The organism is Exiguobacterium sp. SH4S7 (assembly GCF_004336795.1).
In the GTDB taxonomy this organism is placed as follows: Bacteria; Bacillota; Bacilli; order Exiguobacteriales; family Exiguobacteriaceae; genus Exiguobacterium; species Exiguobacterium aurantiacum_A.
The window spans coordinates 170504-211056 of record NZ_SJUT01000005.1 but is presented as its reverse complement, the minus strand read 5'-3'; the positions used below and the strand labels follow the sequence as shown (position 1 = coordinate 211056).

The following is a 40553-nucleotide window of genomic DNA, read 5'->3' as shown; positions in this document are numbered from 1 at the left end:
TTCAGGGAACAATCCCTTGTCTGGTGGCGATAGCGAAGCGGCCACACCCGTTCCCATGCCGAACACGGAAGTTAAGCGCTTCAGCGCCGAAAGTAGTTGGGGGTCTCCCCCTGTGAGGATAGGACGTCGCCAGGCAAACGGTGGTTCTGGAGCATTCGCTCAAGGGCCGCCGCTTTTTTGTATTTTGTATCGTGACTCAAATGAAGGAGAGGAATAACAGATGGCCAAGAAAATCAAAGTATACGTCGAGCCAAACGAGACAGTCGGTGAGTGTTTAGACCGAATCGCTCAAATGGGGTATCGCCCGGTACGAAGGATTGAAAAGCCTGTCTTTGAAAAAACGGGAACCAAAGACGAACCTGTTCATTCTCATCAATCAATCTTATTTGAGTGCGTCGCTCTCAAACCATAATGCCAAACCGTCACGAATGCGTGGCGGTTTTTTTGTTTTTGTAAAAACATCGTAAAGACGAACGATAAATATTCAGACAATTAAATTGTTCGCTGTTTGTTGACATGTTTTCAAAGAACAAGGTACGATAGGCTTGTGAGTTAAGAAAATCAAATATTGCTCCATATAATCGCAAGGAAATGGCTTGCAAGTTTCTACCTGATCACCGATTCTGATCAGACTATGGGGTATAGCCGACATTTTTTTGTCATGGCCTATACCCTAAACTGTTTAATCAGTTTAGGGATTTCTTTATTTAAGGGGGACGTTGATGTGAAGGCAACAGTAGGTGTGATCATGGGAAGTTCTTCTGACTGGGAGACGATGAAGCATGCGTGCGACGCGCTAGAAGAGTTAGACATTCCATACGAAAAACAAGTCGTCTCCGCGCATCGAACGCCGGACTTGATGTTCCAATACGCCGAAGCGGCTCGGGAACGAGGGATACACGTCATCATCGCCGGTGCAGGCGGGGCGGCCCACCTTCCGGGTATGGTAGCAGCGAAGACGACGCTTCCGGTCATCGGAGTCCCGATTCAATCGAAAGCACTGAACGGACTTGATTCGTTACTGTCAATCGTTCAGATGCCAGCAGGTGTTCCTGTCGCAACGGTCGCCATCGGAAAAGCCGGAGCGACAAACGCCGGACTGTTTGCCGCTCAAATTCTCAGTCTTCAATTCCCTGAAGTCATCGATCGTCTAGAAACGTATCGTCAACAAAAACGAGACATGGCGCTGCGCGGAACGGAGGAACTCGTCTAATGAGAATCGGGATATTAGGCGGAGGACAGTTAGGGCGGATGATGTCACTCAGTGCGAGCGCAATGGGTTACGAGACGCTCAGTCTCGACCCGAACCCGACGGCTCCGGCAGCACAAGTCGCACCGAGTATCGTCGCCGGGTTCGACGACATCTCAGCGGCAAAAGAACTAGCAGGCCGTTCGGACATCGTCACGTACGAATTTGAAAATATCGACTCAGCGATGATTGAGGCGATTGCCGATAAATGTCCGCAAGGGATGGACGTGTTAACAGCGACGCAGCATCGTCTGTTCGAAAAACAGATGATCGAGGCGGCCGGATTGCATGTCGCACCTTACGTGCCGGTCCGATCGGTACGGGACGTTTACCGGGCCGAAGATTTGCTAGGACTCCCATTGGTAATCAAAACATGCCGCTTCGGTTATGACGGGAAAGGGCAAACCGTGCTCCGGACATCACAGGACGTACGCGCGTTCATAGAACAGTTCAATGAAGATGAATATGTCGCCGAGGCGTGGTTGCCATTCCGAAAAGAAATCTCGGTCATCGTGACGAGAGGCGCACATGAGACGACAACATTCCCAATCAGTGAAAACATCCATCAAAATAACATCTTACATTTATCGATCGTTCCGGCCCGGCTCGACATGGACATTCTAGAAGATGCGCGCCATTTAGCACTTCAGCTCGCTGACCATGTTGGATTGATCGGTACGCTAGCCGTCGAACTATTCGTGATGGAAGACGGCGAGCTATACGTGAATGAGCTCGCGCCACGTCCTCACAATTCAGGACACTATACGCTTGATGCATGCGAGACGTCACAGTTCGAACAACACATCCGCGCGATTACAGGCATGTCACTCGGACGGACGACACAGTACACACCGGTCGTCATGGTCAATCTGCTCGGCGAACATATGGATAAAGTGAACCCACAAACGTTACCATCGAATGTTAAACTACATCTGTATGGAAAAGAAGAAGCGAAACCCGGACGGAAAATGGGGCACTTGAACGTGCTCGGCAGTACCGTCGAGGACGCGCTTCACACCATCGAACAACTGGCAATTTGGAAGGAGACCGTTTTATGATTTCACGTTACACCCGTCCCGAGATGGCGGCGATTTGGACAGATGAGAACAAGTTTGATGCATGGCTCAAAGTAGAGCTTTATGCTTGCGAGGCGTGGAGCGAACTAGGCGTCATCCCGAAAGAGGACGTCAACGTATTATGGGACAAGGCATCATTCGATGTCGAGCGTATCCTTGAGATCGAGCAGGAGACGCGCCATGACGTCATCGCCTTCACACGGGCCGTCTCAGAGACGCTCGGAGACGAGAAGAAATGGGTCCATTACGGTCTCACGTCGACTGATGTCGTCGATACGGCGCTATCGTACTTGATCAAACAAGCGAATGACATCCTTGAAGCCGATATCGATCGCTTCATCGACATCCTCGCCGAGAAAGCGAAAGCCCACAAATATGACATCATGATGGGTCGTACACACGGAGTCCACGCAGAACCGACGACGTTCGGTTTGAAACTCGCACTCTGGTACGAAGAGATGAAGCGAAACAAGAAACGGTTCATGGCCGCACGCGAGACGATCGAGTTTGGAAAAATGAGCGGCGCCGTCGGAACGTTCGCAAACATCGACCCGTTCATCGAGTCGTATGTGTGTGACAAGTTAGGGATTCAAGCAGCCCCGATCTCGACACAGACGTTACAGCGTGACCGCCACGCCGAGTACATGTCGACGCTTGCTTTGATCGCCACATCCATCGAGAAAATGGCGACCGAGATCCGCGGCCTTCAAAAGACAGAGACACGTGAGGTCGAAGAGTTTTTCGCCAAAGGCCAAAAAGGTTCGTCGGCGATGCCGCATAAACGTAACCCGATCGGTTCGGAGAACATGACGGGACTCGCCCGCGTGATTCGCGGTCACATGGTGACGGCATATGAGAACGTCCCGCTTTGGCACGAACGCGATATCTCGCACTCGTCAGCGGAACGGATCATCCTCCCGGACGCGACCGGCCTTCTGAACTACATGCTCAACCGCTTCGGCAACATCGTGAAGAACTTGACGGTGTTCCCGGAGAACATGCGCCGCAACATGGACCGGACGTTCGGCATCATCTTCTCGCAACGCATCCTGCTCGCCTTGATCGAGAAAGGCTGGTCACGTGAAGCCGCTTATGACGCGGTCCAACCGAAAGCGATGCAAGCGTGGGAAGAAGAGACAATGTTCCGGACGTTGATCGAACAAGATGCCGAGATGGGCGCACTCTTCACGAGTGACGAGCTCGATGACTTGTTCGACCCAAGCCATCACGTACGTCGTGTCGATACAATCTTTGAACGCTGTGGTTTGTGATCGTTGAGGGGCGCTATGCCCCTCTCACTTTAAAGGGGGACGATACAGATGGAAGCAATCTACGAAGGTAAGGCGAAAGCGTTATACGAGACAGAAGAACAAGGTGTGCTCCGTGTCTACTATAAAGATGACGCGACGGCATTCAACGGAGAGAAAAAAGAATCGATCGCAGGGAAAGGCGTGTTGAACAACGCCATCACGACGCGTTTGTTCGAGCTCATGCACGACAACAAGATTCCGACCCACTTCATCAAGAAACTGTCAGACCGCGAGCAGCTCGTACGCCGCGTCGACATCATCCCGCTCGAAGTCGTCGTACGCAACGTCGCCGCAGGGAGTCTCGCTAAACGGCTCGGCTGGGAAGAAGGGACGCCGCTGTTGTCGCCGATCGTCGAGTTCTACTATAAAGATGACGCACTCGGAGATCCGCTTTTAACAGAGGACCATATCCGTTTACTGCAAGTCGCCACACACAAAGAAGTCGAAACATTGCGACAACTTGGGTTGTGGGTGAATGATGTCTTGCTCGACTTCTTCGACGGACACGGTATCGATTTGATCGACTTTAAACTTGAGTTCGGTAAACTCGATGACACGATCATACTCGCCGATGAGATTTCGCCCGACACGTGTCGCCTGTGGGATAAAGAGACGAAACAAAAGCTCGACAAAGACGTGTTCCGCAGAGACCTCGGATCACTGACAGAGACGTACGGCCAATTGTTAACACGCATAGGGGGAACTGACCAATGAAAAAAGTAAACGTGTACGTGACATTACGTGAAAGTGTACTTGACCCACAAGGCGTCGCCGTCAAAGGCGGACTCGAGCATCTCGGCTTCGCAGGCGTCGAATCGGTACGGATCGGTAAAGTCATCGAACTTCAAGTCGCAGACGAGACGACCGAGGCGATGGTCCGTGACATGTGCGAGAAATTGCTCGTCAATACGGTCATCGAGAACTATCGGATCGAGATGGGGGTACTCGCATGAGGTTCGCAGTCATCGTCTTCCCGGGATCAAACTGTGACCTCGACATGTATCATGCGGTCAAAGACGTGCTCGGGGAGGAAGCGGAATATGTATTCCACACGGAGACGTCACTTGTCGGTTTTGATGGTGTGCTGTTACCAGGCGGGTTCTCATACGGGGACTACTTGCGTTGCGGCGCGATCGCCCAGTTCTCACCGATCATGAGTGAGGTGAAGCGATTCGCTGAAGAGGGACGTCCGGTACTCGGCGTCTGCAACGGGTTCCAAGTGCTCGTCGAGGCAGGACTCCTACCAGGCGTATTGATGCGCAACCGTGATTTGAAGTTCATGTGCAAGACGGTCGAACTGAAAGTCGAGACGAACGAGACGATGTTTACGAGCGATTATGCGGTGGGCGAGACGATTCGCGTCCCAATCGCACATGGAGAAGGCAACTACTACTGTGACGAAGAAACACTTGAGACACTGCGAACGAATGGCCAGATCGCTTTCACCTACACAGACAACCCGAACGGATCGGTCGCGAACATCGCGGGCATCACGAACGCACAAGGAAACGTGCTCGGCATGATGCCGCACCCGGAACGAGCGGTCGAGGCGATGCTCGGCGGAGAAGACGGCAAACGGTTATTCACTTCGATTGTAAAATGGGGGACACGACATGTTACTTACAACTGAACCGACAGCGACGCACATCCGTGAACAAAGACTGTATGCCACAATGGGGCTCACTGACGACGAATACGCACTCGTCGTCTCGCTCTTAGGCCGTGACCCGAACTACACCGAGATCGGTTTATTCTCGGTCATGTGGTCTGAACACTGTTCGTACAAAAACTCGAAGCCAGTGCTCCGTAAATTCCCGACGACCGGAAAACACGTCCTTCAAGGACCCGGTGAAGGAGCTGGAATCGTCGATATCGGCGATGGTCAGGCGGTCGCCTTCAAAATCGAGAGCCATAACCACCCGTCGGCCATCGAGCCGTATCAAGGTGCGGCGACAGGTGTCGGCGGGATCATCCGCGACATCTTCTCGATGGGCGCACGTCCGGTCGCACTCCTCAACTCGCTCCGCTTCGGAGATTTGAACGAATCACGTGTGAAACATCTCTTCGGCCACGTCGTCTCCGGCATCGCCGGCTACGGCAACTGTGTCGGCATCCCAACGGTCGGCGGAGAAGTCGCGTTCGACCCGGCCTACGCCGGCAACCCGCTCGTCAACGCGATGTGTGTCGGTCTCATCCGCCACGAAGACATTCAAAAAGGGATCGCCGAGGGGGTCGGCAACTCGGTCATGTACGTCGGGGCGACAACGGGACGCGACGGCATTCACGGCGCCACGTTCGCCTCTGAAGAGCTCGGCGAAGACGCCGATGAGAAACGTCCGGCCGTCCAAGTCGGCGACCCGTTCATGGAGAAGTTGTTGATCGAGGCGTGTCTTGAAGTCATCAAACATCCGGCCCTCGTCGGCATTCAAGACATGGGTGCGGCCGGTCTGACGTCGTCTTCGGCTGAGATGGCATCGAAAGCGGGCATGGGTATCGAGATGAACCTCGACCTCGTCCCACAACGTGAGGCGGATATGACGCCTTACGAGATGATGTTGTCCGAGTCACAAGAACGGATGCTCCTCGTCGTCAAGGCAGGACACGAAGATGAGATCGAAGCGATCGTCACGAAGTGGGGACTTCATGCGATCAAGATCGGCGAAGTCATCGAACAGAAAGTGCTCCGTCTCGTCCATCACGGCGAAGTAGCCGCTGAAGTGCCGGTCGACGCGCTCGCGGAAGATGCGCCAGTCTACCATAAACCGTCAAAAGTTCCAGCATACTACGAGGCGTTCCAAGCGATGGCGCCGGTTCAACCGGTCGTCACAGACGTGCTCGCGACGTGGAAAGATGTCCTCGCGATGCCGACGATTGCTTCGAAACGCTGGGTGTACGAGCAATACGACCATATGGTCCAAACGTCGACCGTCGTCGCACCAGGTAGCGACGCGGCCGTCATCCGAATCCGTGACACGGACAAGTCGCTCGCGATGACGACCGACTGTAACGCGAAGTATGTCTACCTCGACCCGCGCGTCGGCGGTGCCATCGCAGTCGCTGAAGCGGCGCGCAACATCATCGCGAGCGGTGCCGAGCCACTTGCGCTCACCGATTGCCTGAACTTTGGGAGTCCGGACAAACCGGAAGGGTTCTGGCAGCTCGACCAAGCCGTCGAAGGTATGGCCGAGGCGTGTTTAGCACTCGACACACCGGTCATCGGCGGGAACGTCTCGCTTTATAACGAGTCGAACGGAACGGCGATCTACCCGACACCGGTCGTCGGCATGGTCGGTTTGATCACGAAACCGGAACATATCACGACGTCACACGCCAAGACAGCGGGAGATGTCATCTTCCTTCTCGGCGATACGAAGCCTGAATTTGGCGGCAGTGCGCTACAAATGTTGCAAGACGGAAAAGTGAGCGGACAAGCACCGACGCTCGACCTCGAGATCGAGAGCCGTCACCAGCAATCTCTGCTCACGGCAATTCGTCAAGGACTCGTCACGGCAGCTCACGACGTCTCAGAAGGTGGCTTAGCAGCGGCACTTCCTGAGCTCGTGTTCGGAACGGGGCTCGGTGCAGACGTCAGCGTCGACACGGATCTCGTGACGACACTGTTCAGCGAGTCACAGTCGCGCTTCCTCGTCACGGTCGCGCCAATTCACGCGGACACGTTCGCCAAACTGACGAACGCGACACGAATCGGTCAAGTGACCGAAGCGGCGCAACTGACGGTCCGCTCGAGCGATCGGTTAATTGAAATGGACGTCACTGAACTTGAACGTGTATGGGAAGGAGCTATTCCATGTTATATGACATCCGAGGCATGAACGAGGAGTGTGGGGTGTTCGGGGTGTTCAATCACCACGAAGCGTCACACCTCGCCTACTACGGACTGCACAGCCTGCAACACCGAGGTCAGGAAGGGACGGGCATCGTCACGGCTGACGGCGAGCGCCTGCACGCGAAACGCGGGCTCGGTCTCGTCGCCGAAGTGTTCGACGAACCGTCGCTCGATGCCCTCACGGGACATCACGCCATCGGTCACGTCCGTTATTCGACCGCGGGCGGCAACACGCTTGAGAACGTCCAACCGCTCCATTTCAAATCGCTCACCGGGGACCTTGCGATGGCGCATAACGGCAACCTCGTCAACGCCAACGAGTTGAAGCATATGCTCGAGGCGGAAGGGGCGATCTTTCAGACGACGTCTGACACGGAAGTCGTCGCCCACTTAATCAAACGGAGCCGCGGCAACTCGTTGAAAGAGCGGATCTCGGACAGCTTGGCGCGTCTCGTCGGCGCGTTCGCGTTTCTTTTCTTGACGGAAGACGCGCTCTACGTCGGCGTCGATGTCCATGGTTTGCGTCCACTCTCGCTCGGAAAGACTGAAGACGGGGCGTTCGTGTTCGCTTCAGAGACGTGCGCGTTCGACGTCGTGGGGGCGACGTACGTACGTGACGTCGAACCGGGCGAACTGTTGATGATCACGAAAGACGGGATCGTCTCAGAACGTTACAGTGAAGCAGCGGTCCGGGCGATGTGTTCAATGGAATACATCTACTTCTCGCGGCCAGACTCGATCATCGACGGGATCAACGTGCATACGGCCCGTAAGGCGATGGGGAAAAAGATGTTCAACGAGGCACCGGTCGAGGCGGATGTCGTGACCGGTGTCCCGGACTCGAGCATCTCGGCAGCCATCGGGTACGCCGAGGCGAGCGGGATCCCGTACGAGATGGGTCTCATCAAAAACCGTTACGTCGGGCGGACGTTCATCCAGCCGTCACAAGAATTGCGTGAGCGCGGCGTCAAGATGAAGCTGTCGGCGCTACGTGGGGTTGTCAACGGCAAGCGTGTCATCATGGTCGATGATTCGATCGTCCGGGGCACGACGAGCCGTCGCATCGTCAAGTTGCTGCGGGAAGCAGGGGCAACCGAGGTACATGTGCGCATCACGTCACCACCGATCAAACATCCGTGCTATTACGGTATCGATACATCATCAAAGGACGAGTTGATCGCGGCCATCAAATCGATCGAAGAGATTAAACAAGAGATCGGGGCCGACTCATTAGCGTTCCTCACATTAGACGGTACGGTCGAAGCGATCGGCCGACCGTTCGAAGGAAACTTGCGCGGGCAGTGTGCCGCTTGCTTCACCGGACTTTATCCAACTGAACTGGCGGAACTTGTGACAGAGACAAAAGCTTGAGGGGGACTGACGATGAGTTTAAGATATGAACAAGCGGGTGTGAATTTAGAGGCAGGTTATGAAGCGGTGTCACGCATGAAGCGTCACGTCGCACGGACGATGCGTCCAGAAGTGATGACCGGACTTGGCAGTTTCGGGGCGATGATCGATCTCGGCTCGATGCAATTGAAACATCCAATCCTCGTGAGCGGGACGGACGGGGTCGGCACGAAGCTAAAACTCGCGTTCGCGCTCGACCAACATGATACGATTGGAATCGATTGCGTGGCGATGTGCGTCAACGACTGTCTCGTCCACGGAGCCGAACCGCTCTACTTCTTAGACTATATCGCGACTGGAAAAGCGGAACCGGCGAAGCTCGAACGCATCGTCGCGGGTGTGGCCGAAGGCTGCGTCCAAGCAGGGTGTGCCCTCGTCGGCGGCGAGACGGCCGAGATGCCGGGCATGTATCCGGACGGGGAGTACGATATCGCCGGGTTTGCCGTCGGTGTCGTCGAGAAAGAGTTACTCATCGACGGACGGACGATCGAAGCGGGGGACATCGTTCTAGGGTTAGCTTCGTCAGGTGTCCATTCGAACGGTTTCTCGCTCGTCCGTCACATCGTCGAGGCGCAAGGGCTCGAGTACACGGATGAAATCGCGATGCTCGATACGACGCTCGGGAACGCCTTATTGCTACCGACCCGCATCTATTCGGAAGCGGCGAAAGCGGCCATTTCGACCGGACTCGTCCAAGGGATGGCCCACATCACTGGTGGCGGTTTCTATGAGAACGTGCCGCGCATGCTGCCTGAAGGTCTTGGTGTCACGTTTGACGCATCAAGCTGGCCGAGCCTGCCGGTATTCGACTGGCTCGAACAAGTCGGCCACGTGTCGAAGCAAGAGATGTTCAACGTGTTCAATATGGGCATCGGCTTCATGATTACGGTACGTCCCGAAGACGTCGACACGGTACAAGCCGCGCTCGAACGGATCGGCGAGACGTCGCATCGGATCGGCAAAGTCGAAGCGAAACCAGGCGTCCGGATTATGGGGGTCGACCAGTGAAGCGGTTCGCTATCTTCGCCTCTGGATCTGGGAGCAACGCCGAAGCGATTTGGGAAGCGATTGAGCGCGGCGAGCTGAGCGGACAGTGTATGCTCCTCGTCACGGATAAGCCTGAGGCGAAAGTGCTCGAGCGGGCAGACCGTCATCATATCCAGACGTTCTCGTTCGAGCCGAAGGCGTATGCGTCGAAGTCAGAGTTTGAGTGGGAGCTGCTCGTTCTGTTAGAAGCGCTACACGTCGACTATATCGTCTTGGCGGGTTATATGCGTTTAATCGGGGATGTGCTGCTCGCGGCGTATCCGGGTCGGATCATCAATATCCATCCGTCGCTCTTGCCGGCCTTCCCAGGAAAAGATGCAATCGGTCAAGCGCTTGCCGCGAACGTGTCGACGAGCGGTGTCACCGTCCATTACGTCGACGCCGGGATGGACACGGGTCCAATCATCGCGCAACAAGAAGTCGACATCGCGGGATGTGACCGTATCGAGGCGGGCCACCGGATTCAAGCGATCGAACACCAACTCTATCCACGCGTATTACAACAAGTGTTGAACCAACAGGAGGTTTTCAAGTGAGAGCATTACTGAGTGTGTCAGATAAAACAGGTATCGTCGAACTCGCGCGCGTCTTGCACGAAGCGGGCATCGAACTCATCTCGACAGGTGGGACGGAAGCGGCACTCGTCGCGGCCGGACTGCCCGTGAAAAATATTTCGGAAGTGACATCGTTCCCCGAGATGCTCGACGGACGTGTCAAGACGCTGCATCCGCTCGTCCATGGCGGTCTGCTCGGACGCCGTGATTTAGATTCACACGTCGAACAGATGAAACATCACCACATTGAGCCGATCGACTACGTCGTCGTCAACTTGTATCCGTTCAAAGAGACGATCGCAAAAGAGAACGCGACGTATGAAGAGGCGATTGAAAACATCGATATCGGCGGCCCGAGCATGCTCCGTTCAGCCGCGAAAAACCATGCCAGCGTGACGGTCGTCGTCGACCCGGCCGACTACGGCAACGTTGCCGCAGAGATTCAGAATGGCGGTACGTCGTTTGAGACGCGGCAACGACTCGCTTTGAGGGCGTTCCGTCATACGGCGGCGTACGACGCCTTGATTGCCGACTATTTAGGTCAGCAAATCGGCGAAACGTTCCCAGAACAGCTGACGGTCACGTACGAAAAAGTCCAAGACCTTCGTTACGGGGAGAACCCGCACCAACAGGCGGCGTTCTATAAGACTCCGCTCTATGACGGCATGACGCTCGCCAACGCGGTGCAACTCCACGGCAAAGAACTCTCGTACAACAACATCCAAGATACGAACGCGGCGCTCGAGGCGCTCAGCGAGTTGACGGAACCGGCAGCGGTCGTCGTCAAACATATGAATCCATGCGGCGTCGCTGTCGGTCGGACGATCAGCCAAGCGTTCGCTCGCGCCCATGCGGCCGACCCGATCTCGATTTTCGGCGGTATCGTCGCCCTCAATCGTGAAGTCGACCTCGAGACGGCAGAAGCGCTCCGCAACATCTTCTTAGAGATCGTCATTGCCCCATCCTTTAGTGAGGCAGCACTTGACCGATTGAAAGAGAAAAAGAATTTACGTCTATTGACGCTTGAGATGGGGCAGATGACAGGCATGCGTCTGACGGCAGTCGCGGGCGGTCTCCTCGTCCAAGACGGCGACGACATGATACTCGACGATGCTTCGTGCCAAATCGTGACCGACCGTCGTCCGACGGCGGCCGAATGGGAAGACTTGAAGCTCGCGTGGCGTGTCGTCAAACACGTGAAATCAAACGCAATCGTCGTAGCGAAAGACGAGACGACGATCGGCATCGGTGCCGGACAGATGAACCGAGTCGGTGCGGCGAAAATCGCTTTCGAACAGGCAGGGGACCGTGCAGTCGGTGCCGCGCTTGGCAGCGACGCGTTCTTCCCGATGGGCGATACGGTCGAAGCTGCAGCTGCAGCCGGCATTACGGCCATCATCCAGCCAGGTGGTTCGATTCGGGACGACGAGTCGATTGAAGCGGCGAACCGTCACGGCATTACGATGGTGTTCACTTCAGTCCGACATTTCAAACATTGAGAGGAGCAAGAGGATGAACGTACTCGTCATTGGCCGCGGCGGCCGTGAACACGCGCTCGCGTGGAAGTTGAGACAAGACGGGCATGACGTATTCGTCGCCCCGGGTAACTTGAACATGGACGGTGTGACGTGTGTGCCGATTGAAGAGACGGACGTCACCGCACTCGTCCGCTTCGCAGAGACCGAAGACATCGATTGGACGATCGTCGGGCCTGAGTCAGCGCTCATGGCGGGTGTCGTCGATGCGTTCAACGCGAGCGGACGACGCATCTTTGGACCGACGAAAGCAGCGGCGTTGCTAGAAGGTAGCAAAGCGTTCGCTAAAGAAATCATGCGTGAAGCGAACATCCCTACAGCAGATTATGAGACGTTCACGGAAGCGGAAGCGGCGCTCGCTTATATTGAGTCAATCGGGGCACCGCTCGTCGTCAAAGCGGACGGTCTCGCAGCCGGTAAAGGGGTCACGGTCGCCTTATCGCTTGATGAGGCACGTGCGGCGATTCATGATATCTTCACGACCGACAAGTTCGGTGACCAGTCACGCGTCGTCATCGAAGAATTTTTGGACGGGGAAGAGTTTTCACTCATGGCGTTCGTCTCTGGTGAACACGTCATCCCGATGATCACGTCGCAAGACCATAAGCGCGCATTCGACGGGGACAAAGGACCGAACACGGGCGGGATGGGGGCGTATAGCCCGATGCCGCATTTAGAGGAAGCCGTTTACGTTGAGTCGGTGGAACGTGTGCTCGTCCCGCTCGCGCGGGAGATGGTGGAGCGGGGGACACCGTTCGAAGGATTCTTATATGCGGGTCTGATTCTGACGGAAAACGGACCGAAAGTGATCGAGTTCAACGCCCGGTTCGGTGACCCGGAAACGGAAGTCATCCTCCCGAACTTGGCGTCGCCGCTCCTTGACGTCATCGAGGCGGTCGTCGCTAAACGACCGTATGCGATTGAATGGCTTGACGGGTATACGATCGGTGTCGTCGTCGCAGCCGCCGGTTATCCGGAACGAGCGACGACGGGGCAAGTGCTCTCAGATTTTGAGCGCTTACCGAAAGACGTGCTCGTGTTTCATGCGGGGACGACGCGTGACGGTAGTCACATCATCGGGAACGGTGGGCGACTGTTCGTCATCACGTCGACGAAACCGACCTTGCTTGAAGCGAAGACGGCTGTTTACGCGGGACTAGAAATGCTCGATTTACCGCAGACATTCTATCGTCGAGACATCGGCGGACGGGCGCTTGCGCGGATTTTTTAAAGGATGGGTCAACCCATCCTTTTTTTCATGCGAAAAAAAGGGAATACCGGCTTCCTGCTCTACAATGGTGAAGTAGATTGAAGGAAGAAGGTGGTCGACGTGCGCATTCGGACGAAGCTGATGATTGCGGTTGCCGTGAATATACTTGTGTTTGTCAGTGTCATCTTTTTTGTGATTCGTCCCTACTTTATCGAGAAAAGCATGGAGCAAGACCGTCAAACGGTCGAGAGTCAAATTGCGAGTGTGACCGAGACGCTCGCGAATCGAAAAAGTACGCTTGAACGGACGCTCGTCGACTGGGCGGTTTGGAACGACACGTATGCGTTCATTCAAAATCAGAACGATTCTTACATAGCGAGCAATATAAGTGAGGAGTCGCTCGAAAACTTGAGTGTGCAAGCGATTGTGTACTTGAACCGTGAAGGTGAGGTCCACTATTCGACATTCCGTCAAGAAGACGCCCCGTTGTCTAAAGCGGATCGGCAAACGATCATCTCAGATATTACGAATCGGTTGAGCCCGGGCCTAGAAAAACAAGACGGTGTATATGACAGCGACTATGGACCGATCCTATACGCCAGTCACCCGATCTTACGGAGTGACACGAGCGGACCGGTTCAAGGGACGCTCGTCATGCTTGAATTTGTTGACGCGGATTTTTTGGCAGACTTAAGCGCCCAAACGAAAATTCCGCTGACGATGCAGCCTGTCCAACATAGTGAGACGAAGATGACGCTCAAAAATGATGGGACCGAGGTCGTCGTGCCACTCGATACCGTCTTTCAAACGGCAGACTTTGAAGTCGGCTTTATCGTCGAACCGACCCATTACCAGAACACGATCTCGATGCTGAGGCTCGGGATGTTGTCGTTGCTTGCTTTAGCGTTAGGTCTGTTCTTGTCGCTTCTATGGACGATTCATCATGTCGTGATTCGGCGAGTGATGGAAATCGTCGATGAGTTGAAACACATCACGGTCGAGCGCGATAGCCGGCTCCGTCTGCGTCGAGATCAACATAGCCGAGACGAGATCGAACAGATGGCGACGAGCATGAACGAAGTGCTCTCGGCACTCGAAGATACGCGGGCAGAAGTGCTCGATCGCGCGTTTCGCGATGCGTTGACGTTGCTGCCGAACCGGCTCGCCCTCGAAGACTATTTTTCGACCGTGAGGGGGGGCCATGAACGGATCGGTGTGATCGGTTTGGACTTAGACGACTTCCGACGTATCAACGACCAGTTCGGTCACCGTACCGGTGATGCCGTCTTGATTTATATCGCGTCGCGTCTGAATTTCTATAAAGAAGCCGGATTTGCGGCCCGGCTCGGTGCGGATGAGTTCATTTTCTTGCACCCGGATTGGACACTCGAAGAATTGAAGCCGATTGCGCGACGACTGACGAAAGATTTGAAAAACTGGTCCGACGTGAACGGTGTCAAAGGAATGACGGCGACAATCGGTCTCGATGTATTCGCCTGTCGCGAGTCGCATCATACGTACGAAGTCATGATGGGACGTCTCGACGTCGTCATCCATGAGGCCAAACTGTCTGGGAAAAATCGGATCCTGTCGTTCCAAGACATCGAGGATGGAAGTCACTATCTCCAGACGCTCGAGATGGAGCGTGACTTACGCTACGCGCTTGAACATGATGAGTTCGAGCTATACTACCAGCCGATCGTGTCCCCGCGCCCGTTCGCTGTCCGCGGGGTCGAGGCGCTCATTCGCTGGAACCATCCGGGTAAAGGACAAATTTCACCTGGGCTGTTTATCCCGATTGCGGAGCAACTGGGACTCATCTCGGATATCGGGCGCTGGGTACTCAGGCAGTCCATGTTGGAGATGAAAGAGCACGCAGCCCGCCATCACTTGTTCTTGTCGATCAACGTCTCGAAGCGTCAAATTGCGGACGGTTCGTTCCTTCAGGAGTTAGAGGATGTGTTGCACGAAACAGGGTTTGACCCGCTCCTGCTCCATGTCGAGATTACGGAAAGCGAGGTCGGGGGTAACTTGTATGAGCTGCAACAGTTCATCCGTTCGCTCAAAGCGATCGGCGTCAAGATCTCACTCGACGACTTCGGTGTCGGCACATCGTCGCTGTCGTTCTTGCAATCGCTGCAACTCGACATCATCAAGATCGATCAAAACTTCGTCAAAGGGATTCCTGAGAACACGTTCGACCGGGCCCTCCTTGAAGGACTTTACCAGACGTTCCATACGCTCGGGCTCGACATCGTAACCGAAGGGGTCGAACGTCCGGAACAGCTCGCGTTCGTGCTCGAGCATAGCGGTTCATTGATTCAAGGCTACCATTACAGCAAGCCGGTTCCGCTCGCGCAACTGGAGCATTATTTGAAGAAAACGGCAACGATGTACGATTGGTGAAGGCGCCTCTGTGAAGAGGCGTCTTTATTATGTGAATTTCGTGTGAATTCCGTTACAATTGGCAACATAGCTTGCAGGTGTTTCATAGAAAAGGTAAACTTGAAACAAATGAAAGAAAACGCTTACAATATTATTTTTTGATACTATTGAAGCGATTAAGGGAGGACTGGGTTCGATGCCTTTAAAACGATCGGCGCGGGCACCGTGGTCAAAAGCGATGATTCGCTCACAACTTGAAGTCGTGGATCAATTGCGACCACCTTCGCTCGTATTGACAAACGCCACATACTTAAACGTGTACGTGAAACAGTGGAAACAGGCCAACATATGGATTGAAAACGACCGCATCGTTTACGTCGGACCAGACGTGCCGGATTCGGCCGTCGAGACGGTCGACATGACCGGGAAATATATCGTACCAGGTTACATCGAGCCGCACGCGCATCCGTTCCAACTTTATAATCCGGCGACGCTGTCGAAGTATGCAGGCGAGCGGGGTACGACGACGCTCGTGAACGATAACATGCTTCTTTTTTTACAAGACAAGGAGCAAGCGTTTGCGCAACTCGAGGCGATTCAACAGCTCCCGACGAGCACGTATTGGTGGGCTCGGCTCGACACGCAAACCGAGCTCGACCGCGACAGCGTCCTCGTCGACTCGGAGCGCGTCCACGCGTGGTTCAATCATCCTGACGTCGTCATGGCCGGAGAATTGACGGCTTGGCCGCGTACGTTAAAAGGTGACGATGAGATGCTCCAATGGATGCTCGACGCGGAGACGTGCGGTCTCCCGGTCGAAGGACATTTCCCAGGCGCGTCCGCGAAGACGTTGACGAAGATGGCGTTGATGGGTGTTCACAGCGACCATGAGGCGATGACGGCGAACGAGGCGTTATGCCGACTCGAACATGGTTATACGACGACGCTCCGTCATTCGTCGATCCGTCCCGATTTGCCGGGCATGATTCGCGGGTTATTGGGCGCAGGTCTCGAAGCGTACGACCACTTGATGGTGACGACGGACGGTTCGACCCCTGGGTTTTATCAAGACGGCCTTCAGGACGCGCTCGTGAAGATTATGATCGAGGCGGGTCTGCCTGCCATCGAGGCGTATCGGATCGTGTCGCTCAACGTGGCGCGGCATTTCGGACTCGATCACGTCCTCGGCTCGATTGCGCCGGGACGGATCGCCCACCTGAACATCCTCGATGCGATCGATGAGCCGCGTCCGTCGGCCGTCATCGCTAAAGGCCAATGGATCTACCGGGACGGGGCCTCGTTCTTCCCGAACGAACTCATCGAGGCGGCGCTCGCGCTCATGCCGGCGACCGACGTCACGATCGACTTGACGCCAAACGATTTATCGTTCAGCATGCCGGTCGGACTCGATATGGTCAACTCGGTCATCATGAAGCTGTTTAAAATCACACACGACACCGGTCAAGACGAACTGCCGCGCGACTGCGACGAATCGTTCTTGATGCTGTTAGATAAAGAAGGGAAATGGCGGCTCAATACGGTACTGAAAGGGTTCGCCAACGATTTTGGCGGTCTTGTCAGCTCGTATTCGATCAGCGGCGACTACTTGATCCTCGGTAAGTGTAAACAAGATATGTTGATGGCGTTCGAACGGATGAGAGAGCTCGGCGGCGGAATCGTCCTCGTCGACAGAGGGGAAATCATCGCGGAGATCCCGTTACCGCTTTGTGGGATGACTTCGACAGAGCCGCTCGAGCAATTGATTGTCCAAGAACAACGGTTGCGTGCCGAGCTGATCGCCCGAGGCTATCACTTCGAGGACCCGATCTATACGTTGCTGTTCCTGGCGTCGACCCACTTGCCATACGTCCGGGCGACACCGCTCGGTATATACGAAGTTATGAAAAAACAAATACTATTTCCGGCGATTTTACGATGAACAGTTGAGTCCGAGCCGGTCGTGCTTTAGAATGATAAAGAAGTACGATGAGAGAGGATGCTTGCGGATGCAACTCGATAAATTACGAGGACGAGAGCTCGATCAGCTTTTTGAAGCGATTTTGAAGCTCGACACACTCGAAGACTGTTATCAACTATTCGAAGATTTAGCGACCGTCAACGAAGTGCAGGCGTTGTCCCAACGGTTAGAAGTGGCACGCCAAATTCGTGAAGGCAGCACGTATCATAAAATTGAAGAAGCGACAGGTGCTTCGACGGCCACGATTTCCCGCGTCAAGCGTTGCTTGAATTACGGGTCAGGCGGCTATGATCTTGCCCTTGAACGTCTACAACAATCAGAAGGTGACTCGTAAGAGTCATCTTGTTTTTGATGGAGAGGAGGGGCGAGATGCAAGATAAGTTCATGAAGCGAAATTTACAGCTATTTTTCCGGAAATTGACGCCAGTCCAGACGCTCGTTTTAATTTATAGCGCGGCGGTCGTCCTTTCCGTGGTTTTATTGGCTCTGCCGATCGCAAGACAACCTGGTGTCACCATCACGTTCACCGATCTCGTCTTCTTCGCGGTCAGTTGCGTCAGTGTCACCGGACTCACCCCGATCGTCGTGACCGATACGTTCTCGACGTTTGGACTGTTCATCATTTTATTCATCGTTCAAGTGAGTGGGGTCGGTTTGATCAGTCTCCACGTCATCATGTGGATCTTGCTCGGGAAACGAATCGGATTCCGCGAGCGCCAGTTGATTTTGCGCGACCAGAACCAGACGTCGATGTCTGGCATCGTCAAATACATCGCGGAAATCGTCATTACCGTTATCGCGATTGAAGCGGTAGGGGCGATCCTGCTCGGGGTCCATTACTTAAACTACTTTGACACGGCCGGAGAGGCGTTCCTGCAAGGCTTATTCGGTTCGATCAGTGCGACGACGAACGCCGGGTTCGATATTACCGGCAGCTCGCTCGCACCGTTCCGTGAAGACCCGTTCGTCATCTTCACGCAAATCGTGCTCATGACCGGCGGCGCGATCGGCTTCCCAGTGCTCGTCGAGATCCGGACGTACTTGACGAACCGGATCAGTCGGAAGAGTGAGAACTTCCCGCGTCGTTTTTCTTTGTTCACAAAGTTGACGGTATCAACGTTCTTCAGTTTGATCGCCGTAGGTACGGTCGGTCTGTTCTTGTTCGAATACAATAACGCGTTCAAAGATTTACCGCTTTGGCTCGCGCTTTCCGATTCGTTGTTTCAGTCCGTGACGACGCGAAACGGAGGGCTGTCGACGGTTGACGTCAACTTGTTCTCCGAAGGCAGTATGCTGCTCTTATCCATCTTGATGTTCATCGGGGCCTCGCCGTCTTCTGTCGGCGGGGGGATTCGGACGACGACGTTCGCCGTCGCCGTGCTCGGAGTCATCGCGTTCATTCGCGGGGACTCATCGATCAAGGTGTTCGGACGTGAGATCGTGCTCGAAGATATTTGGAAAGCGTTCGTGATCATCACGGTATCGCTTGCTGTATTACTGACCGGAGTGTTGATTCTCACGTTCTTTGAGGACGCATCGCTTACGCGCATTTTGTTTGAGGCGTGTTCGGCGTTCGGGACGACCGGGCTTTCGGTCGGGCTCTCGTCGGAGTTTAGCAATGTCGGCAAATGGGTGCTCACCATTCTCATGTTCATCGGTCGGATCGGTGTCATCGCCTTCATCTTGCTCTTGCAACGGAGACAGCCGAAGCGAATGTACAACTATCCGAAAGAATCGATTATCTTAGGTTAAGGAGATTGTGACATGAAGGCATTTTGGATCAATTTCGGTTACGTGTTCGCTGTTCCGGTGTTGCCGTTTATCGCCGTTGTGAACGGGACGGCGCTTTGTTCGCCGGATTCACCGCTACTCGATATCCCCGTGCTTGGCTTTTTCTTGGCCAACCCGCTCTGGTTCGTCCCGGTCTATGGTTTGTTCGCGCTCCTCGTCGCCAAATGGTTGACGGAGCGCGAGCGTAGCCGGACCGCACGTACATGACTTGCTTCGGCAAGTCTTTTTTTTGTCCAACAGATGCAACCTGTCCTAAAAATCGCTACACTAGAGAAGGTATCGAATGGAGGGAAGATGGATGGATTTTCAGACGTGGCGCCATGTGTTTAAACTGGACCCGAACAAACAGCTCGATGAATCGGCACTTGCCGCGCTCCTCCGTTCAGGTACGGACGCGTTTCTCATCGGTGGTACGGACGGGGTCGATGCGGAGAACACGTTCGCCCTTTACGCACGGCTGCAAGGTTGCGGGATTCCGGTCGCGCTCGAGATGAGTCATCCTGAACACGCCATCCGTGGATTCGATCATTACTTTATCCCGACGGTGTTGAACGCCGGCACCGTCGATTGGGTCGTCGGTCATCAAATGCGGGCTTTCGAACGGTACGGCCATCTGTTTGACTCAAACAACGTGACCGGGCAAGGGTATATCGTCTTGAATCCGGAGGCGAAAGTGGCCGCTGTGACCGGGGCGAGAGCAACGTTGACGCTTGAAGAAGTCGTCGCCTACGCGGAAACAGGTCATCATCTGTTCCGTCTCCCGTCGCTTTATCTCGAATATAGCGGCACGCTCGGTTCACCTGACGTCGTCAAAGAAGTGAAGCTGGCTTTACCCGATGCCCACGTGTTTTATGGGGGCGGCATCGACGGGAGCGACACGGCCCGGATGATGGCCGAATACGCCGACACGATCGTCGTCGGCAACATCATTTACGACAATCTCGAAGGGGCGCTTGCGACTGTGCAAGTAGTCCGTTAAAATAAGAACAAATGTTTGGAAATAAGGAAGGATACCCCCTATGTATAACTTAAGCGAAGAATTAGTCAAAGGCATGAACCCGCCACAAGCAGAAGCGGTCAAATATACAGACGGTCCGCTCTTGATCATGGCTGGTGCCGGATCAGGTAAGACACGTGTGTTGACGCATCGCGTCGCCTATTTGATGGCGTCGAAACAGATCGCGCCATGGAATATTCTCGCGATCACGTTCACGAACAAAGCAGCCCGTGAGATGAAAGACCGGATTGCCCGTCTCGTCGGCGGCGTGGCGGACGACATTTGGATTTCGACGTTCCACTCGATGTGTGTGCGCATCTTGCGCCGCGACATCGATCGGATTCGTTACGACCGTAACTTCTCGATTTTGGATTCGTCCGATCAGCTCACGGCGATCAAGCAAGTGCTCAAAGAGTTGAACCTCGATCCGAAGAAGTACGAGCCCCGGACGTTACTCGGGATGATCTCGAACCATAAAAATGAACTGCGCACAGCGAAAGACGCGGCCGGACTCGTCGGCAACAATCCGTACGAAAAAGTCATCTCGGACGTCTACACGGCGTATGAGAAGAAGCTGAAACACAACAACGTCCTCGACTTCGATGACCTCATCATGAAAGCGATCCAGTTATTCGAAGAAGCCCCGGACGTGCTCGCGTTCTATCAGAAGAAGTTCCAATACATCCACGTCGATGAGTATCAAGATACGAACCGGGCCCAGTATACGCTCGTCAAGATGCTCGCGGCCGCTCACGAGAACCTATGTGTCGTCGGTGACTCGGACCAGTCGATCTATCGCTGGCGCGGGGCCGACATCGCCAACATTTTGACGTTCGAGAAAGATTATCCGAGCGCGCACGTCATCTTGCTCGAACAGAACTATCGGTCGACGAAACGGATTCTAGAAGCGGCGAACGGGGTCATTAAAAACAACTCGACCCGTAAAGACAAAAACTTATGGACCGATAACGACGAGGGAGAGAAACTGCTCATCCACGTCGCCTCGGACGACCGGGACGAAGCGTTCTTTATCATCAACGAGATGAAAGAACTGCGCCAAGAAGGCATCGAATACGGCCAGATGGCCGTCTTATATCGGACGAACGCCCAGTCGCGTGGTCTCGAGGAAACGTTGCTCAAGTCGAACATCCCATACAAGATGGTCGGCGGCACGAAGTTCTATGAGCGTAAAGAAATTAAAGACATCCTGTCGTACTTGCGCTTGATCGCCAATCCGGACGAGGACCTCTCGTTCGTCCGCGTCGTCAACGAACCGAAACGCGGCATCGGCGCGGCGACGGTCGATAAGCTCGGCGACTTCGCCGGTATGCAAGGCGTCTCGCTCATGGAAGCGATTCGCGACATCGAACTGTCGGGCATCGCGCCGCGAGCGGCGACGAAGCTGACCGAGTTCCGCCAGCTCATGATCGACCTTCGGCAAATGGCAGACTATTTGTCGATCTCTGAACTGATTGAAGAAGTGCTGAAGAAGTCAGGCTATGAAGAGATGCTTAAAATCGAGAAGACGCTCGAAGCCGAGAGCCGCCTCGAGAACTTACAAGAATTTCTCTCGGTCGCTCAAAACTTTGAGAAGGAGAGCGAAGAGCAGACGCTCGTCGCCTTCTTGACCGATTTGACGCTCGTCTCAGACCTTGACTCGCTTGAAGAGGTCGATGAGTTGCATCAAGTGACGCTCATGACACTTCACTCGGCGAAAGGGCTCGAGTTCCCGGTCGTCTTCTTGATCGGGATGGAAGAAGGGTTGTTCCCGCACAGCCGTTCGTTGAACGACCCGGAAGAGATGGAAGAAGAACGCCGTCTCGCCTACGTCGGCATCACCCGTGCCGAGAAGCGCCTGTATTTGACACGGGCCCAGTCGCGCATGTTGTACGGACGGTTCCAAAACAATCCGGAATCCCGTTTCTTGCACGAGTTGCCGGAAACGCTGCTCGAACGTTCCGGCAAAGCGAAGAAAGCGATGCCGTGGAATCCGGTCGAATCACCTGGGAAGTTGCCAGTCAACGGGTTCAGCTCGAAACCGAAGCCAAAAGTCGCCCAATCGTCAGGTGCCGAGTCGATGAGCTGGCAAGTCGGGGATAAAGCGAATCATAAAAAATGGGGACAAGGGACGGTCGTTCAGACACGCGGCGAGGGCGATCAGCTCGAACTTGATATCGCCTTCCCGCAAGTCGGGATTAAACGCCTGCTCGCCAAATTTGCCCCGATCGAAAAAGCGTGAGGTGATCGTATGGAGATGACAGAACACGTCGAAACGTTACGACAAAAGTTGAACCAATACGGCTATGAATATTATGTACTTGACCGGCCGAGCGTCCCGGACGCCGAGTACGACCGGCTCATGAACGAGTTGATTCAAATCGAGACGGACTATCCGGAGCTTAGGAGCCCGGATTCGCCGACGCAACGCGTCGGCGGCGCCCCGCTCGATGCGTTCGTGAAAGTGACGCACGATACCCCGATGCTCTCGCTCGGCAACGTGTTCTCGAAAGACGATTTGATCGAGTGGGTCGAGCGGATTGAAAAAGATCTTGGCTATGCCCCGTTGTTCGTCGCCGAGCTGAAGTTCGACGGTCTTGCCGTCTCGCTCAAATACGAGGACGGTCGCCTCAAGCGCGGGGCGACGCGTGGAGACGGGACGACAGGCGAAGACATCACGCAAAACTTGAAGACGATTCGCACGATCCCGCTCCGTCTGAATGAGGATGTGACGTTCGAAGTGCGCGGCGAGGCGTATATGCCGAAACGTTCGTTCGAACACTTGAACGACGAGCGGGAACGCCTTGGGGAGCCGTTGTTCGCCAATCCGCGTAATGCGGCCGCGGGGTCCCTGCGGCAGCTCGATTCGAAGATCGCGTCGTCACGAAATCTCGCCTTCTTCGCGTATGGGCTCGTCTCAAACGATGAGCTCGTCGCGTCACATGATGAGTCGCTCGAATACTTGAAGCGTCTCGGGATCGCCGTGAGCGGGGAATATACGACATGTCGGACAGCGGACGAGCTGTGGGACTATATCGAGATGTACGTGACGAAACGTTCAGAACTTCCGTATGAGATTGACGGGATCGTCATCAAAGTCGCGGCTTACGAAGAACAAGAACAGCTCGGTTTTACGGCCAAGAGCCCGCGCTGGGCCGTCGCCTATAAATTCCCGGCCGAAGAAGTCGTCACGACGATCGAAGACGTCGATTTCAGTGTCGGACGGACGGGGAAAGTGACGCCGCGGGCCCGGTTCGCGCCGGTCGCGGTCGCGGGATCGACCGTGACGTACGCGACACTCCATAACGAAGACTTCATCAAAGAGAAAGACCTTCGGATCAACGACCGAGTCGTCATTAAAAAGGCCGGGGACGTCATTCCGGCCGTCGTGTCCGCGCTCGTCAGCGAACGGACCGGGAACGAGGCAGAAATCGTTTTCCCGACCCGGTGCCCGGCTTGTGAGTCCGAACTCGTCCGCTTAGACGGTGAGGCGGATCATCGCTGCGTCAACCCGGAATGTCCGGCCCAACTGCTCGAAGGGCTGATTCATTTCGTGTCGCGACCAGCGATGAATATCGACGGTCTCGGTGAAAAAGTCATCACCCAGCTTCATGAGGCTGGCCTCGTCCATAACGTCGCCGATTTGTACGTCCTCGAGCGAGAAGCGCTCCTTGATTTAGAACGGATGGGTGAGACGTCAGTGACGAACTTGCTTGCCGCAATCGAACAATCGAAACAGAATTCGCTTGAACGGGTGTTGTTCGCCCTCGGGATTCGTCTCGTCGGTCAGAAAGCGGCCTCACTCATCGCGGAGCGGTTCGAGACGATGGACGCGATTATGGACGCCTCGGTTGAAGCGTTGATCGGGATTGACGGGATCGGGACGAAGATGGCGGAATCGATCGTTCTTTACTTCGAGAAGCCTGAGGCGCGTGAACTCGTCCGTGAACTCGATACGGCCGGTGTCAACTTGACGTTCAAAGGAGTGAAGCGGTCCGTCGCCGCCGACGCCCCGCTCGCTGGTAAGACGGTCGTCTTGACCGGGAAGTTGTATGAGATGACACGCGGTGAGGCGGGAAAACGATTAGAACTCCTCGGCGCGAGCGTGACCGGAAGTGTCAGTAAGAACACCGATCTCCTCGTCGCTGGCGAGAAGGCAGGTTCAAAACTGTCGAAAGCCGAAGCGCTCGGTGTCGAAGTATGGGATGAATCGAAACTGCTCGCCTTTTTAGCGGAACACGTCTGAACGGAAGACCCTCAAAGAAGCGAGGGTCTTTTTTCATTGACCTGATTTATAAAAATCTCAGTATATGGACGGATTCACTAAAGTGGTGGACGGGTAATGAATAGTAACAACAAAATTGTAAAATATTTCTGCAACCGAGGTACTCTTGACACCACGACTCGCGCACACTCACCCTCTATCTCCTCTCCGTGCCAGAGCGCTGTCGTCGGGACATTTTGTCACTGATGGACATACATCTTAGAGGAGGGGACCACCATGCGTAGCGCCACCAAACGGTTCACGGCATTCATCACGTTATTCGTTTTACTCATCGGCATGTGGGCACCAAACGTTCTTTATGCAAGCGACACGACGGAAACGAGCACGCTGTACGTCCAAGTCGATCTCACCGCTGAAGAGCAAGCGATACTAGACGAAGCTAGTCTTGTCTATGCCGATATTACGTATTATGGGGTTCGCGAGACCGCGGACGTCTGGCGTTTTATCGTGGACGTTCAAGCAGTCGAGACGTCCTTGATTGATCAAGTCACGTTATATAACGAGGAAGGCGTACCGTACTCGTTTACGCCAGCATCGATTACAGCTGAGCTACCGATTGAAGAGCTACGGATTGAAGAGCCAGCGCTCGAGGTGACAGAACCTGGTGTCACAGACGAGAGCAGTGAACCAATGAGCGAAGTGGCAGAACCTGGTGTCACCGACGAGAGCAGTGAACCAGTGAGCGAAGTGACAGAACCGGCAACCGAAGCGCCGATGACCGAAGAAGTCGCGGCGACGACGGTCGAACCAGCGGTCGCAATCGGACTTGAAGTCGGCAAAGAGGCGAACATCGACCAAGCCGTCGTCGGAGGGAGCATCCCTTATACGTTCGTCATCGAGAACACGGGCGATGCGACGTTGACGATCACATCGATTGAAGACGAGTTTTTCAGCGGTGGGATTCAAGACGATGCCATCACTGCTTTCAACGAGGAAGTACGCAGCAAGCTGACGGCGCTCATCGGTGACGATGGTCTCGCTTCCGGCGAACGCGTCGAAACGACTGTAATTCTCGATGTGCCGAGCGACTACGACCAAGTGATGCATCCTGAAGTTGGGAACATCTTCCGTGTCGCTGCGACTGATGAATCGGGTCGTGTCGTCAACGCCGAAAGTCAGCAAATCGTTTTGCTCAACCGGATCGATTTCACGGTCACGAAAGTCGCGAACCCGCAAACGGTTCATCCGGGCGAGACGATCCTCTATACGTACACGCTCACGAATACGTCGAACGTCACCCTTTACTTCGTCGACGTGGTGGAAGAGTGGACGAGCGGCGCTTTGACGGCGAAAGAACAACGCGAGACGACAGAGGTGCTCCGCGACGGGATGCGAGCGCTCGCTGAAGTCGAGAACGGATTGATTCCGGGCGAGGAAGTCGTGCTCGAACTAGAAAAAGTGTTGCTGCCGTCATACGATGTTCGAGCCGGGGGGATTTTGACGAACCGGGTCACGTTCACGTTTGAAGTCAACGAGGCAGCTCGCGTCTCTCGGTCGGCGGAAACGACAGTCCACGTCAAACAAGCGATTCCGGAACGGGAAGACGAGGAAGCATACGTACCAGAACCGACCACGCCCGTGTCACCTGAGCAAGGCACATTGCCAATGACCGGCACGACCGAGACGTGGGCTACTGTGATTGGCCTCGTCTTGATCGTACTCGGCCTATTGTTCTTCACACACCGGCGCCGGCCGTCTTCAAAAACTTGATCATACGTCCTTCGATGAAAGTCGAGGGACGTATTTTTGTGATTCTCGACTGATTCCGCTTCGACACTTTTTTCAACAGACGATTTTGTTATAATGGACGAAGTGTATAACGAATTGATTCGTCAAAGGAGTTTGGACATAGATGAAATGGAAACAAATAATAATCCCCGCCCTCGCCGCGACGGTATTTCTCGGTGGGTGTTCAATGAAAATTCCGATGGGGGAAGAAGAAGTGACGCCGACCGGGAACGAGACGACGTCAGAAGGTGTCACACAAGCGATTGAAGCGCGTGACTCGTATTACAAGATGGTGATTCCGTTCAAGCCGGCCGCAGCGCGCGGGCTCGCCCAACGCCAAGTCAGTTCATCGCTCGAACTAGAAGAAGTCGAGCTTGGTCTCATGCGCCATTCGACCGGCGCGTTCGCCCCTGAACAATACGTTTATCAAGAAGGGCAATTATTGAAGGCTGAAGACGTCTCTCGTCTGCTCGGACGAAAAGATAAAACGTCTGAAGGCCTGACACCGCTCAACCCGGCCTATGCGAACGGGACGGCAGAAGTGGCAGAGGACAAGTTCGTTGAAGAAAACAAGAAGTCGCCGCTCTATTTGGCGTCGCTCATCGAACAAAACTATATGACAAAGACGGATAGCGGATATCAACTCGATGGCGTCTCATTCGCCCTCATTTTGAACCGTGAGTACGTCTTCCAGGCCCCGAACTTCGGTCCGACCTATACGGAAAAGTTAGATGCGAAAAAAGTCATCGCAGAAGGGGAACGGATGGCAAATGAACTCGTCGCACAACTGCGGAAGCGTGAAGACTTTAAGGGTCTTGACATTAACGTTGCCCTATACATGAAGTCGGCGCAAGGGTCACCGACACCTGGCAATTATGTCAAGTCAGCGTTCGTCGGGGAAGGTGCGGAAGTAGCCGCGTCTGATTGGAAAGCAATCGACGAGAAGTACTACTACTTCCCATCGAATACGGCGACGACCGAAGTGCGTGATGACGCACAGAAGTTCACGTTGTTTAGCGACCGAATCGCTGATGTCTTCCCTGACTTCAGCGGCATGATCGGTAAAGGATTCTATCAGAACGGTGACTTGTCACGCATCGAGATCGACATCCCGATTCAATTCTACAGCCGGGCCGAACTCGTCGGTTTCACGCAACACGTCGTCGGTTTGCTTGAGAACCGTTGGGAATACAATCGGAACGTCCCGGTCCGTATCAATGTCACCTCACTCGGTGGCACACAAGAAGTGACAATCGTGTTCGAAGAAGGCATGGATACACCGAAAGTTTACTTTTAACAGAAGAGGTGCTTCGTAATGAAACGAAGCGCCTCTTTTTTTCGTATGTATTGTAACGAGGAAAATCTTTGACCTTCTTTGACCAAATCGGTAGAATAGACTTAACAGAAACGGGAAAGAATAAGGTGAGGTGAATCGAGATGACGAAAAACTACTATGACGTGCTTGGCGTGTCGAAACAGGCATCCGACCAAGACATTAAGCGAGCTTATCGAAAACTAGCGAAACAATATCATCCGGATGTGAATAAAGAGCCGGGGGCACAAGATCAGTTCAAAGCAATCCAAGAAGCGTTCGATGTGTTGAGCGACCCTGACAAGAAAGCGAATTATGACCGTTACGGCAGTCCGGAAGGCCCGACGTTCGGTCAAGGGACGTATGACGGTGACGGATACGGGGAAGGTTCGGCGCAATTTGAAGACTTGTTCCGTCAGTTCGGTGGCGGATCACGCACGACGTCGCGGACGTTCGGATTCGACGACATGTTCGGAAGTTTCTTCAACCAAGCGGTAGAAGAAGATTTAGATGAGACGGTCCGGGTCAACGTGCCGCTCAGTCAGTTGACGAGTGATTCGAAAGTGAGTTTGCGCCTGCAAACGGGTACGGTCAACGTGAAGATTCCGCAAGGCGCCCATGAGGGCCAAAAACTTCGACTGAAAGGCAAGAGCAGCAAAGTCGGTCAATCAGGCGACCGGGGCGATGTGTACGTCGAACTCCATTTCACCGATGACGAGACGTATCGACGAGAAGGAGCGAACGTCATCACCGTCAAACGGTTGCGGCCACTCGCTTTCCTAGACGGTACCGAAGTCGTCGTGGCGACGCTCGACGGCGGCCGCGTCAAGCTTAAAGTCAAACCGGGCTCACGTCCGGGCCAACGGATGCGGATTCCGGGTCGTGGTTTCATGACCGCTTCAAAAGTCCGGTCCGATTTGTTCATCCAACTCGAGGTCGACTTGCCGCTCGACGCCGCCCACCGGTCTGTTTATGAACAACTAGAACGCTGAGCATAAGGAGGAAACAACATGGATTTCAATCGATTTACAGATAAAGCGCATGAAGGGATCGTCAGTTCGCAAGCACTTGCTAAACAGTATCATCATAGCGAGATGAATGAATGGCACGTCCTCGCCTCGATGATTTCGCAAGCTGATGGCATCATTCCACTGTTGTTGCAAAAGATGGAGTTGAACGTCGCGGAGATAGAAGCAGAAGTAGCAATGGCGCTCAAGAACGCACCGAAACTTCAAAATCCGACGACACCGATGATCTCGGCCTCGCTGCTTAACGTGTTGACGACGGCCGAGCGTGAAGCGACCGGTATGAGTGACGAGTACGTCTCGGTCGAACACGTCCTACTCGGAATTCTCCTCAACAAGAGCCAAGCGCAAGCGATGCTCGAGCGCAAAGGCGTGACCGAGGACAAGTTACGCGAGGCGCTCGTCGCCGTGCGCGGCAACCGACGCATCACGTCGAAGTCACCGGAAGCGACGTACGACGTCTTGACGAAGTACGGCCGTGATTTGATTCAAGAAGTGAAGACCGGAAAGATCGACCCGGTCATCGGGCGCGACAGTGAGATTCGCCGCGTCATCCGCATCTTGAGCCGGAAGACGAAAAACAACCCGGTGCTCATTGGGGAGCCAGGGGTCGGGAAGACGGCGATCGTCGAAGGGCTTGCCCAGCGTATCGTCCGCGGTGACGTCCCGGAAAGCTTAAAAGACAAGACGATATTTAGCCTCGACATGAGCTCGCTCGTCGCCGGTGCCAAATATCGCGGTGAGTTCGAGGAACGGTTACAAGCCGTCTTGAACGAAGTAAAAGAGGCGGAAGGGAAGATCATCCTCTTCATCGACGAGTTGCACACAATCGTCGGGGCTGGTAAATCGGAAGGCGCGATGGACGCGGGCAACATGCTCAAACCGATGCTCGCCCGCGGTGAACTTCACTGCATCGGCGCGACGACACTCGATGAGTACCGCCAATACATCGAAAAAGACCCTGCGCTCGAACGGCGCTTCCAGCAAGTGCTCGTCGCCGAGCCGGACGTTGAAGACACGGTCTCGATTTTGCGCGGATTGAAAGAACGCTTTGAGATCCATCACGGCGTCCGCATTCATGATAATGCGCTCGTCGCAGCCGCTGTGCTGTCGAACCGCTACATCACCGACCGGTTCATGCCGGACAAGGCGATCGACCTTGTCGATGAATCGTGCGCGATGATCCGGACCGAGATGGAATCGATGCCGGCTGAACTCGACGAACTCGTGCGCCGCGTCATGCAACTTGAAATCGAAGAGGCCGCTTTGAAGAAAGAGAGCGACGAGGCCTCGAAAAAACGTCTCGACGTGCTCCAGCAAGAACTCGCCTCGACGCGTGAACAAGCGGATGCACTCCGCCTGCGCTGGGAGAACGAGAAAGAGTCGACACACCGCGTCCAACACATCCGCGGGGACCTCGAGAAGGTGAAGCTCGAACTGCAAGAAGCCGAGAGCCGATACGACTTGAACCGGGCTTCCGAGTTGAAGTACGGACGGATTCCAGAGCTCGAACGTGACCTCGCCGAAGCGGAACGTCTCGCCGGCTCGGTGACGCGTGAACTCGTCCGGGAAGAAGTGACGGAAGAAGAGATCGCCGAGGTCGTCTCGAAATGGACGGGCATCCCGGTGACGAAGTTGACAGAAGGTGAGCGCGACAAGTTGCTCAACCTCGAGACGGTGCTGCATCGACGTGTCTTCGGACAAGATGAGGCGATCCGACTCGTCAGCGACGCCGTTATCCGGGCCCGGGCCGGCATTAAAGACCCGAACCGTCCGATCGGCTCGTTCCTGTTCCTCGGTCCGACCGGGGTCGGGAAGACCGAACTCGGGAAAGCGCTCGCCGAAGCGATGTTCGATTCTGAAGACCACATCGTCCGTCTCGACATGAGTGAGTACATGGAGAAACACGCCGTATCTCGCCTCGTCGGGGCACCTCCAGGATACGTCGGCTACGAAGAGGGCGGTCAATTGACCGAAGCGGTGCGCCGCAGCCCGTACTCGGTGCTCTTGCTTGACGAAGTCGAGAAAGCGCACGCCGACGTGTTCAACATCTTGCTACAATTGCTCGATGACGGTCGCTTGACCGATTCACACGGTCGCGTCGTCGACTTTAAGAACACGATCGTCATCATGACTTCAAACATCGGGGCCGATATTTTACTCGAGGCCGCGAAAGACGGTATCATCGATGAAGAGGAAGAACGTCAAGTCATCGAGCGGCTCCGTCGCCACTTCCGGCCGGAGTTCTTGAACCGGGTCGATGAGACGATCTTGTTCCATCCGCTCACGCGCGCCCAAATCGGACAGATCGTCGAGAAAGCGGTCGCTCGGATGGGCAGCCGCTTGACGGCACGCTCGATTCGGATCGAAATCTCGGACGCGGCGAAAGCGTTCATCGCCGACGAAGCGTACGAGCCACAGTTCGGCGCCCGTCCGATCAACCGTTACGTACAACGGACGATCGAGACGAAGCTCGCGCGCGGCATTCTCGCCGGTGACGTCGAGGATGGTCAGACCGTCATGATCGACGTCGAGAACGGAGAATTGACGCTCCGTCCGACGACGGTGGCGTACTAAACAATAAGGAGCACAGGCCGAGGCCTGCGCTCCTTATTTCGCGTGTTCAGGTTGATACGTGCAATACGGTTCCTCTGCCTTATAGTCGCCGGTGACGGCGTAGGCTCGGGCCCGCGATCCGCCGCATAAGTAACGGTATTCGCAGTAGCCGCATTTGCCGCCGTGCGTGTCCGGGTCACGCAGCGTCTTGAACACCGGATGTTCCCGATAAATCTCGGCGAGCGGTGTCGTTTTGACGTTGCCACAGTTGATCGGCAGGAAGCCGGACGGTTGAACATCACCGGTGTGCGAGATGAAGACGAAGCCGTTGCCGTCATTCGTCCCGCGTGGCGCTTTGGCGAGGTCGTCATGCGGATGACCGATCGGCGCGAGTCCTGCGTCTTTCCGTTTTTGATTTTCTTGCCGGGCGACCCGGCGATAGAACTGGGCCTCGGTCGTCGAGATGATGTATGGCACATGTTCTTGCAGCGCGAATGCCCAGCGCAGCACGTCCTCATGTCGTTCCGGCGAGATTGGTTGCAGGAGCGAGCCGCGACCGGTCGGGACGAGGAAGAACAACGTCCAGACCGAGACGCCGAGCTCACCGACGAGTTTCGCGATCTCTGGCAGTTGGTCGACGTTGTACTCGGTCACGGTCGTATTGATTTGGAACGACATGCCTTCCTCCCGGAAATAGGAGATGCCGCGGATCGTCCGCTCGAAGCTGCCGCGTGTCCCCCGGAAATAATCGTGCGCTTTCGCGTCGGCACCGTCGAGTGAGAACGCCCAGCGTGTCAACCCGGCCGTTTTGGCCCGTCTGACCGCGTCATGAGTCACCCGTGGCGTCGCTGATGGGGTCATTGAGACGCGCATGCCGAGTGACGCCGCGTATTCAGTCAACTCGAACAAGTCTTCACGCATGAGTGGGTCGCCGCCTGTGAAGACGAGAATCGGGTTGTCCATCGCGTAAATGTCACGAATGAGCGCTTTGCCTTGCGCCGTGTCTAATTCATCCGGGTAACGATGGTACTGCGCCTCGGCCCGGCAATGGACGCAAGACAAGGCGCAGGCGCGCGTCACTTCCCAGATGACGATGAACGGGTTCTCGTTGTAATCAATCCGTTTCATGAGCGCACCACCTGCTTCGCCGTCATCGCCCGCATGACGGCCTGTTTGGCGGAATCGACACAGTCGGGAAGCCCGACCCCGTGTAAGATCGCCCCGCACGCCTCGACGCCATCGAGAGCGGCCAAGGCATGTTCGAACGCGTGCACATGTTGCTTATGACCGACCTCGTATTGTGGCATCGTATCGACGTGGCGCTCGACTTTCGTGAAAAGCGGTGTCCCGACGTGTTGAATTTTGCGGAGCTCGTTTAACGCAAACTCGGCGACCGCTTGATCCGCTGCAGCTAATAAGTCGGGAACGTGATCGGAACCGATATAGACGCGCAAGAGCGCCTTACCTTTCGGTGCCATGTGGGGCCATTTCTTATGCATCCAACTGCAGGCGGTCAACGCATTGGCTTCCGCTTTGGCGATGACGTAACCTGTCCCGTCGAGTGACGCCACATCTTTCTCGTCGAACGCCGCGAGGACGGTGATCGATGAGGTGCGCTTCAATTGAGATAATCGCTCCGCCTCGGGGATTCCGAGGATCGGGCCGAGCGCATTCGGTGAAGTCGCTAAGATGATGCCGTCAAACTGTTCGATCGTGCCGTCCTCGAGTTCGATCTCATGAGGGCGGACCGAGGCGACACGGGTGTCGGTGTAGAGGCGGTCGATCGACGGACGGAGCGCCTCGATGAGGATTCCGAGCCCGTTTTGTAACGATAAAAACTTCCCGGCCTCACGCGGTTTCACTCCGGCTTGTACAGGCGGCGTGAGTGCTTTCATGCCGAGAATCAAGCTGCGTGTTTTTTGTTCAATCGTGATAAACTGAGGGAAAGTAGACTCGATGCTCATATCTTGAAGCGTCCCGTTATAAATGCCTGATAGGAGCGGTTCGATCATCGATTCGACGACTTCAGAGCCGAGCCGGGTCCGGAAAAACGTGTCGAGCGAAATGTCTTCGCCCGCATAGACGCGGGGGAGCACCAAGTCCATCCCGGCCCGAGCCTTTCCACGCCACGTGAACAGGTCGGTCTTCACCATCGGCCAAAATTTCGTGGGGATGCCCATGACAGAACCGTTTGGCATTTGCCGTAACTTGTTGCGAACGTATATGTAAGACGTGCCGGTCTGTGAACGAACGAGCTGTTCATCAAGACCGAGTTCGGTGATGAGCTCGGTCAACGTCGGCTTTCTGGCCATATAACCGTCGGGACCGCATTCGAGTACAAATCCGTCCCGATAAACCGTCTTGATTTTCCCGCCGACCCGATCACTCGATTCATAGAGTGTGACGTGTGCACCGGCCTGTTTCGCATAGTAGGCAGCGGCCATACCCGTGATGCCGCCCCCGATAATCGCAATGTTGTTCAATTGATTCACCCATTTCTATATAGTCTTCGAATTAACCGTACCGAGAATATGGGTGTAGACATAGGATAAGTATCACACGGTTCTAGACGAAATTGTCACGGATGAAAGGGAGGGGCGACTATGGTTTGGTTCGGCATCACAGCTTCGATTGTCGTCGTTGGGATTGTCGCATTTATCGCCGCGATGAACCGACATGGAGAGAAGCTTGCCGGGGATGAGGAAAGTCCGCCGGTCATTTGGGCCGACGAAGACTGGTACAAGCCAGGATCGTCCAAAGATGACGGTCCGCCTGATGGCTAAGCTTGAGAAGATATGATAAGATGAGCCGGTTGTAAACTATCGGATATGAGGTGATTTTGATGAACGTATTAGAACAGCAGTTGGCGCATTTGGTCGACGAGTGTCGTCCGTATACGGCTCAAGGAAAAGTTGCGGATTATATCCCTGAGCTCGCACATGTCAAGGATGACTTGCTCGGCGTGGCGATTTGCCTGCCTGACGGTTCTTACATCCATGCGGGTGATGTCCATCATAAGTTTACGATTCAAAGCGTCTCGAAAGCACTCGCGCTTTGTTACGTATTGATGGAGTTCGGCGAGGACTTCGTGTTCTCGAAAGTCGGGATGGAGCCTACGGGTGATGCGTTCAACTCGATCGCCAAGCTCGAAGAGACCGTGCCATCGAAACCACTCAATCCGATGATTAACGCCGGGGCGCTAGCCGTCACGAGCATGATATTAGGGGATACGGCGGAACTTAAAATTTATCAGTTCCGTCAATTTTTAGCGACGTTACTCGGCGTGCCGGTCGAAGAAGTGACGTACAACGAAAAAGTCGCCCGCTCGGAATACGAGACGACCGACTTGAACCGGGCCTTGCTTTATTTCATGCGCCACCACGGCATCGTGGAAGGCGACGTCGATGAGATCATCGACGTCTATACGAAACAATGTGCCATCGAGATCGACTGTTTTGAGTTGGCCCGCATCGGACGGGTGCTCGCGGGCAACGGGGAAGACCCGGTCACAGGCGAAGAGTTGATTCCGCGCCGGGTCGTCCGCATCGTCAAAGCGATCATGACGACTTGTGGCATGTATGACGCCTCCGGTGAGTTTGCGGTCCGTGTCGGTCTGCCAGGGAAGAGCGGGGTGTCGGGTGCGATTCTCGCGACTGGGAAGCACGAACTCGGACTGAGCGACGTCGGCTTCGGGATTTTCGGTCCCGCGCTCGACTCAAAAGGCAATTCGATTGCTGGTATGAAGCTACTCGAACTACTCGTCGAACGCTACACGTCACGCTAGAGCTTGATGGCGTCGACAGAAGCGTCAAGTTGCTCGTGCAGTGTGTCGATGAGTCGTTCATACGCCGAAACGTATTCGGTCGGCGGTGAAAAATCGGTCCAGCGCAGCAGCAATTGATGACGGTCATTCATCTCACCGAGCTCTGTTTGGAGCCGTTTCAACTTTTGGACCTGGTCTTTCGAGGCCTTTTCTTCGTAGTTTATCAAGTACTCGTGCAAGTAGCGTTCACGCTTCACGGCGAGCCGGACTTTATGGAGTGCCTCGAGCCGGTCATGCTTTGATGTGGCGTGGTGGTGGGACTCGACGCGGCGTTTCCGCTCCGATTTTGCCTTATCGAGAAACGCTGAGGCGTCTTGCTTCTTTAACGAGCGATACAATTGACCGCCGATGAAGCGGCGCACTTGTTGGTCGAGCGACGGCGTCATCTTTTCGGTGACGCGCGAATTTAATAACGTCCGGTCTTTGGCGCGGTTCGCTTCCATGTGATCGGCAAACGCCTGCTCGAGCCCGGTCTCGATTGCGAGACCTTGGAGCAACACGTCCCCGTCACGGACCGCGCCGAGCGCTTCCATCAGCTGTTTCAATTGCCGATACGTGGAAGGTTTCGTTTCGTACAGTTGCATGAACGTCAGCAACTTGCGCAAATGGACCCGGGCCTGATGCACGTCTTCTGTGTTTTGAAAGGTGAGCGCTTCGGTCATATAATGGTTGAACGTATTCCATGTTTCCAATAGTTCGTACTTTAGCTTCTCTGCATTCCGTTGATTCATCCGAATTTGTTCCTTTCTGAAATGAGATGAGGGTTGTCCATGTATCAAACGCATTCACTTAACGAAAAAATAAAATTGTTCTTCACGATGTTCTTTCCAATTTTAGTCACGCAAGTATCATTCTACTTAATCAGCTTCTTCGATACGGTCATGTCAGGCCGAGCCGGAGCCGTCGACTTGGCTGGCGTCGGTGTCGGCTCGAGTCTATGGATGCCGGTCTATACGGGACTGAGCGGGATTCTGCTTGCCGTCGCACCGATTGTCGCTCAGGCGCTCGGAGCCCGTAATATCCAACATATCCAACGGACGTTGTATCAAGGCGTTTACTTAGCGATCGGACTGAGCATCGCGACACTCGTCCTCGGTGCGTTCCTCGTTCCGGCCGCAGTGGACGGGATGGGGCTAAGTGAGGAAGGAAAACGAATCGCCAAAGGTTATTTGCTCGCGCTCGGATTCGGCGTCTTGCCGATGTTCTTGTTCAACGTGCTCCGGACGCTCATGGATTCACTCGGAAAAACCCGAATTTCCATGTTGCTTATACTATTAGGGTTACCCATTAACGTCGGGTTAAACTACATCTTCATTTTCGGGAAGCTCGGACTTCCTGCTTATGGGGGCATCGGGGCCGGCATCGCTTCTGCGATCACGTATTGGCTTCTCTTCTTCATGGCGTTCGCGTTCGTCCGGAGCGGGAAACCGTTCCTTGAGTATCGGTTCCTGCGCGCGCCGGATCGATTGGCATGGCCGCGCCAAAAAGAACTGCTCAAGCTCGGGACGCCGATCGGCCTCGCCATCTTTGCCGAGGTCAGCATCTTCGCGGCCGTGACCTTACTCCTTAGCGAGTACGGGGACAATATCGTCGCCGCCCACCAAGCGGCGATCAACTTTGCCTCGTTCGTCTATATGTTGCCGTTGTCCGCTTCGAGCGCTTTGACGATCGTCGTCGGCTATGAACTCGGTGCGCGCCGACTCCAAGACGCGGTGCGCTATGCCAAGATTGGGATCGTGCTCTGTTTGGCCGTATCGTCATTTTCAGGCGCCTTGTTGTTCTGGCAGAATGAACGCGTCGCCGCCATTTATACGAATGACGCCGCTGTCGTGGAACTTGCGGCCCACTTCATGATCTTTGCGGTCTTCTTCCAATTATCTGACGCCGTCGCCGCCCCGATTCAAGGCATCTTGCGCGGTTTCAAGGACGTCAACGTGACGCTCGTGTTGTCGCTCATCGCCTACTGGGTGATCGGGCTGCCGCTCGGTTTCTTACTCGCGGAACGGTTCGGCTTCGGTCCCGATGGTTATTGGATCGGGCTCATCGTCGGACTTGCCGCCGGGGCAGTGCTCTTGTTCATGCGCCTCGTCCATATCGTCAAACGATACAATGCCAAAGCAGCTGTCGAAGAGACAGCGTGACAAAATAAGGTTGGATGCCGGTTCGCCCGGGTTCAGCCTTTTTTTTGTTTGAGTCGATGGGAAGTCGGGCAAATGACTGATGATTTGATGTTTTTTTAAAATGGATAAATTGGTCTATACAACTATACTGATTTTTGTTATGCTATTGTCGAGAATAGTAGTGAAAGGGTGGATGACTGATGATGGTGATTATTAACGCACACCTCGTTTCTGGACAGGAGACGTGGGAACGCGGTTATGTTCGGATAAACGGGAAAACGATTGAAGCGGTCGGGGCGATGGCTGACTATGAGGCTGGAGATGAGACAGTGATCGATGTCGCAGGAAAACTCGTGACACCGGGCATGATTGATATACATGTCCACGGGGGTTATGACGTCGACACGATGGATGCGGACCGAGACCGGTTACGTTTCCTCAGTCAATCGATGCTCGCCGAAGGAGTGACCTCGTTTTTTGCGACGACGATCACGCAGTCACCGGAAGAAATCACCAAGGCGCTCGAGTCTGTCCGTGACGTCATCGAGTCAAACGAGACGACGGTTGCCGGTATCCATCTAGAAGGACCGTTCGTCAACGTCGAGAACGCGGGGGCTCAACCGGCAGAATATATTATCGATCCTGACGCTGAACAGTTTCGCATCTGGCAAGACGAGGCGGGCGGTCACATCCGACTCGTCACGTACGCACCGGAACGTCCGGGCGCACGAGAGCTTGAGCGAGTAATGATTGAATCGGGTGCCATCGGCTCAGCCGGTCATACGAATGCGACGTTTGCCGAGAACAAAGCGGCTGGCGTGAAGCACGGCACACATTTATACAATCAAATGCGCGGGCTGCACCACCGTGAACCGGGGACGGTCGGTTACTGCCTGCTAGAACGGGACGTCATGGTTGAAATTATTCCGGACGGGATTCACAGCCGTCCCGAGATGGTCGATTTCGCGTATCGCTTGAAAGGCGCGGACGGTCTCGTCGTCATCACGGATGCGATGCGGGCGAAAGGTCTTCCGGACGGGCGTTACGAGCTCGGAGGACAACCGGTCATCGTCGAGGATGGCGCAGCGCGGCTTGAAGCCGGTAACTTGGCTGGAAGTGTGTTGACGATGGACGCGGCGTTCCGCAACATTATCGCCTTCACCGGGTGCACGATTCAAGAAGCCGTGAAGATGACGTCCGCGAACCAAGCCGCGGAGTTTGGCATGAGTAAAAAAGGGTCAATCGCAGCCGGGTTTGATGCGGATCTCGTCATCTGGGACGAGTCATTGACGGTCGAGCAGACAATTCACCAAGGACGCATCGGATTTGAGAAGGAGGACGTGAAATGAATATATTAGTAGCGAAGACACCAGCGGACGCTGAACAGATTGCCTATACGCTCATTAAAGAGCGATTGGCCGGGAAACGTGAGTTCGTGCTCGGGCTGGCGACGGGGAGCACGCCGGTCGGGATGTATAAGATGTTCAAGCAGGACCAGCTCGATTGCCGCCATGTGACAAGCGTTAATTTAGACGAATATATCGGGCTTGCTCCGAGTCATCCTCAAAGCTACTATCATTTCATGGAAGAACGTCTGTTCAACGATGTTCCGTTCAAAGAAAGCCATCTTCCGCGTGGTGACGCAAAAGATCCTGATGCTGAAGCGGAGCGGTATGAACAGCTCGTCCGATCAATCGGTGTCGATCTTCAACTGCTCGGGATTGGTGAAAACGGGCATATCGCGTTCAATGAACCGGGGACGGCGCTCGATGCGAAGACGCACGTGACAGCGCTCACTGAGTCGACGCGGGAGGCGAATCGCCGCTTCTTCGATGCAAGCGAAGAAGTCCCGACGCACGCGATCACGATGGGACTCGATACGATCATGAACGCGCGCGAGATTGTTCTCGTCGCAACGGGAGACCGAAAAGCGAACGCGGTCCATCACATGATCGAGAGTGTGCCGTCTGTCGATTGGCCCGCGACGATTTTGCAGGCGCATCCGAGTGTCACGATCGTACTTGATACCGAGGCGGCCTCACAGTGCGCGCAAGCTTTACAGGCACGCGGAAGTGAAGCAGCCGCAAGGTTCTTCTCGATCCGCTCATAACCGTTCAACCTGGGGACGCACGTCCCCAGGTTTTTTTGGTTGCGATTATGGGAAATTGTATGGAAATGAGTTTGTCATCAAAACGTTTTCGACAAAACTCGAGGATTCCTCTATAATAAGTGAAGCTCGTATCATTCGACCGTGAAGGAGAAAAACATGAACTCAAGAACCCAGGCGCGTAGACGGCGTAAAGGTCCGTCTACGTTTTATAAAGTGTTCAGCTCGCTGATCCTCATTGCCGTCATCGTCGGCTCTAGCATGTATGGGGCGGCTTTTTATAAAGCGCACAACATGTTGTCCGGCACACAAGTGACGCTCGAGGACGATCCGACGATCGAACCGACCCGGTTTGATAAAGAGGACACCGAAAGTTTCCTCGTGCTCGGGACCGACCTCTCCCCGCAAAAGAAAGCGCGAGGGGAGTTCGGTCGCTCTGACGTCATGATTGTCGTCATTTTGAACAAGGAAGACAAGCAGACGACGATGCTCAGCATTCCGCGAGACTCGTACGTCAATATCGATTACACAGGATTCGATATCCCTTACGGTAAGACCGGTCTCGATCAAGACAAAATCACGCACGCCTACTATTTCGGATCGATGGACGAGTCGGATCCGAACAACGGTATGCGCATGTCGACGAATACGGTTGAAGACCTAGTCGGTGTTGAAATCGACCACGTCGTGTCGCTCAACTTCCAAGGATTCGTCGACTTCATCGATGCTGTCGGAGGCGTCGAAATCGACGTTCCGTTCTCGTCTGAACAGAAGAGTTATGACGCATCCCGTGAAGCCGTCCAAGTCGAAGCCGGCCTTCAGCAGTTGTCGGGTGAAGAAGCACTCGCTTATGTCCGAAACCGCTATGACGACCCGCGCGGGGACATCGGGCGCGGCCAACGTCAAATGGAAGTCATCAACGCCGTGCTCGAGCAGTCGCTCGGCACGTCATTGATCAACAACTATGATAAAGTGCTCAAATCGGTCGGTGACAATATGCAGACGACGCTTGGACCGAACGACTATATGCGTTTGATCGAAGACGTCGGTGCCCTTAACAACACGGTTCAATATCAATTGACCGGAGAAGGTGCGCGTGGCAATGACGGCCACTTCTATTACTTCTTGAACGAACCGTTGCTCGACGAGGTCCGGTACCGTGTGCAACAAGCGGATTCCGGCAACGAAGTCGAAGCGATGACGGAGACGGA

General features: G+C 54.7%; 34 protein-coding genes, 1 rRNA gene and 1 riboswitch (1 of these 36 cut by a window edge). Of the genes, 32 read left to right on the top strand and 3 right to left on the bottom strand.

Going from position 1 to position 40553, the window contains the following annotated elements:
- The first annotated feature begins 19 nt into the window (after positions 1-19).
- From rrf to clpB, 26 genes are all read left to right on the top strand, one after another.
- Positions 20-135: ribosomal RNA gene (gene rrf, locus EVJ29_RS11180) — 5S ribosomal RNA — on the top strand.
- A gap of 85 nt (positions 136-220) precedes the next feature.
- Entirely contained in the window at positions 221-412 is a 192-nt protein-coding gene (locus EVJ29_RS11175) for an NETI motif-containing protein (RefSeq protein WP_034809046.1), read from the top strand.
- Between the two features lie 141 nt (positions 413-553).
- Positions 554-655, top strand: a riboswitch (purine riboswitch).
- 69 nt (positions 656-724) lie between these two features.
- On the top strand, positions 725-1213 hold the full coding sequence (gene purE / locus EVJ29_RS11170) for a 5-(carboxyamino)imidazole ribonucleotide mutase (RefSeq protein WP_131441206.1): 489 nt from the start codon (positions 725-727) through the stop codon (positions 1211-1213).
- Positions 1213-2307 carry a 5-(carboxyamino)imidazole ribonucleotide synthase gene (gene purK / locus EVJ29_RS11165; RefSeq protein ID WP_070328799.1) on the top strand — a complete coding sequence of 365 codons (1095 nt, stop codon included), beginning with the start codon at positions 1213-1215 and terminating at the stop codon, positions 2305-2307. The genes purE and purK overlap by 1 nt, the downstream gene beginning before the upstream one ends.
- Positions 2304-3596 carry an adenylosuccinate lyase gene (gene purB / locus EVJ29_RS11160; protein WP_070328800.1) on the top strand — a complete coding sequence of 431 codons (1293 nt, stop codon included), beginning with the start codon at positions 2304-2306 and terminating at the stop codon, positions 3594-3596. The genes purK and purB overlap by 4 nt, the downstream gene beginning before the upstream one ends.
- A 48-nt stretch (positions 3597-3644) precedes the next feature.
- Positions 3645-4349 carry a phosphoribosylaminoimidazolesuccinocarboxamide synthase gene (gene purC, locus EVJ29_RS11155; RefSeq protein WP_131465790.1) on the top strand — a complete coding sequence of 235 codons (705 nt, stop codon included), beginning with the start codon at positions 3645-3647 and terminating at the stop codon, positions 4347-4349.
- Positions 4346-4588 carry a phosphoribosylformylglycinamidine synthase subunit PurS gene (gene purS, locus EVJ29_RS11150; protein ID WP_016509255.1) on the top strand — a complete coding sequence of 81 codons (243 nt, stop codon included), beginning with the start codon at positions 4346-4348 and terminating at the stop codon, positions 4586-4588. The genes purC and purS overlap by 4 nt, the downstream gene beginning before the upstream one ends.
- Positions 4585-5265: a phosphoribosylformylglycinamidine synthase subunit PurQ gene (gene purQ, locus EVJ29_RS11145; protein ID WP_131490672.1), complete on the top strand. Its 681-nt coding sequence runs from the start codon at positions 4585-4587 to the stop codon at positions 5263-5265. Before purS ends, purQ begins: the two co-directional genes overlap by 4 nt.
- Positions 5249-7468 (top strand): phosphoribosylformylglycinamidine synthase subunit PurL, encoded by a 2220-nt coding sequence (purL, locus tag EVJ29_RS11140; RefSeq protein ID WP_131490671.1) that lies wholly within the window; start codon positions 5249-5251, stop codon positions 7466-7468. Before purQ ends, purL begins: the two co-directional genes overlap by 17 nt.
- Positions 7444-8853, top strand: a complete 1410-nt coding sequence (purF, locus tag EVJ29_RS11135) for an amidophosphoribosyltransferase (protein ID WP_131444204.1) — start codon at positions 7444-7446, stop codon at positions 8851-8853. Before purL ends, purF begins: the two co-directional genes overlap by 25 nt.
- 12 nt (positions 8854-8865) lie before the next feature.
- Entirely contained in the window at positions 8866-9900 is a 1035-nt protein-coding gene (gene purM / locus EVJ29_RS11130; RefSeq protein WP_070328805.1) for a phosphoribosylformylglycinamidine cyclo-ligase, read from the top strand.
- The gene (gene purN, locus EVJ29_RS11125; RefSeq protein WP_131490670.1) at positions 9897-10475 is read left to right on the top strand and encodes a phosphoribosylglycinamide formyltransferase; all 579 of its coding nucleotides are present in this window, start codon (positions 9897-9899) and stop codon (positions 10473-10475) included. Before purM ends, purN begins: the two co-directional genes overlap by 4 nt.
- A complete protein-coding gene (purH, locus tag EVJ29_RS11120) occupies positions 10472-11992 on the top strand; it encodes a bifunctional phosphoribosylaminoimidazolecarboxamide formyltransferase/IMP cyclohydrolase (RefSeq protein WP_131465786.1) in 1521 nt (506 codons plus the stop codon). The genes purN and purH overlap by 4 nt, the downstream gene beginning before the upstream one ends.
- 13 nt (positions 11993-12005) lie before the next feature.
- The gene (gene purD, locus EVJ29_RS11115) at positions 12006-13259 is read left to right on the top strand and encodes a phosphoribosylamine--glycine ligase (RefSeq protein WP_131490669.1); all 1254 of its coding nucleotides are present in this window, start codon (positions 12006-12008) and stop codon (positions 13257-13259) included.
- A 99-nt stretch (positions 13260-13358) separates the two neighbouring features.
- Complete coding sequence (locus EVJ29_RS11110) at positions 13359-15644, top strand: bifunctional diguanylate cyclase/phosphodiesterase (protein ID WP_236633523.1); 2286 nt, start codon at positions 13359-13361, stop codon at positions 15642-15644.
- 175 nt (positions 15645-15819) lie between these two features.
- Entirely contained in the window at positions 15820-17562 is a 1743-nt protein-coding gene (locus EVJ29_RS11105) for an adenine deaminase C-terminal domain-containing protein (protein WP_131505116.1), read from the top strand.
- A gap of 67 nt (positions 17563-17629) precedes the next feature.
- Positions 17630-17935 carry a YerC/YecD family TrpR-related protein gene (locus EVJ29_RS11100; protein ID WP_016509246.1) on the top strand — a complete coding sequence of 102 codons (306 nt, stop codon included), beginning with the start codon at positions 17630-17632 and terminating at the stop codon, positions 17933-17935.
- Between the two features lie 35 nt (positions 17936-17970).
- Positions 17971-19353: a TrkH family potassium uptake protein gene (locus EVJ29_RS11095; protein WP_083274110.1), complete on the top strand. Its 1383-nt coding sequence runs from the start codon at positions 17971-17973 to the stop codon at positions 19351-19353.
- 12 nt (positions 19354-19365) lie between these two features.
- Positions 19366-19599 carry a hypothetical protein gene (locus EVJ29_RS11090; RefSeq protein ID WP_016509263.1) on the top strand — a complete coding sequence of 78 codons (234 nt, stop codon included), beginning with the start codon at positions 19366-19368 and terminating at the stop codon, positions 19597-19599.
- Between the two features lie 91 nt (positions 19600-19690).
- On the top strand, positions 19691-20371 hold the full coding sequence (locus EVJ29_RS11085) for a heptaprenylglyceryl phosphate synthase (RefSeq protein ID WP_131490666.1): 681 nt from the start codon (positions 19691-19693) through the stop codon (positions 20369-20371).
- Positions 20372-20411: 40 nt separating this feature from the next.
- Entirely contained in the window at positions 20412-22628 is a 2217-nt protein-coding gene (pcrA, locus tag EVJ29_RS11080; protein ID WP_070328812.1) for a DNA helicase PcrA, read from the top strand.
- A gap of 9 nt (positions 22629-22637) precedes the next feature.
- Positions 22638-24632 carry an NAD-dependent DNA ligase LigA gene (ligA, locus tag EVJ29_RS11075; protein ID WP_131505115.1) on the top strand — a complete coding sequence of 665 codons (1995 nt, stop codon included), beginning with the start codon at positions 22638-22640 and terminating at the stop codon, positions 24630-24632.
- Positions 24633-24887: 255 nt separating this feature from the next.
- Complete coding sequence (locus EVJ29_RS11070; RefSeq protein WP_131505121.1) at positions 24888-26381, top strand: LPXTG cell wall anchor domain-containing protein; 1494 nt, start codon at positions 24888-24890, stop codon at positions 26379-26381.
- A gap of 205 nt (positions 26382-26586) precedes the next feature.
- On the top strand, positions 26587-27696 hold the full coding sequence (locus tag EVJ29_RS11065) for a CamS family sex pheromone protein (protein WP_236633522.1): 1110 nt from the start codon (positions 26587-26589) through the stop codon (positions 27694-27696).
- Between the two features lie 140 nt (positions 27697-27836).
- Complete coding sequence (locus tag EVJ29_RS11060; protein ID WP_070328816.1) at positions 27837-28703, top strand: DnaJ C-terminal domain-containing protein; 867 nt, start codon at positions 27837-27839, stop codon at positions 28701-28703.
- An 18-nt stretch (positions 28704-28721) separates the two neighbouring features.
- Complete coding sequence (gene clpB, locus EVJ29_RS11055; RefSeq protein WP_131505113.1) at positions 28722-31313, top strand: ATP-dependent chaperone ClpB; 2592 nt, start codon at positions 28722-28724, stop codon at positions 31311-31313.
- A gap of 33 nt (positions 31314-31346) precedes the next feature.
- Here clpB and EVJ29_RS11050 read toward each other — a convergent pair whose 3' ends face one another.
- Positions 31347-32420 (bottom strand): TIGR04053 family radical SAM/SPASM domain-containing protein, encoded by a 1074-nt coding sequence (locus EVJ29_RS11050; RefSeq protein WP_131505112.1) that lies wholly within the window; start codon positions 32418-32420, stop codon positions 31347-31349.
- A complete protein-coding gene (gene hemG / locus EVJ29_RS11045; protein WP_131505111.1) occupies positions 32417-33784 on the bottom strand; it encodes a protoporphyrinogen oxidase in 1368 nt (455 codons plus the stop codon). Before hemG ends, EVJ29_RS11050 begins: the two co-directional genes overlap by 4 nt.
- A gap of 111 nt (positions 33785-33895) precedes the next feature.
- On the opposite strand from hemG, the gene EVJ29_RS11040 reads away from it, so the two are divergent.
- Both EVJ29_RS11040 and glsA read left to right on the top strand, forming a co-directional pair.
- Positions 33896-34075, top strand: a complete 180-nt coding sequence (locus tag EVJ29_RS11040; protein ID WP_070328819.1) for a hypothetical protein — start codon at positions 33896-33898, stop codon at positions 34073-34075.
- A 59-nt stretch (positions 34076-34134) separates the two neighbouring features.
- Complete coding sequence (gene glsA, locus EVJ29_RS11035; protein ID WP_070328820.1) at positions 34135-35076, top strand: glutaminase A; 942 nt, start codon at positions 34135-34137, stop codon at positions 35074-35076.
- Here the strand turns inward: glsA and EVJ29_RS11030 are convergent.
- Positions 35073-35807 carry a CHAD domain-containing protein gene (locus EVJ29_RS11030; protein WP_236633521.1) on the bottom strand — a complete coding sequence of 245 codons (735 nt, stop codon included), beginning with the start codon at positions 35805-35807 and terminating at the stop codon, positions 35073-35075. The genes glsA and EVJ29_RS11030 overlap by 4 nt on opposite strands.
- A 78-nt stretch (positions 35808-35885) precedes the next feature.
- Here EVJ29_RS11030 and EVJ29_RS11025 point away from each other — a divergent pair, with 78 nt between their 5' ends.
- The 4 genes from EVJ29_RS11025 to EVJ29_RS11010 all read left to right on the top strand — a co-directional run.
- The gene (locus EVJ29_RS11025) at positions 35886-37256 is read left to right on the top strand and encodes an MATE family efflux transporter (protein WP_131505110.1); all 1371 of its coding nucleotides are present in this window, start codon (positions 35886-35888) and stop codon (positions 37254-37256) included.
- A gap of 179 nt (positions 37257-37435) precedes the next feature.
- Positions 37436-38584 (top strand): N-acetylglucosamine-6-phosphate deacetylase, encoded by a 1149-nt coding sequence (gene nagA / locus EVJ29_RS11020; protein WP_131505109.1) that lies wholly within the window; start codon positions 37436-37438, stop codon positions 38582-38584.
- Positions 38581-39345, top strand: coding sequence for a glucosamine-6-phosphate deaminase (nagB, locus tag EVJ29_RS11015; protein ID WP_131465764.1), 765 nt, complete (start codon positions 38581-38583; stop codon positions 39343-39345). The genes nagA and nagB overlap by 4 nt, the downstream gene beginning before the upstream one ends.
- Before the next feature lie 156 nt (positions 39346-39501).
- Positions 39502-40553, top strand: the 5' portion of a protein-coding gene (locus EVJ29_RS11010) for an LCP family protein (RefSeq protein WP_131505108.1). Its footprint extends 52 nt past the window's final position; only the first 1052 of its 1104 coding nucleotides appear in the window; the start codon lies at positions 39502-39504; its stop codon lies beyond the right edge, outside the window.

Coding starts and splice junctions, on each gene's coding strand:
- purB (WP_070328800.1), top strand. CDS start 2,304: ATGATTTCACGTTACACCCGTCCCGAGATGGCGGCGATTTGGACAGAT.
- purD (WP_131490669.1), top strand. CDS start 12,006: ATGAACGTACTCGTCATTGGCCGCGGCGGCCGTGAACACGCGCTCGCG.
- nagB (WP_131465764.1), top strand. CDS start 38,581: ATGAATATATTAGTAGCGAAGACACCAGCGGACGCTGAACAGATTGCC.
- purQ (WP_131490672.1), top strand. CDS start 4,585: ATGAGGTTCGCAGTCATCGTCTTCCCGGGATCAAACTGTGACCTCGAC.
- clpB (WP_131505113.1), top strand. CDS start 28,722: ATGGATTTCAATCGATTTACAGATAAAGCGCATGAAGGGATCGTCAGT.
- nagA (WP_131505109.1), top strand. CDS start 37,436: ATGATGGTGATTATTAACGCACACCTCGTTTCTGGACAGGAGACGTGG.
- purS (WP_016509255.1), top strand. CDS start 4,346: ATGAAAAAAGTAAACGTGTACGTGACATTACGTGAAAGTGTACTTGAC.
- EVJ29_RS11040 (WP_070328819.1), top strand. CDS start 33,896: ATGGTTTGGTTCGGCATCACAGCTTCGATTGTCGTCGTTGGGATTGTC.
- EVJ29_RS11065 (WP_236633522.1), top strand. CDS start 26,587: ATGAAAATTCCGATGGGGGAAGAAGAAGTGACGCCGACCGGGAACGAG.
- purK (WP_070328799.1), top strand. CDS start 1,213: ATGAGAATCGGGATATTAGGCGGAGGACAGTTAGGGCGGATGATGTCA.
- purL (WP_131490671.1), top strand. CDS start 5,249: ATGTTACTTACAACTGAACCGACAGCGACGCACATCCGTGAACAAAGA.
- pcrA (WP_070328812.1), top strand. CDS start 20,412: ATGTATAACTTAAGCGAAGAATTAGTCAAAGGCATGAACCCGCCACAA.
- EVJ29_RS11050 (WP_131505112.1), bottom strand. CDS start 32,420: ATGAAACGGATTGATTACAACGAGAACCCGTTCATCGTCATCTGGGAA.
- EVJ29_RS11085 (WP_131490666.1), top strand. CDS start 19,691: ATGGATTTTCAGACGTGGCGCCATGTGTTTAAACTGGACCCGAACAAA.
- EVJ29_RS11095 (WP_083274110.1), top strand. CDS start 17,971: ATGCAAGATAAGTTCATGAAGCGAAATTTACAGCTATTTTTCCGGAAA.
- ligA (WP_131505115.1), top strand. CDS start 22,638: ATGGAGATGACAGAACACGTCGAAACGTTACGACAAAAGTTGAACCAA.
- EVJ29_RS11105 (WP_131505116.1), top strand. CDS start 15,820: ATGCCTTTAAAACGATCGGCGCGGGCACCGTGGTCAAAAGCGATGATT.
- EVJ29_RS11060 (WP_070328816.1), top strand. CDS start 27,837: ATGACGAAAAACTACTATGACGTGCTTGGCGTGTCGAAACAGGCATCC.
- purC (WP_131465790.1), top strand. CDS start 3,645: ATGGAAGCAATCTACGAAGGTAAGGCGAAAGCGTTATACGAGACAGAA.
- EVJ29_RS11025 (WP_131505110.1), top strand. CDS start 35,886: ATGTATCAAACGCATTCACTTAACGAAAAAATAAAATTGTTCTTCACG.
- EVJ29_RS11175 (WP_034809046.1), top strand. CDS start 221: ATGGCCAAGAAAATCAAAGTATACGTCGAGCCAAACGAGACAGTCGGT.
- EVJ29_RS11070 (WP_131505121.1), top strand. CDS start 24,888: ATGCGTAGCGCCACCAAACGGTTCACGGCATTCATCACGTTATTCGTT.
- purM (WP_070328805.1), top strand. CDS start 8,866: ATGAGTTTAAGATATGAACAAGCGGGTGTGAATTTAGAGGCAGGTTAT.
- EVJ29_RS11100 (WP_016509246.1), top strand. CDS start 17,630: ATGCAACTCGATAAATTACGAGGACGAGAGCTCGATCAGCTTTTTGAA.
- purF (WP_131444204.1), top strand. CDS start 7,444: ATGTTATATGACATCCGAGGCATGAACGAGGAGTGTGGGGTGTTCGGG.
- glsA (WP_070328820.1), top strand. CDS start 34,135: ATGAACGTATTAGAACAGCAGTTGGCGCATTTGGTCGACGAGTGTCGT.
- EVJ29_RS11090 (WP_016509263.1), top strand. CDS start 19,366: ATGAAGGCATTTTGGATCAATTTCGGTTACGTGTTCGCTGTTCCGGTG.